Genomic DNA, 56,128 nt, shown 5'->3' on the forward strand with positions numbered 1-56,128 from the left:
GGTTCCAGGCGAGCTGCCCGGCGGGCGAGTCGTTGAGCGCGTACGCCAGGGTCTGTGGCCGGGTGCTCATCTGGGTGGCGTAACCGGAGTGCTCGTACCACCACGCCTCCTGCTGGCGCACCACGTCCCGCTCCGCCTCGGTGAGCTTCTCCAGCTCGCCCGGGTCGATCGTCGTCGCGGCGTCCACCAGCGCGTTGAGGTGGACCCCGATGACCCGGTCCGGGGCGATCCGGCCCAGCGCCGGCGAGACGATGCTGCCGAAGTCGCCGCCCTGGGCGCCGTACCGCGGGTAGCCGAGGCCCCGCATCAGCTCGTCCCAGGCCCGGGCGATCCGATTGGTGCCCCAACCGCTCTCCCGGGTGGGCCCGGAGAACCCGAACCCGGGCACCGACGGCGCGACGACGTGGAAGGCGTCGGCCGGGTCCCCGCCGTACGACGCCGGATCGGTCAGCGGCCCGATGATGTCGACGAAGTCGTACACCGTGCTGGGCCAGCCGTGTGTGATCACCAGCGGGGTGGCGTCCGGCTCCGGGGAGCGTACGTGCAGGAAGTGGAGGTTCTGTCCGTCGACCGTCGTGGTGAACTGCGGGAACGAGTTGAGCCGGGCCTCGTGCCGGCGCCAGTCGTAGCCGGTGCGCCAGTAGTCGACGAGGTCGACGAGATATTCCCGGTTGACCCCGTACGCCCAGCCGGCGTCCGGCAGCTCGTCGGGCCAGCGGGTCCGGGCGAGCCGGTGGTCGAGGTCGTCCAGGTCGGCCTGGGGGATGTCGACCCGGAAGGGTTCTGGGGTACGCATGCCGCCGAGTCTGCGATCCCATCAGGACAGGTCCGTTCCTGTTTCCGTGGCATCGTCGAACCATGCTGGAGACCTCGGCCCGACTGCTCCGGCTGCTGTCGCTGTTGCAGACCCACCGCGACTGGTCCGGCGCCGAACTCGCCGAGCGACTGGGCGTGACGACCCGGACGGTCCGTCGGGACGTCGGGCGGCTGCGCGAGCTGGGCTATCCGGTGTACGCCGCGCGGGGCGCCGTCGGCGGGTACCGGCTGGGTGCCGGCGCGTCGGTGCCGCCGCTGCTGCTCGACGACGAGCAGGCGGTGGCGGTCGCGGTCGGGCTGTGCACCGGCGCGACGAGCGGGGTGGCCGGGCTCGACGAGGCGGCGCTGCGGGCACTGCGGATGGTGGAGCGGGTGCTGCCGTCCCGGCTGCGGCACCGGATCGGTGCGCTGGCGGCGGCGATGGTCGCGATGCCGCCGCAGGGCGGTCCGGAGGTGCACACCGGCGTCCTCACCGGGATCTCGGCGGCGATCCGGTCGGCCGAGGCGCTGCGCTTCGACTACGTCGACCACCACGGTGCCGGGTCGCGGCGCGAGGTCGAGCCGCACCGGCTGGTCACCTGGGGACGGCGCTGGTACCTGGTCGGCTGGGACGTCGTACGGGCGGACTGGCGTACCTTCCGGGTCGACCGGATCCGGCTCCGGACCCCGAACGGGCCCCGGTTCACCCACCGCGACCCGCCGGACGGGGACGTGACGGCGTACCTGCGCCGGACGATGGGTTTCGAGATGTGGCCGCACCGGGCCCGGTTGCTGTTGCACGCCCCGGCATCGGAGGTCGCCGGTCGGGTCGACGGGGTGCTCACCCCGGTCGACGACCGGAGCTGCCGGCTGGAGCTGGCCTCGGACTCCTACGACATCGTCGCGCTCGTGCTCGGCATGCTCGACGTCGACTTCACCGTCGAGTCGCCACCGGAGCTGGCCGACCATCTCCGCCGGCTCTCCCGGCGGTTCGCGGAGGCGGCCGGCGGGATGCGCCCCCTGGACGGATCGGCCGAGGGTGGCGCGGTCGCCGGGCCGCTGGCGGGGTGAGGTTGGCGGCGGGACGACGCCGGGCGCCCGCTACAGCCAGCCGTGCTCCCGGGCGGTCCGGTACGCCTCCGCCCGACTGGTCACCCCGAGTTTCTGCACCACCGCGGCGAGATGGTTGCGCACCGTACCCTCGGACAGGTGCGCCCGCCGGGCGGTCGCGGTGACCGGGGCGTCGGGTCCGGCCAGCCGCAGCACCTCCAGCTCGCGCGGGGTCAACGGGCACTCCGGGGCGGTGAGCGCGTCCGCGGCCAGCGCCGGATCGACGTACCGGGCGCCGGCGTGCACCCGGCGGATCACGTCGGCCAGCGCGCCGCCGGGCGCCCCCTTGGCCAGGAAGCCCCGGGCACCCGCGGTCAACGCCCGGCGCAGGTGCGCCGGACGACCCCGGCCGGTCAGGATCACCACCGCACACGAGGGCAGCGCGGTGGCCAGCTCGGCGGCGACCCGCAGCCCGTCCAGGGCCGGCATCTCCAGGTCGACCACCGCGACGTCCGGGCGGTGCGCCAGGGCGGCGTCCACCGCCGTACGCCCGTCGGCGGCCTGCGCCACCACCTCCAGGTCGGGTTCGAGGGCGAGCAGGGCGGCGACGGCGGCCCGGATCAGGTCCTCGTCGTCGGCGAGCAGCACCCGGATCACGTCGCCGCGCCCACGGTGGCCTCCAGGGTGAAGACTCCACCCTGGGCGCGGGTCCGCAGGGTCCCACCCTCCTCGGCCAGCCGGTCGGCGAGGCCGCGCAGCCCGTAGCTGTGCCGGTCCGGCCCGCCGTGCCCCGGCCGGTCACCGGACCCGACCCCGTCGTTCGACACCGTCAGCCGCACCTCGTCGCCCTCCCGGCGGACCTCGATCGTGCACCAGCCGGCCCGGCTGTGCCGGAGCACGTTGGTGCTCGCCTCCCGCAGCACCGGTGCGAGTTGGGCGGCGACCCGCGTCGACAGCTCACCGGCCGGTTGGACGACCGTGCAGCGTACCCCGGAGGAGCGCAGCACCTGCGCGGTCGCGGTGAGCTGTTCCCGGAGGTCGACGCTGCGGTAGCCGTGCACCGCCTCGCGTACCTCGGCCAGCGCGGTGACCGCCAGCCGCTGTACCTCGGCCGCCTCCCGGCCGGCCCGCTCGGCGTCCACCGGCGCGAGCCGGGCCGCGAGTTCGGCCTTCAGCGCGATCACCGAGAGGTCGTGCCCGAGCAGGTCGTGCACGTCCCGGGCGAACCGGAGCCGCTCCTCGGTGGCGGCCAGCCGCAGCTGCGCGGCGCGACCCTGCCGGGCCTGGAGCAGCAGGTCCCAGAACCACACCTGCAACCAGTTCAGCGCGGCGAACCCGAGCCCCGTGCTGCCGCTGATCACCGCGGCGTCCCGTACGGAGCCGCCGGTCCAGCGGGCCACCGCCATCGCCACGACGACCGCCGCCACCATCGCCGCGACCGCCGGCCAGCGGCGCAGCAGCAGGGGCGCCGTGCCGACCACCGCGGCCCCCAGCCAGGCCCAGGTCAGCCACCGCCCCTGCGCGACCGGACCGGTCAGCGGTACGGAGAGCGCGGTGGCCGCGGCGAAGCCGAGCAGCAGCCGGCGCCGGACCGGTTCGCGCAGCCAGGGGGTGACGACGGCGTAGAGCGCGCCGGTCTGGGCCAGTCCGAAGAGAACCACGCCCAGCGTCCCGAGGGCGATCCACTGTGGACGGGATTCCCGCAGCAGGCCGACGGCGGGCATCAGCAGGCCGGTCAGCGCCCAGACGGCCAGCGACACCAGGGTGACGAGCCGGGGCCGGCGCAGCACCGGGTCCGGCTCCGACCGCTCGGGTACGGACTGCCGCGCAACCCTCGCCACCTCCCCGATGCTACGCAGCCACGCCACCGCCCCCCTCGCGGTGATCAGGGAACGGTTCCGCGTGTCGTCGGCGCGTCGCGGCGCCGGCTCCCTGATCATGGCGATCAAGAAGGGGTACGGCGCGGCGGGTTACGCCCCGGCCGAGCGGGCCCGGACGAAGACCTCGATGCCGTCGAGCACCCGTTGCAGGCCGAACTCGAAGGACCGGCCCGGATCGGAGGGCGCGTTGTACTCGGCACCGGTGACCTCGCCGACCCGGGCCGCCACCGGATAGCGCGCGGGATCGAAGACCTGCTCCAGCAGCGGGGCGTACGAGTACCACCACTGCTCGTCGGTCATCCCGGTGCGCTGTTCGGCCTGGGCCGCCTCCACCGCGCCGCGTACCGCGCCGTGCACGTAGTCGGCGAGCAGGCTGACCAGGAGATCCATCTCGATCTCGGTGAGGCCCAGCCCCTCGACCACGGTGAGTTCGCGATCCCACTTCGCCATCAGGTGCGGTCCCAGCACCGGCCGGCTGGTCGCGACCTGGAGCAGCCACGGGTGGCGGCGGTAGAGCGCCCAGTTCTCCCGGGCCAGCCGTTCGAGCCGGGTTCGCCAGCCCGCGTCGCCGTCGTCCGCGGTCGCCACCTCGCCGTGCACCGTGTCGAGCATGACGTCGAGCAGCTCGGCCTTGCCCGGGACGTACGTGTACAGGGACATGGCGGTGACCCCGAGGTGCTCGGCGACCCGTCGCATGGAGAGCCCGGCCAGGCCCTCGGCGTCGGCTATCGCGATCGCGGTCCCGACGATCGCTTCCACCGTGAGCTTCGGTTTCGGCCCGCGCCGGGGGCGGTCCTGGACCCCCCACAGCAGCTCCATGCTCCGCTTCGGGTCTCCGCCGCCGGTGTACTCCGTGGTCACCCCGCCATTCTCCCCGGGCCCGAACTCCGCGAGGTTCCGCGCTCGGGTCCGGGCGACGGCGGCCCGCCGGCCGCGGCCGGGCCTAGCCGGGGCGCCGATCGCCGGGGCCGACCACCGGCCGCCAGTGCCGCAATCCGACCACGGTGACCCCCGGCGTGCGGTAGTAGGGGTCCGCCGACATGATCTCCCGGGCCGCCGTCTCGTCGTCGACGTCGAAGAGCAGCAGCGCCCCCGAGTCGTCCCGCCACGGCCCGGCCGCGACCAGCCGGCCCTCGGCGTGCAGCCGGGCCAGCTGCTCCCGGTGGGCCGGGCGGGCGGCCAACCGGGCCGGGTCGTCGGTGAAGCTCAGTTCCAGCACGATCATGTGCCGACCGTACGGTCCGCCGGCCGCCTCGCGCTGTATCAGCCGATACAGCCGTTGGGCGCCGCCGCCGCATCCGCCGGCCAGGGGCGGAGAATCGTGGCATGGACAGCGAGCTGGCCGCGCTCGCGGCGGTACCGGTCTTCGCCGGGCTCGGGCCGGACCGGCTCCGCCGGCTGCTCGACCGGTCGGCGGTGCGCACCGTCCGGCCCGGCGGCATCCTCGCGGTACGGGGGGAACCGGCCACCCACGTGATCGTGGTGCAGGCCGGGGTGCTGACCGCGCTGCACGAGACGGCCGACGGGCGGCGGCTGCGACTCGGCGAGTTCGTCGGCCCGTGCGCGGTGGACAAGAGCGCGGTGCTCGACGGAAGCGGACACACCGCGACCTGGCAGGCCGCCACCCTGGTCCGGTGCCGCCTGATCCCCGCCGCGGAGCTACTGCGGCTGATCGACGACCTGCCGGCGGTCCGGCGGCACGTGCTCGGCCACCTGGCCGCCCGACTGCGCGACCAGCAGGACGCGCTGGCCCGTACCGTCTTCGCCGACGCCCCGGGCCGGGTCGCGGCCTGGCTGGTCGCGGCGGCCGGCCGCACCGGACGGCGGGTGCCGCTGCCCGGCGCCCAGCAGGGGCTGGCCGAGTCGGTCGGGCTGAGCCGGGTCTCGGTCAACCGGGCGTTGGGCGTCCTCGCCGCCGAAGGGCTGCTCCGGGTGGAACCGGGCGCGGTGGTGGTCCTCGCCCCCGAACTGCTCGCCGCGCGCGCCGGCCGGGGATGAGACCCCGGGTGTCCGGGCAGCAGAGCGAGCGGCCGGGGCCGGGGCGACGGCGGCCGGCGCGAGGACCTCAGTCGATGGCCACGGCCAGTTTGCCGATCGTGCCCGGGGCGTTGAAGTCGGCGAACGCCTGCGGCACCTCGTCCAGCCGGTAGGTACGGGCGATCGTCGGACGCAGCCGACCAGCGGCCGTCTCGGTGGCGAGATGGTCGAGCACGATCCGGTCCGGCACGGCCTGTACGGCGGTGGCACTGAGGTCCCGGTCGCCGATCCGGTCGGTGCCCGCGCCGAGGGTGGACGAGATCCGACCGCCGGGCGCGACCAGCTCGGCGAGGAGATCGGGGTCGCCGGCCAGGTGCACCAGGGCGTCCACCCCGCCGGGCGCCAACGCCCGCACCTGTGCCGCCACGTCACCGCGATGGTCGACGGTGTGCGCCGCGCCCAGCGCGTGGAGCTGGTCGGCCCGGGGGCCGGGCTCGGCGGTGGCGATCACCGTGGCGCCCCGGGCGGCGGCGAGCTGTACGGCGTAGTGCCCGACGCCGCCGGTCGCACCGGAGATCAGCACCGTCTCGCCGTGCCCCGGCGCCACCGCGTCGACCGCGGCGAGCGCGGCGACACCGGCCAGACCGAGCACCCCCGCCGCCGGATAGTCGAGCCCGGCCGGTAGCGGGGCGAGGCCGATCGACTCGGGCACGACGACGTACTCGCCGAACGAACCGTCGCCGAGGGCGGGCTTGGCCACCACGCCGAAGACCTTCTCGCCCGGCATGAAGCCCGAGACGCCCCGGCCGACCTCCGCGATCGTGCCGGCGAAGTCCCGGCCGAGCACGATCGGGTACTGGTGCTCCACCGTGCCCTCCAGGTAGCCGCCGGCGAGTTTGGCGTCGAAGCCGTTCAGCGAGGAGGCCCGGACCCGCACCTTCACCTCCCCGGCGCTCGGCGAGGGTTCCAGCACCTCCCGGAGCTGGGGCGTCGCGCCGTACGACTCGGACATCACCGCTCGCATGACAGGTCTCCCTCGGTCGCTGATCGTCCTCAGTCGAAGAACCGGGCCAGGTGGCCGGGGTCCGGTCCGGGGTCGTCGTCGGCGAGCGGGGTGAGGTCGGCGAAGATCGAGGCGCCGTCGCAGCCGGCGTGCAGCGGGTACCAGCGGGGGGCGCCGGGATGGCGCTGGCAGATGTGTTTGACCGTCTGCACGTCCAGCAGCCGTACGTGGGTCGGGTCGGCGACCGCGTTGACATGCCCCCACCACGGGCTCATCACGTGCAGGGTGCCGCCGGGCCGCAGCACCCGGTGGCACTCGTCGACCAGGGTCAGGAAGTCGATCAGGTGTTCCAGGATGTGCACGGTGAAGATCACGTCGACCGAGTCGTCGGCCAGCGGCAGCGAGGTGGAGAGGTCGGCCCGGGCGTCCACGCCGGGGGCCAGCCGCAGGTCCAGGCCCAGGTTGCCCGGGTACTGCTTGGCGGCGCCGCAGCCGAGGTCGAGCATGATCGGGTCCCGCCCGCCGATCCGCACCCGCGACCAGACCGCCAGTACGCCGTCCAGCCGCCCGACGAGCTGCCGGACCAGCGCCAGCTCGGCGGGGTCGGCGGCGTCCCCGGTCAGGTGTGCGACGCCACGGTCGAACCGGACCTCCACGGCGGTTCCGCGCAGCCGGTCGTCGTGCTTGACCAGGTCGGCGTACGCCGCGCCGAGGAACTCGTCGATCGCCCGCAGGCGCTCACCGGAGGGCGCCCTGTACGACACCGCGACCATCACCCACCTCCCGGCCGGGGCTACCCGGATCCGGACCGGATAAGCCTCCCGCCCGGCGGGGCGACAGCTCCGGGGCGTGCCGGGTGGTTCAGCCGACGGTGCCGCGGCGACCGGTGCCGCGGATCCGCGGCCGGGGCGCGGCCGCCGGCAGCGGGCGCTTCAGGTGGTAGCGGTGCAGCTCGCTGCTGCCCTGGGTGGGGTCCTCGGTCACCGAGACCAGCTCCCAGCCCTGCGCGCCGGCCCGGTTGAGGTGGGCCAGCGCGGTGTCCCCGTACGGGGAGACGTCGAGCACCCCGCCGTCCGGGCTGTACCAGGTGAAGGCGAGTTCCCATCCGGCCTCGTCCAGCCGGGGTTGACGGCGCCGCACCAGCAGGGCGTACTCCCATCTGAGCATGTGGTCATTCTCGCCGCTCGGGGGACGCCTGTCGATGTTGCGGGCCGGTGACCTGCTCCGGGCCGGGCTCAGGCCTCGTCGACCCGCCCGTCGGCGAGGCGGACGTGCCGGGTCGTACGGACCGTCTCCAGCATCCGCCGGTCGTGGGTGACCAGCAGGAGCGTGCCCGGGTACGAGTCCAGGGCCGATTCCAGCTGCTCGATCGCCGGCAGGTCGAGATGGTTCGTCGGCTCGTCCAGTACCAGCAGGTTGACGCCCCGGGCCTGGAGCAGGGCCAGCGCCGCGCGGGTCCGCTCGCCGGGCGAGAGGGTGGCCGCCGGACGCAGCACGTGCGCCGCGCGCAGCCCGAACTTGGCCAGCAGCGTCCGCACGTCCGCCGGGGCCAGCTCCGGTACGGCGGCACCGAAGGCGTCCAGCAGGGGCTGGTCGCCGAGGAAGAGTCCGCGAACCTGGTCGACCTCGCCGACCACCACCCCGGGGCCGAGCGAGGCGTGGCCGGCGTCCAGCGGCAGCCGCCCCAGCAGCGCCGCCAGCAGGGTCGACTTGCCGGAGCCGTTGGCGCCGGTGATCGCCACCCGGTCGGCCCAGTCGATCTGGAGGTCGACCGGGCCGAGTGTGAAGCCGCCCCGGCGTACCACCGCACCGCGCAGCGCCGCGACCACCGCGCCGGCCCGGGGTGCGGCGGCGATCTCCATCTGGAGCTGCCACTCCTTGCGCGGCTCCTCGACGGTGTCCAGCCGCTCGATCAGCCGTTCGGTCTGCCGTGCCTTGGCCGCCTGCTTCTCGGTCGCCTCGGTCCGGAAGTTGCGGCCGATCTTGTCGTTGTCCGAGGCCTTGCGCCGGGCGTTCTTGACGCCCTTCTCCATCCAGGACCGCTGGGTCCGGGCCCGCGCCTCCAGCGCCGCCCGGGTGTCGGCGTACTCCTCGTAGTCGGCGCGGGCGTGCCGGCGCGCCACCTCGCGCTCCTCCAGGTAGGCCGCGTAGCCGCCGCCGTAGTGCCGGACCTGCTGCTGGGCGAGGTCCAGCTCGACCACCCGGGTCACCGTCCGGGTCAGGAACTCCCGGTCGTGGCTGACCAGCACGGTGCCGGCGCGCAGCCCGGTGACGAAGCGCTCCAGCCGGTCCAGCCCGGCCAGGTCGAGGTCGTTGGTCGGCTCGTCGAGCAGGAAGATGTCGTAGCGGCTGAGCAGCAGGGAGGCGAGCCCGGCCCGGGCCGCCTGCCCGCCGGAGAGCGCGGTCATCGGCTGGGCCAGGTCGACGGCGAGGCCCAGTTCGGCTGCGACCTGGTCGGCCCGCTCCGCCAGGTCGGCGCCGCCCAGCGCGAGCCAGCGGTCCAGCGCGGCGGCGTACCGGTCGTCGGCACCGCCCGCCCCGGCGGCCAGCGCCTCGGCCGCCGCGTCCAGCTCGGCCTGCGCGGCGGTCACCCCGGTGCGGCGGCCGAGGAAGTCCCGGACGGTCTCGCCCGGCCGGCGCTCCGGCTCCTGCGGCAGGTGCCCGACGCTCGCCGAGGGCGGGCTGAGGGCGACCGTGCCGCCTTCGAGGGCCTGCCGGCCGGCGAGGGTACGCAGCAGCGTCGACTTGCCGGCCCCGTTGGCCCCGACGACTCCGACGACGTCCCCGGGCGCGACGACCAGTTCCAGGTCGGCGAAGAGGACCCGGTCGCCGTGTCCGGCGGTGAGGTCCTTGGCGATCAGCGTGGCGCTCATGAGAGGTCGATGCTATCCGCCCGGGCGACGTGCCCCGGGGCGGCGGGGCAGACTGTGGCTGTGACGACCACGCTGGCGATCGACTGCGGTGGTGGCGGGATCAAGGCGTCGGTGCTGGACGGCGCCGGGACGATGCGGGCCCGGCCGCTGCGGGTGCCGACGCCGTACCCGCTGCCGACCGCCCTCTTCGTCAAGACCCTGCTTGATCTCGGCGGCCGGTTGCCGGCCGCCGACCGGGTGACCGTCGGGATGCCCGGCATGGTGCGGCACGGTGTGGTGGTGACGACGCCGCACTACGTCACCCGGGCGGGGCCCCGGACGAAGCCGGTGCCGGAGCTGGTCGCCGAGTGGTCGGGTTTCGACGTGCAGACCGCGCTCGGTGAGGCGTTCGGGCTGCCGACGCTGGTGCTCAACGACGCCGAGGTGCACGGCGCCGGGGTGGTCGCCGGTACCGGTCTGGAGCTGGTGTTGACGATGGGGACCGGGCTGGGCTGCGCCCTCTTCGACGGCGGGGTGCTCGCCCCGCACCTGGAACTCTCGCAGGCCCCGGTGCGGTGGGGGATGAGCTACGACACGTACGTCGGCGAGCACGAGCGGCGGCGGCTCGGCGACGCGTTCTGGTCCCGCCGGGTACGCGGCATCGTCGAGGGGCTGCGGCCGGTCTTCCAGTGGGACCGGCTCTACCTCGGCGGCGGCAACTCGCGGCTGATCAGGCCGGAGCAGCTGGCCCGGATGGGCGACGACGTGGTCGTGGTGCCGAACACGGCCGGCATCATCGGCGGGGTGCGGGCCTGGGCGATGAGGCGCGGCGGGTAGGGGCCGCTCAGCGCGGGGCGCGGCCCTTCACGGCGGCGACGAAGGCGCGCCAGTCGGCGCGGTCGAAGGCCAGCTCCGGCCCGCGCCGGTCCTTGCTGTCCCGCACTCCGACCGGGCCGGGGGCGCCGTCGGCGACCTCGACGCAGTTGTCCGCGCCACCGCTGCGGCTGCTCTTGCGCCAGCGCACCGCCTCCACGCCCGGTTCACCCCTCGATCTTGCTGGCGTCGGCCAGCAGTTGTGCCGACTCGTCCGGGCTCAGCGCCGCGCCGGTCAGCCTCGCGAACGCGTCCCGGAACTCCCGGGCCTGCGGTTCGCCCTCGAGGTAGTGCGAGATCTCGTAGGACTCCAGGTAGACCAGCGAGGGGTCGGGGTCGAGTCCGAGCACCACGAAGCCGTCGCCGATCGCGGCCGACACCGCCCCCGCGGTGAAGGGCAGGATCTGGATGGTGATGTGCGGTGCGGCGGAGAGCTCGGCGAGCCGGGCCAGTTGGGCGCGGGTGGTCTCCGCGCCGCCGACCTGCCGGTGCAGCACGCCCTCGTCGAGTACGGCGTGCACGGTGGGCGCGCTGGGGCCGGGGGTGAGCAGCGCCTGCCGGGCGAGGCGCAGGCTGATCCGGCGCTCCAGCTCGGCCCCGTCCCGCCCGTTGGCGGCGATGACCGCCCGGGCGTACTCGCGGGTCTGGAAGAGCCCCGGCACGAAGACGTTGTAGATGAGCAGCGCCGCCGCCGTCGCCTCCAGCGCGACATAGGTACGCAGCCAGTCCGGCACCGCCGCGCCCTCGCCGAAGATCGCGGCGTTCCACCCCCGTCGGGCGGCCTCCTTGGTCAGCCCTTCGAGTTCCTCACGTTGCTGCGGGCTGGCCCCGTAGAGCGCCATCAGGGCGCGCATTGTGTGGATCTTGGGTGCGGAGTGCCCGTTCTCGAACCGGGAGAGCGAGGACTTGGTCACCTCCGCGAGCTCGGCCGCCGCTTCGAGGGTCAGCCCCTTGCGCTCGCGCAGTGCCCGCAGCTCCGCGGCGATGCGGCGCTTGAGAGCGACCGGCGGTCGTGTCATGGCTGACATCTTGGCATGTGCGGTGGCGCCCCACCATCGCAGACACGGGGCTCGACCGGCACAAAGGCAGTCATCGGAACCGATTCCTTCCGATCCGGCTCCGGGCGGTCGCGCCGCGCCGGGGCCGCCGGACGCACCCGTCCGCGCGCCGCCCGGGGCCGGCCCGGTCCGCGCCGCCACCGGGCCCGGCGGGCTCCGGGTCCACGGCGCGGGGGCCGGTGCCCGGCTGGGCGCGGATCAGGTCGGCCGGTCGGGGCCGGCCGGATCGGGCTCCGCGAGGGCGGCGCCGTCCCCGGCCGGTACGGCACCGGCCGGCGGGTCCGTTCCGCGCACCCGTCCCTCCAGCAGGGCCCGCACCTGGGACTCGGCGAACCGCCGGTGCCGACCGGGTGTCCGGATGCTGTCGAGCTTGCCCTGGGCCGCCCACCGGGTGACGGTCTTGGGGCCGACGCGGAAGAGTTCGGCGACCTCCGCCGGGGTCAGCAGGCGATCTGTCGGGTGCACCCGGGCCTCCCAGGTTGGTGTGGTGGGGGAGTGAGGGGTGGGACCGGGCCGCCCCACGGACGGCCCGGATCCGACTCCCCCGATGTCGGCCGCCGGGCACCCCCCTCGTCCCGTGCCCGCCGACCACGCAGACAATAACAAGGGAATGCCATAGTGGAAATCCCAAAGTGGCTCCAATGTCCGCGTGTCGCGCCGTCCGGTGGCCGTTGCCCCCCGCCCGGAGGTCGTCCCGCGGCGCCGCGTCGACCCCGGTCCGGCGGGTGCGGAGAACGAGGGATCGAGCGATTGGTTGCTGTGACGGACCTCACCTGGGCTCGATCGAGAGGTTCCCCGGACAAAGGTGGGAGTTGCTGTTTGTATTTCCCACTATGGTTTATCGACCCTGGTCGTTCGGGGCCGACGCGGTCCGGTGGAATACCGCGGCACGATCGCGGATCGTGCGGGGATCGCGCCGATCGCCGACCCAGGTACGAGAGGGGATTTCCGGTGGCTGATCTTCCGATCGGCAGTGAGGTGTCCATTCCCGAGGCCGGCAGCACGATCCTGGCCCACCAGCTCCGTACCGGGCTCGCCGTGGGCCGCGGTACGGCCGGCGCGGACGGGCCGTTCCTGTACGCCGAGTTCCAGGGCCCCGACTTCAGCAGCAGGGAACCGGCGTCCACCACGCTGCTCTTCACCACCCAGGCACTGAGCGACGCGATCCTGCACCTGATGCGGGGCGGCGTCACCGTCTTCGGACCCGCCTGGGCGCACCTGCTCTCGGCCGCGTTCACCGCGTCGGTGATCGAGCAGCCCACCGGGGGGCAGGGCGGCGGCGCCGCCGAGCCGCCCACCGGCCAGTACCTGTGACCGGCCGGCACCGGTGGCCGGCGGCGGCCGACCCCGGCCGGCGCCCCCGGCTGGAACCGGCCGGCGCCGCCCCGCCGGACTGCCCGGTCTGTGGCTGGGCGGGACGGGCCTGGTCCGCCTGCGGCAGCCACCGCGAGTGGAGATCACCGGTCACCGCAGGAGGGCATCTGTGCGCCTGCCGGCCGGAGGTGTGCCAGATCGGCGACGCGGAATACCTGCGGAGGTTCCTCGGGGTGATGGCGGCCGGCGGGGACTGGTCGCCGCCGGGACGGGACCGGTTCACCGCGCTGCTGGCCGACCCGGAAGCGGCCCGGCTGGTCGGCCGGATGGTACGCAGCGCGCCGGCGGCGGCGGCGGAACTGTGCCGGTACCTCGCCGGGCGCCCCGCCGCCCCGCTCTCCCGGGTCTACGACGAGCGGGTGATCGAGGGCCTTGCCCGGCTGGAGGAGCGGCTGGCCGACCGGTGAGCCCGGGGTGCGAGCGGCACATTGCCGAGGAGCCGGGTGGACGGAGAGAGGCCCCCCGGGCCGACGCCTGGAGGGCCTCTCTTTCCTCCGGGTCAGTTCTCCTGTCGGCGATGGCGGGCCCCATTGCCGACACTGACCCCCGCACCCACCGCCGCCCGGCCGCGCGGCACCCCCTCGCGCACGTACACCGGGCCGCCGTTTCTCCTGGATGCGATCTGGAATGCTCGTACTCCCGCGTCGAACTGCTCTTTCGCGCGGTCTGAATGGCCCTGCCGGTAACCGGTCCGATAGCCGACCTGCCCGTGCATCCGCCCTGCGGCATACGCCACGGACGTCGCCAGGGCCAGCAGGAAGGCCAGGAAGAACGGGGACACGCGAGATACCTCCACCCCACGCTGGAGAGTTGGCCCCAGGCCAACATCGTCAACGGCCGCTCCAAGGATAAAATGGAACTCCCAGTTTGGGAAGTGAATCGACGTCGGAATGTTGCCGGTGTCGGGAGGTCGGGGCGGGTACTCCCGTCGGCGAGCAGGAAGGCTCGCGGCCCTGGCGGTGTTGTGTCAGCGTCGACAGTGCTGTTGCCGATGCGAGGAGGTGGGCCACATGGATCTTCTGGCCGAATACCGGCGGGCGACCATGTTCTTCGAGGCCGGAGACCCGACCGGGGCGGCCCGGTTGCTGGAGCCGATCGTCGAGGCGGAGCCCGACAACGCCGCCGTACGGCAACTGCTGGCCCGCGCCTACTTCCAGTCCGCCCAGCTCGCCCGCGCCGAGGAGCAGCTCCGCACGCTGGTGAACCGCGACCCGAGCGACCACTACGCGCACCACGTACTGGGTCGGACCCTGGAGCGGGTCGGCCGGCCGGCGGAGGCGCTGCGGCACCTGCGCCTGGCCGCCGCCATGCACGCGGAGAACGACGACTACCGGATCGCGCTGAACCGGGTGGAGACCCGGGTCGGCGGCCGGAGGTGATCCGCCCCCGGCGGCCTAGCATGGTCGGCATGAACGCTGAGCCGCCCGTACCGGTGAATCCCGCGTGGTCGGTGGCCGCGCCATGAAGCTGAAGCTCGACCTGCACGAGATCTTCAACCGGGGCCAGGACATCGACCGGGCCCTGCGCGGGATCATGGACGAGGCGGTGGCGAAGAAGGCCACGATGGTCGAGATCATCCCGGGCAAGGGGTCGGGCCAGCTCAAGAAGCGGGTGCTGCGGTTCCTGGACCAGAAGGAGATCAAGCAGCTCTACCACCGGGTGGAGAAGGACTCCAAGAACTTCGGCCGGCTCTTCGTGCACTTCCGCTGGAAGTAGCGGCGGGGCGGGCCCCGCTGTGGCTCAATCGCTGAGCCACGGCGAGTCCGCACCGTCTTGTGCGCTAGGCCGCGACGTAGCCGTTGAACACGTGGACCCCGTCGTAGGCGCCGCTCGAGTTCGCCCGGTTCGTGCTGAAGTACAGTTTGCCGCCGCTGATTCCTACGCCTTCGATCTCGAACTTGGACGAATATGCCGAGGACGTGATGCGGAAGGAGAGGTCAGTGGCCGCCGGCGCGGTCCCTGTCGTCGTCGGCGACACGTTCCGGTAGACAAGCACGATGCTGCGGTTGTCCTTGGTCAGCGGATAGTAGAGAACATCCTTGGCCTCGTCGTAGAAGAACCCCTGGTTGGCGAAGGTCCCCAGGTCCGGCACCGTGGCGCCATTGACGAGAGCGCCCTCGACCTGAAGGGTGAACGCCTTTGTCAGGTTGACGGTCCCGGAGGCGGCGCGCAGCGGGAGACTGCCGTTGTAGACCGTCCGGCCGCTCTTGAACATGAACGTGATCGCGGTGCTGGTGACCGCGACTCGATCGACCCCGGACGGCGTCGATACGGCCCCGTCCAGTCGCACCTGGTACGACCCGGCGTGGTAGTAGGTGGTGCCGTCGTACCGGAGCTTCACGAGCTGCGCGCCGCTCGCCTTCATGGTGACGATGAACAGGTGGTGCTGCCCATCGATGTCGACGATCGTCATGTCGTTCCCGTGCCCGAGCCAGGTGTTGGTCGAGGTGTTGTCGGTGCCGTTGCGCATCACCACTCGGGCACCGGTCGTCTTGTGAACCCGGTAGATGACGGAGACGTCGTCGTAATTGGTGCGGTTCTTGATCGAGTAGAGGTAGGTTGTTCCGGCGGCGAAGCCCTGAACCCCGGTGCAGCAGCTCGTATCGGGCGTGCTGGCTATGTCGGTGTACGTGTTGTAGTAGGCAGCTTGGGCTGCATTTCCGGACAGGACCAGAAAACCAAGGACCGCCGCGACCACAATTGTCAGTCGTCTACCACATCGCATGTGACCTCCCCGGACTTCTGACGACCCCGGGCCGGGTGCCTCGGAGATCGTCGAGTGCAGGCTATGGCGGGAGGGTAGGGCGGTCAAGGCGGCGACGAGACTCACGGGAGTGCCCGCGATACGCTATCCGTGCCGCGCCCAGGAATGCCCGCGAAATTTCGGCGAACGCAGGTTCGAGTTCGGCATCGGCTCATACCTCAACAATCTTCCGGTGAACGCCGTGGTCTAGCCCCGCACGAGCCAGAGCGGCAACTCGCACCTCGTCGGTTCTTTTCTGGTGCGGCGAATGGGGTGCGGTCTGCCTGGGTCGGGTTACTCCGTGACTTCCTGGCACCTGGCGGAATCTGGCGCTGCCGGAAACACCCCGACGACGGGGTTCCGGCCGGGCCGGGGACCGGGCTTCGTACGCCCGACCCCCGGTTCACCGTTGCGCGCTACAGGGTCACGTCGATCCGCGGGCCCGCGTCGTCAACCACCCGAGTCCTGCTCTGACGCGGCGGGTCCTCCTCGATCCGACATCGTCGGAACCTCATCGTCACCGGTCGGCGGCCTGGCGGAGCATCGCGTCGGTTTCGGGGTCGGGCAGGACCTCCCGAACCTCCTGCGCGCAGCGGCAAGCGCCGGCAATCTTGGCAGCCCATGTCAGCGCCTCCTCGCGTGAGGCCACGTCGATGACCACGAACCCGCCGACGACCTCCTTGGTCTCCGGGTAAGGGCCGTCGGTGACCGTCCCGTTCGTGGCCACGACGCTCGCCTGCTGCCTCTGCAGTCCCGCGCCGAACACCCACACCCCGGCGTTCACGGCCTCCTGGACCACCGCGCGCGAGGCCTTGCCCACGTCGGGCCAATCCTCGTCGGGGATGTGGTCCATCGCGCCGTCGTCGAACGAGATCAGGTACCGGGTCATCCCATGGCTCCCTTGTCCGGGCGGCCTCCTCCGGCCGCCTGTCACCTGTGCTACGAACGAGCCGTCCCGTACTCGACGCTATGCCAAAAGATCTTCCACGGGACTTCCGCCGCTCGGCTGCGCCGGGGCGCCACGGGCCGCGCTGTCGTCCTCGGGGCGCTCTGACACGCAGCTCAGGATGGCTGGCGTGCGGCGTGAGTGCGGATGAGTCCCTCGACGCCGCGGAGGAAGGTCTCGCAGATCAGCGCCCGGTCGAAGAGGCACCCGGCCGCCATCGCGCCATCGCGGAGCATGACGAAGTGCTGCGCGGCGGGCTCGGTCTCGGTTCTCTGGATGCTCGCCATCAAGGTGTTGATCGTGTCGAGGAACCACTGCCGATGCGTGAGGACGGCCTGGTGCACGGGATGGTCGGGTTCGGGATACTCGGCCACGGCGTTCAGGAAGGCGCAGCCGCGAAAGCCGGCGGACCGGATGCCCTGGGCAATCGACTCCGCGACGGCCCGGAGGGTGTCGGGCGCCGGTAGGCCGGCGGTGATGGCGGTGTCCACCTGGCCGCGGATGGCACGGTCGGCCGCTTGGAGGTAGGCGAGGACCAGATCCTCCTTGCCAGGGAAGTGCCGATAGAAAGTGGCCCGGGTCACTTTCGCCTCGGTGATGATCCGCTCGACGCCGACCGAGTGGATTCCTTCCGCGTAGAAGATCCTGGTCGCCGTGGTGAGCAGCCGTTGTCGCGCCTCGGACGGCCGGATGTCCGTCTCGCTACCTGCCATCAGCCCATAGTAGTGATAGAACGTTCGGTCTTCCAGCTTCGGTCGGGCGGCCTGCGGCCGGGCCCTCGCGGGTGACTCGGCGTCTGCGACCAGCGCGAACCGGTCGGGGGGAGTAGAACGTTCTGTCTTGCCATCTCGGGACGAGGCCGCTACCGTTAGCGAGACAGAACGTTCGTTCTATCCACGATGGTGTTCCCGACCGCGGTGCCCGCTGGTCGCGGTTTCCCCTCAGCAACCACCGAAAGGATCACCATGGCCAGCGTTACCGCACCCGGCATCTCGACAACGGCGTCCACCCTGCGGCGGCTGTACTTCGTCCGCTTCGCGTTCGCCATCGTCTGGGCCCTGGTGATGTTCACGACCGCCCAGCACCTCGGTCCACTCGCCGTGACGCTGCTCGTGCTCTACCCCCTGTTCGACGTGGCCGCCGCCGTCATCGACGCCCGGGCCTCGCGCGCCACCCGATCGCCCAACCTGCTGTACCTGAACGTCGTGATCAGCCTGGTCGCCGCGGTCGGCCTGGCCTTCGCGGGTGCGTCCGGCATACCGGCGGTCCTGCGCCTGTGGGGTGCCTGGGCGGTGGTGGCCGGGCTGATCCAGCTGATCGTGGGTGTCACCCGCCGCGGAATGGGCGGCCAGTGGCCGATGATCATCAGCGGCGGCATCTCCGTACTCGCCGGTGGGTCGTTCATCGCGACCGCGTCCGCGGACAACCCGGCGCTGACCAACGCGATCGGCTACGCCATCCCCGGCGGCGTCTTCTTCCTCATCTCGGCCATCCGGCTCGGCCGCGCGGCGAAGGAGAACTGAGATGGAGAACGCCACGTATGACGTCGTCGTCGTCGGTGCGGGGCCGGTCGGGGAGAACGTCGCCGATCGGGTCGTGCGGGGCGGCCTGACCGCCGCCGTCGTCGAGCGGGAACTGGTCGGTGGTGAGTGCTCATACTGGGCCTGCATGCCGACCAAGGCGTTGCTGCGCAGCGCGAGCGCGCTCCGCGCGGCACGCCGGGTGCCCGGCGCGCGGGAGGCGGTAACGGGCGACCTGGACGCGGCAGCCGTGCTGCGCCGTCGCGACTCCTTCGCCTCGAACTGGTCGGACGACGGGCAGGTGACCTGGCTCGACTCGGCCGGGATCGCGCTGTACCGGGGCCAGGGACGGATCAGCTCCGACCGGGTCGTCGAGGTGTGTACCGGCGAGGACGGCCGGACCGTCTCGCTCACCGCTCGGCATGCGGTCGTGATCGCGACCGGCAGCAGCGCACTGATCCCGGACGTCACCGGCATTCGCGAGGCGGCTCCCTGGACCAGCCGGGAGGCGGCCGCCGCGACCGAGATCCCCGGTCGGCTCGCCGTCATCGGCGGTGGCGTGGTGGCCTCGGAGATGGCGACCGCGTTCGCAGGTCTCGGATCCATGGTGACGGTGCTGGCCCGGAACGGCGTGCTGCCCCTGGCGGAGCCGTTCGCCGGAGAACGGGTCACGCAGTCGTTGCGGGAAGCCGGTGTGTCGGTACGCCTCGGTGCCGAGGCCGCGTCGGTGCACCGGGACGGCGACGGCACCCTGCACATCACGCTCACCGACGGCGAGCAGGTCGACGCCGACGAGCTCCTGGTCGCGACCGGCCGTACGCCGAACACCCAGGACCTCGGCCTCGACCGGATCGGCCTGAAGCCCGGCGCCTGGCTCACCGTCGACGGCACCTTGCGGGTCGTCGGCGCCGACGGGGCGCTGATCGGCGACGGATGGCTGTATGCCGCCGGTGACGTCAACCGGCGCGCCCTCCTGACCCACCAGGGCAAGTACCAGGCTCGCGCGGTGGGTGACGTCATCGTGGCGCGGGCCACGGGCGAAGCGGTGGAGGACGGCCGGTGGGGCCGGCACGTCGCCACGGCCGACGAGCGTGCGGTGCCGCAGGTCGTCTTCACCGACCCGGAGATCGCGTCGGTGGGGCTGACCGCCGCCGCCGCCGAGGCCGCCGGGCTGCGGATCCGGGTCGTCGACTACGACCTGGCCGCCGTCGCGGGAGCCGCCCTGCACGCCGAGGGATACCAGGGACACGCCCGGATGGTCGTCGACGAGGACCGGCAGGTGATCGTCGGCTGCACGCTCGTCGGTCCGGACGTCGCGGAACTGCTGCACGCGGCGACGATCGCGGTCGTCGGCGAGGTTCCGCTGCATCGGTTGTGGCACGCCGTTCCCGCGTTCCCGACCGTCAGCGAGGTGTGGCTGCGCCTGCTGGAGGCGTACGGCCGCTGACAGCGGGCCGAGCGGCGGCAGTGCCAGGTGCGGGACCGCCGCCGCGACGGCGCCCCGCGTCGGCTACGCCGGCTGCTTGGTCCTGGTCGTCGTCTCCGGGGCGGCCTGGCTGCTGGTCCCGTTGCTGGAGGTCGCGGGCGCGGCACCGACGCCGAGCACGGTCAGCGCGGCGAGGACGAGCGCGATCCACTCGTTGGAGTCGAGCCCGCCGAGGATCACGGTGGCGAGTACCTGAAGGACACTGAGGACCACCGCGACGGCGGTCTTCGCCCACCGGTACTGCGGGGTCAGGGGTACGAGATAGACGCCGACGGCGGTGGCGGTCGCGATGGCGATCTGGAGCCACTCGTCCGGGTCGATCTGCTGGTCGCCGGAGAGGGCGCCGTAGGCGACGGTGAGGGCCGCCCCGGCGACGGCGACGAGCGCCTTGCCGTACTTGCGGATCATGAGGAACTCCTCGGGTGGCGGTGCCGGTACATATCGGTCGCAAGGCCATGATGTCCGACCCCCGCCACCGGTGTCAGTCATGAATTTCGCTGATCGGGCCGACGGGGCGGAGATCGACGGTCGGTTATCCGACAACCGCCCCGGCGCGCGGTGGCGGAGCCTCGGGGACCCGGCCCGGCCGGCCGGTCCCGGGTGGGCCGCGTCGGGGTTGGCGCGATTTATGGTGATCGCTGGGTCGCGGCGTCGCAGCCAGCTGTTGACAGGCCGGAAACTCGATGTCAATCTCCGGTTAGCCAACGGCTGGGAGCGCTTCCATCGATCCCGGCCCCGACGTGCGACCTCGCCCCACCCCGGCGGTCGCCGGAGCAGCCGGCCACCGCGACGACCGGAAGGATCCACGTGTCGAGAGCATCCTGGCGGCGGGCCGGCCCGCTCGCCGCCGTGACCGCGGCCGCCCTGGCGACCACCGCGCTGACCGCCCCGACGGCGTACGCGGGGGCGTCGGCCGCGGAGGAACCACCCGAGCAGATCGTCAACGGCACCTTCGACGCCGGCCACGCCCCCTGGTGGGGCACCGCCAACCTCACCCTCGACTCCAGCACCGGGCAGCTCTGCGCCGACGTGCCCGGCGCGACGGTCAACCCCTGGGACGCCATCATCGGCCTGGACAACATTCCGCTGGCGGCCGGCGAGACGTACGAGTTCCGGTTCTTCGGCCAGGCCACCCCCGGCCGGGTCGGCAAGGCCCTGATCCAGCTCCCGGTGGACCCCTACACCCAGTACCTGTCGGCGACCCCCGAGCTGAGCGTGTCCGGCAACGACTACCGCTACACCTTCACCGCACCCGTCGACCTGCCGAACGCGCAGGTGGCGTTCCAGCTCGGCGGCAGCACCGAGCCCTGGCGGATCTGCCTGGACAACATCTCCCTGCGCGGTGGCGCCGAACCGGACGTCTACGAGCCGGACACCGGCCCTCGGGTCCGGGTCAACCAGGTCGGCTACCTGCCGAAGGGGCCGAAGAAGGCGACCGTGGTCACCGAGGCGACCGCGGCGCTGCCCTGGCAGCTGCGCGACGGCGCCGGCCGGACCGTGGCGTCCGGACAGAGCACCCCGCGCGGCCTGGACCCCTCCTCCGGGCAGAACGTGCACACCGTCGACTTCGGCCGGTACACCCGGCCCGGCACCGGCTACACCCTCGTCGCGGACGGGGAGACCAGCCGGCCGTTCGACCTCGGCTACGCCTTCTACGAGCAGCTGCGCACCGACGCGCTCAAGTTCTACTACACCCAGCGCAGCGGCATCGAGATCTCCGAGGAGCTGCGCCCCGGCTACGGCCGCCCGGCCGGACACGTCGGAGCGGCGCCGAACCAGGGCGACACCCAGGTCCCCTGCCAGCCCGGCGTCTGCGACTACACCCTGGACGTCTCCGGCGGCTGGTACGACGCCGGCGACCACGGCAAGTACGTGGTCAACGGCGGCATCTCGGTGCACCAGCTGATGAGCGAGTACGAGCGCTCGCTGCGGGCCCCCACCGGGCAGCCGGGGCACCTCGGTGACCGAACGCTGGCCCTGCCGGAGAGCGGCAACCGGGTACCGGACATCCTCGACGAGGCGCGCTGGGAGCAGGAGTTCCTGCTCCGGATGCAGGTACCGGCGGGCAGGCCGCTCGCCGGCATGGCACACCACAAGATCCACGACGACTCGTGGACCGGCCTGCCGCTGCTGCCCCACCTGGACGACAAGCGGCGCGAGCTGCACCCGCCGTCCACCGCCGCCACGCTCAACCTGGCCGCCACCGCCGCCCAGGCGGCGCGGGTCTTCCAGCCGTACGACCGGGCGTTCGCGGCGCGGAACCTGGCCGCCGCGAAGACCGCCTGGGCCGCGGCGAAGGCAAACCCCGAGGTGTACGCCGACCCGGCGGACGCCAACGGCGGCGGCGCCTACAACGACCCCGACGTCAGCGACGAGTTCTACTGGGCGGCGGCGGAGCTGTACCTCAGCACCGGCGCGCCGGAGTACCGGGACTTCGTGCTCGCCTCGCCGCACCACACCGGCGACGTCTGGCGGGAGCGCGGGATGGACTGGGGCAACACCGCCGCGCTCGGCCGGCTCGACCTCGCCGTACTGCCCAGCGGGCTGCCCGACCGGGCCCGGGTCCGGGCCTCCGTGGCGCAGGGCGCGGACCGCTACCTGGCGACCCTGCGGGCCCACCCGTACGGCATCCCGTACAACCCCTCGGACAACCTCTGGGACTGGGGCTCCAACAACCTGATCATCAACAACGCGATCGTGCTGGCCACCGCGTTCGACCTGACCGGCGCCACCCGCTACCGGGACGGCGTGCTGGAGACCATGGACTACCTCTTCGGCCGCAACGCGCTCAACCAGTCGTACGTGACCGGCTACGGCGAGGTGGCCTCGCGCAACCAGCACAGCCGGTGGTACGCCCGCCAGCTCAACCCCGAGCTGCCCAACCCGCCCCGGGGCACCCTGTCCGGCGGGCCGAACTCGGCGATCCAGGACCCGGTCGCCCAGCAGAAGCTGCGCGGCTGTGCCCCGCAGTTCTGCTACATCGACGACATCGAGTCCTGGTCGACCAACGAGCTGACCATCAACTGGAACGCGCCACTGGCCTGGATCGCGGCCTTCGTCGCCGACCAGGACGCCGGCGGCGCCCCCCACCCCCGCCGCTGACCGAGGATGTAAGGAAGGGCCCCTTCTTATCGCTTTTTGTATAGGAAGGGCCCCTTCTTAACATCTGACGCGCGCCCCGGCCGGTGGTTCGGTCCACCGGCCGGGGCCCGCCCAGCTCACCTGGCCCGTTGTGGATGAGCTGGGTCCTCCCGTCGGGAACCCTGCGGCCTTCCGGTCGGAACGGCCACGTGCCCCTGTGCACAACGGCGTCCGGCGCCGTCGATCCGTTACAGCGGCTCCCAGCGTGGTTAAGCGGGGGCCCTTCCTCTACAAAAAGCGATAAGAAGGGGCCCTTCCTTACACCCCCGCCTCACAGGGTGTAGGTGCGGGTGACCAGGACCAGTTCCGAGTCGTGCGCGCCGACGACGCCCACCCCGGGCGGGCGCGGCCGGAACCCGGGCAGCCCGGTCAGGCCGTCGCTGCCGTCCGTCGCCCGGAGCCGGACCGCGCCGCCGCCGACGGGTTCGACCCGCAGTTCGATCTCGATGCCCTCCGGCGGCGGGGCGTGGAAGACCACGGAGAAGTCCGTACCGGCACCGACCTCGACCGGCCGTCCGGCGACGGTGGCGCCCCGCACGGTGGCGGTGGCCGGGTCGACGCCCAGCGTGGCCAGCCGTACCGGGCGCTGGGGGAGCAGCCGGACCCGGAGCGTACGCGGCCCGGCCGGGCCGGTGTCGGTGAGCAGGTCGAGTCGGGGCGGCGGCAGCGCGGCCGGCTGCGCCGGTCCGGCCCGCAGCGGCTCGCCGCCGAGCAGCGGGAACTGCCCGCCCACCCGTGCCGGCCCGTCCACGTACCGGTCCGTCCACGGCTGCGGATCGGTCTCGGCGCTGAGCCAGCGGGCGGTGCCGGTGTCGGCGTCCAGCGCGTACATCAGGTGGGTCGGCACGGGGTGCGCGGCGTCGAAGCGGTCCACGGCCAGCCCGACCCCGGCGCAGATCACCGTGCCGAGCGCCGCGGCCAGCGCCGGTACCGCGGCGGCCCGCCGGGCGCGCAGCGCGGCCATGCCCCGTTGCCCGCCGGCCGCCGGGTGCAGCAGGTCGAGTACCGGCAGGGCGGCCAGCCCGAGCAGGACCGCGACCAGCGCCGCGACGGCGCCCATCGCCATGCCGAGCGCCGGGAAGAGCAGGACGACGGTGGGCAGCAGCAGGAGCACCCCGACCGCGGCCCCGGCGGTCACCGCGACCACCGCCACGGGACTCTCGGCGCGGACCGCGAGGGCGGTCAGCCCGGCGACCGCGCCGGCCAGCGCCGGCAGCGTGGTCAGGTACGCCCCGCCGGGTGCGAGGAGGGCGAGCGGAACTCCGAGTACGGCCAGCCAGCCGAGCCCGGCGACGGCGAGTGCGGCCGGCCCGGTCCGCCGACGGGTCAGCGCGTACCAGCCGAACAGGACCGCGGCGGCCAGCGCCAGCACCGCCAGCCGGTACCACAGCGGGCGGTACGGGTCGAGCAGCGTGGCGTACCCGGGCCGGATCGTCGTGACCGCCGCCCAGAGCAGGTACGCCCCGGCCGGGGCGACCAGCAGCGGCACCAGGACCAGCCCGAGGCCGGCGCCCAGCCGGGGCCAGGAGAGGTACCCGCGTCGCCGGGACAGCCAGCCGAGCGCCGCGACGGCGAGGAGCGCGAGCACCGTCAGCGGCCAGGTGAGCCAGCCGGGGTACCGGACCAGCCCGCCCGGTACGGGGAAGTAGGTCGCGTCCCCGCCGGCCGGCAGGCCGGCCAGGTCGACCGCGCCGAACTCGCGGGCCAGGGCGAGGGTGTTGTCGCCGTGCTGCTGGAGGCTGCCCCGGTGCACGGCGGCCGGGGTGTCCAGCGGGGTGTGGTAGAGCGCCGCCCCGTCGATGTAGGCGGAGTTGAGCCCGGTGAACCCGTTGTCGAGGAAGGCGGTGAAGTCGGTGTCGTTGGGCAGCAGCCGGTAGATCTCGACGGCGAACGAGGTGCCCACCGGGTGCGGTGCGGCCCGGCCGAAGACGTCGACCAGGCCGGCGTTCCGGCGGGACGTCTCGAACATGATCACGGGACCGCTGCTGCCCCGCGCCTCCAGGTTGAGCACCACGCCGCCGTCGGCGGCCAGCGGGTGGTCGGCCGCGAACGCCGCCGCGCCGCAGAGGCAGGCCTCCTCGGCGTCGGTGAGGACGAAGACGATGTCGTTGCGCGGGCGCGGTCCGGCGGTGAGTGCGCGGGCCACCTCCAGGATCGCCGAGGTGCCGGCCGCGTCGTCGTTGCCGCCCGGCCCGACCTGGACCGAGTCGTAGTGCGCGACCAGGAAGATCCGCCCGGTCGGCGCGGTACCGGGCAGCCGGGCCACCACGTTGCGTACCCGGGCCAGGGTCGCGCCGCCCGCGCCGCCGCTGAGCTGGCCCGCCTCGCCGCCGACGGTGTCCTGGGTCTCCGGGGTGAGGCCCAGCTTCCGCAGCGCCTCCTCGATGTGGCGGCGGGCGCGCTCGGCCGCCGGGCTGCCGGCCACGTGCGTCTGCGCCGCGATCGTCTCCAGATGGGTGTACGCCCGCTCGGCGCTGAACGCCTCGACGGGCGCGTCGGCGCGCAGCGGTGCCGGGGGTCGCAGCCCGAGGAGCGCGGCGGCACCGACCGCCAGCAGCGCGCCGAGCGCCGCGACGGCGGCGAGCCGGCGGCGGCGCGGACGGGCGAGGGCGCGCTCGGCGGGTGGCTGGAGCGGGGTCGGCACGGGTGCCTCCAGGGGGGCCGGGGTGGGGGCGGCGAGTGCCATCATCGCCCGCCGCCCGCCGGCCGGCGCCCTCCGATCGGTCGGGCCGTGGCCGGTAACCCGGACGGCGATGCCATCGCATAGCGTGAGCTACATGTCTACTGCCGGGATCCCCGACCCCATCGCCGTGCTGCGGGACTTCGTCTCGCGGGTGGCGCCGTACGACCCCGAACCGGGCGCCGCGCCGGTCGGCACCGTCGAGGTCGGTTCCGGTGGGGCCGTGGAGCGGGTACCGCTCACCCCGCACCTGGCCCGGGCGCTCGGTGCGGCCCTGGCCGGTTACCGGGACCGGGCCGACCGGGGCACCTGCGCGAGCTGCGGCGGGCGTCGACTGGACGAGAACCTGCACTGCGCCGACTGCGGCCGGCTGCACGGGGTGCTCGGCGAGGTGATCGCGCACCAGGCCGAACGGATCCGCCGGCAGGCTCCGGCGGAGGCGGCGGACCGTACGGGATGAGTGCCGACCCGCGGGGGGCGGGACTCGGCGCCACCTGTGTTGTGTGGCAGCGTTGGGTGGTACAGGATCAGCCCGGCGATCGCGCGGCGTCCCGTGGAGGGCGCCGCCGGTCGCGGCCGGGGTACGACGGATCGGACTGGGGAGGCGCAGTGACCGAGCGGAGCGTCGTCGTCGGGCGACGGTCCGGATGGCGGGGAGCGGCGCGGTGACCGGCTCCTCCGTCGTACCGCCCCGGGTCTATCCGCACGGCGGGTACGGGCGGCATCCGAACCTGCCACCGGGGGAGCGGCTACGGGTCCTGCTCATCGAGGACGACGAGGGCGACGCGTTCCTGGTCCAGGAGTTGCTCACCGAGGCCGACGCGGCCATCGACCTGCTGCTCGCGACCAGCCTCACCGAGGCCCGGTCGCAGATCGGCGGGGTCGACTGCGTACTGCTCGACCTCGGTCTGCCGGACGCGCAGGGGCTGGACGGGCTCCGCCAGGTGCTCGGCATGTCCAGCGGCGCCGCCGTCTGCGTACTCACCGGGCGCTCCGACGAGCACCTGGGCATCGGCGCGGTGGCCGAGGGGGCCCAGGACTATCTGGTCAAGGGCCAGGTCGACGGGGTGCTGCTGGTCCGGGCGCTGCGCTACGCGGTCGAGCGGAAGCGGGCCGACGAGAACACCCGGCGGCTGCGCGAGGTGGAGCTGCGCCAGGCCGAGTCCGCCCGGTTGGAGCGCGGCCTGCTGCCGCAGCCGTTGATGGACACCGACCAGGTGGTGGTGCACACCTTCTACCGCCCGGGACGGCACGCGGCCCTGATCGGCGGGGACTTCTTCGACGTGGTGCAGACCACCCCGAACCGGCTCGACCTGATCGTCGGCGACGTCTGCGGGCACGGTGTGGACGAGGCGGCGCTCGGGGTCGAGCTGCGGGTCGCCTGGCGGGCCCTGGTGCTGGCCGGTGTCCCGGACGAGCAGGTGCTGCCGGCCCTGGAACAGGTGCTGATGAGCGAACGCTCGCTGCGGGAGATCTTCGCCACGGTGGCCGCCGTCCGGCTCGACCTGGCCGGCAACCGGGCCACCGTACGGCTCGGTGGGCATCCGCCGCCGCTGCTGCTCGCCGGCGGCCGGGTCGTCCCGGTCCCGGCCCCCACCGGCCTGCTGCTCGGGGTACGCCCGCAGCCGTCCGTCGCCTACGACCTGGAGTTCGACACCGATGACTGGTCTCTGCTGATGTACACCGACGGGTTGATCGAGGGTCGGATCGGCGAGGGCGACGACCGACTCGACGTGACCGGGCTGGCCGAGATGGTGGCCGATCCGGGCACCCGGGACGTGCCGCTGTCGGAGCTGCCCGGGTGGCTGGTCGGACGGGCCGAGGAGCGCAACGGCGGCCCCTTCTCCGACGACGTGGCGATGCTGCTGGTGAGCCGGGGGGCCGGCCGGTGATGGGACCGCGCAACTGGACCCTGCGCCGTCGGGTCACCGCGCTCTGTGTGGTGGTGGGTGTGGTGCTGGGCCTGCTCGCGGCCAGCGCGGCGGTGGTGGCGGCCAACAACCGGCAGCACCTGGATACCCTGCTCACCAAGACCGGTCCGCTGCGTACCGACGCGCAGGCGCTGCTCAGCTCCCTGGTCGACCAGCAGACCGGGGTCCGCGGCTTCGCGGTGACCGGCAACGAGGCGGATCTCGGGCCGTACCGTGCCGGGATGCGGCGCGAGGAGCAGCTGATCGCCTCGATGGACGCGCTGCTGGACGACCACCCCGGGATCCGCCGGCAGCTGCGGGTGGTGGAGGACCAGGCCCGGCAGTGGCGGGAGGTGGTGGCCGAGCCGGCCATCGCGGCGACCACGACGCGGGGGACCGGGGCCGGGCAGGCGCACCTGACCGCGCAGGGCAGCGAGCGCTTCACCGGGCTGCGCGGTGCGGTGGACGCGCTCCAGGCGTCGATCCTGGAGCTGCGCAACTCCGTCGCGGAGCAGGCCCGGAGTACCGGGAACACCCTGGTGCTGCTGCTGATCCTGGCCGCGATCGTGGTGCTGCTCGCCGGGCTGGCGCTGATGACCTCGCTGAACCGGCTGGTGATCGGCCCGGTGACGACGCTGGCCGCCCAGGTGCGGGAGGTCGCGGGCGGCCAGTACCAGCGCAGCATCGAGCATGTCGGGCCGCCGGAGCTGGCCCGGCTCGCCGTCGACGTGGACGCGATGCGCCAGCGGATCGCCGCCGACCTGACCGAGGTACGCGAGGCGCGCGAGCGGATCGAGTGGGTCAACAGCCAGTTGGAGAAGCAGGCCGAGGAACTGGTCCGGTCCAACCGGGATCTGGAGCAGTTCGCCTACGTCGCCTCGCACGACCTGCAGGAGCCGCTGCGCAAGGTGGCCAGCTTCTGCCAGCTCCTCCAGCGCCGGTACGCGGGTCAGCTCGACGAGCGCGCCGACCAGTACATCGCGTTCGCGGTCGACGGTGCCCAGCGCATGCAGCGCCTGATCAACGACCTGCTCGCCTTCTCCCGGATCGGCCGGATCACCAGCGGCTTCACCGAGGTCGACCTGAACCACGTGCTGGGCGAGGTGGCGGCGCAGACCGAGGCCACCCGCCAGTACGTCAAGGGCGAGCTGACCTGGTCGGATCTTCCGGTGGTCCGGGGCGAGGAGACCCTGTTGACCAACCTGCTGGTCAACCTGGTCAGCAATTCGCTGAAGTTCCGTCGGCCGGACAGCCCGCCGAGGGTGCACGTCTCGGCCCGGCGGGTCGGCGACGAGTGGGAGATCAGCTGCCAGGACAACGGCATCGGGATCGAGTCGGAGTTCGCCGACAAGATCTTCGTGATCTTCCAGCGGCTGCACGCCAAGGACGCCTATCCGGGCACCGGCATCGGGCTGGCGATCGTCAAGAAGATCGTCGAGTACCACGGCGGGCGGGTCTGGGCCGACTCGACGGTGCCGGAGGGCGCCGCGATCCGGTTCACCCTGCCGGCGGCGGCGGAGCTGGACCGTCCCGCCGAGCCCGCCGAGCCCGCCGAGCCCGCCGAGCCGGCCGGCTCCGAGCCGGGGGCGGCGGGCGCCTCCGCCTCGCCGCCGGTCGCCGGGGCGCCCGGCACCGACTCCTCCGACGCCGCCGCGGCCGACGAGCCGTCCGGTACGGATGCCGAACCCGCCCGTCCCGGGGGTGGCGCACGGCAGCGTACGGGCGAGCCGGCCCGGCCGGGCGACGGCATGAGGGAGAGTGTGGGATGACGGGACGGGCGAGTGAGGAGGGGCGATGACGGCGCCGGCTGATGGCAGGAGCCCGATCGAGGTGCTGCTGGTCGAGGACGATCCGGGCGACGTGCTGATGACGCAGGAGGCGTTCGAGGAGCACAAGCTGCGCAACCGGCTGACGGTGGTCTCCGACGGCGCCGCCGCGCTGGCCTACCTGCGCCGGGAGGGCGAGTACGCCGACGCGGTGGCCCCGGACCTGATCCTGCTCGACCTCAACCTGCCCCGGCGCGACGGCCGGGAGGTGCTGGAGGAGATCAAGAAGGACGAGCAGCTCTGCCGGATCCCGGTGGTGGTGCTGACCACCTCGGGCGCCGACGAGGACATCCTGCGCAGCTACCAGTTGCACGCGAACGCGTACGTCACCAAGCCGGTGGACTTCGAGCGGTTCATCTCGGTGGTGCGCCAGATCGACGAGTTCTTCGTGAGCGTCGTGAAACTTCCGCCCCGTGGCTGACGGCCCGGTCGGCGAGCTGCCCGCCGGCCTGCTCGACGAGGTGGCCGCCCTGATGCGCCGGGTCGCCGAGACCGCCATCCTGCCGGTGTTCCGCAAGCTGGGCGAGTCCGACGTGCTGGAGAAGGCGCCGGGCGAGGTGGTGACGGTCGCGGACCGCGAGGCCGAGAAGATCCTGGAGAGCGAGCTCCGTCGGCTGCTCCCCGGCTCCCAGGTGGTCGGCGAGGAGGGTGTGGCGGCCGATCCCGGGGTGCTGGACCGGCTCGCGGACTCCCGGCCGGTCTGGATCGTCGATCCGCTGGACGGCACGGCCAACTTCGCGGCCGGCCGGGAGCCCTTCGCGGTGATGGTCGCGTTGCGGCGCGCCGGGGTGACCGAGGCCAGTTGGATCCTCGACCCGGTGGCGGACAGCCTGGCGGTGGCCCGGGCCGGTGCCGGGGCGCGGATCGGCGGGGAGGCGGTGCGCGCCACGCCGGAGGCGGTGCCGCTGGAGGCGCTGCGCGGGGTGCTCGGGACCCGTTTCCTCCCGCCGGAGCTGCGCGAACGGATGCGGCACGGCGTGGCGCGGATCGGCGAGGTGTTGTCCGGGCAGCACTGCGCGGGCCGGGAGTATCCCGACATCGTGCTCGGTCGACAGCAGTTCGCCCTCTTCTGGCGGACGCTGCCCTGGGACCACGTGCCCGGTGCGCTGCTGGTGCAGGAGGCCGGCGGGGTGGCGCGGCGGCTCGACGGCGGCCCGTACGACCCGTGCGACGGGCGGAAGGGGCTGCTGGTCGCGGCCAACGAACGGATCTGGACCGTCGTGCACGACGCGCTGATGAACGGCGGATGAGGCGACACCCGGTCCTGTTCGTGGTATTACGCCGGTAGATGTCCGGGCCGACAGGCCGGCTCCGTTCCGGTATTCTGGCCGGCGGTCTCCGACAGGTGGGCACCCCACCGGGTGCCGGCGGCGACCGCCGCCGCACGGGCACTGTGGACGACCGGGGGTCGGGCGGCCGACGGAAGGAACGGCTTTCGTGCGTATGACGGCCATCGCCCGTCGCCAGGGCCCGCGCCGGGTCACGGCGCTGCTCGCCGCCGCCGCGGTCCTGGTCACGGCACCCGCGCTCCTCGTCACGACGGCGCGGCCCACCCCGGTGCTCGCCGCGCCGAGCAGCCCCGGTGACGAGGGCGGCACCAAGAAGCTCCGCGACGCGCTGGAGGCGGCCTCGAAGGGGCACGTCGAGGCCAGCGCCCGGTTGCAGAACTCCAAGAAGCGGCAGGTGCGGCTCGGCACCCAGCTCAAGGAGGTCGAGGAGCGGATCACGGTGCTCACCGAGGAGGTCGGGGTGATCGCCGCCGAGTCGTACCGCACCGGCCGGCTCACCCCGGTGTCGGCGCTGCTCAACAGCGCCTCGCCCGACGCGTTCCTGGAGCGCGCCGCCGGCCTCGACATGATCGCCCAGCGCAACGACCGGCAGCTCCGGCTGCTCGGCGAGTCGCTGGACCAGGCCGCCCGGGCCAAGGCGGCGATCGACGCCGAGGTCAAGGAGCAGGCCCGGCAGGTGGCGGTCATCGCCCGGAAGAAGAAGGACGCCGAGAAGGCGCTCGCGGCCGTGGGCGGCAACCCGACCGGCGGGTTCATCAGCGCCAACTCGCCGCTGGCGAAGTCCGCGCCGCGCAACTCCGACGGCTCCTGGCCCAGGGAGTCCTGCACCATCAACGACCCCACCACCTCCGGCTGCATCACCCCGCGCACCCTGCACGCGCTCCGGCAGGCCGAGGCGAACGGCTACCGGCGGCACACCTCCTGCCACCGCAGCGGCGGCGGCGGTGAGCACCCGAAGGGGCGGGCCTGTGACTTCTCCGCCGCCGCCGGCGGGTTCAAGAACGAGAGCGCGACCGGTGGGGACCGGAGCTACGGCGACGCGGTGGCCTCGTTCTACGTCAAGAACGCCGGCCGGCTCGGCGTGATGTACGTGATCTGGTACCGGAAGATCTGGATGCCCGGTACCGGGTGGCGCTCCTACAGCGGGGGTGGCAGCCCGGCCGCCGACCACACGAACCACGTTCATCTCTCGATGTTGTAGCCCGGAGCCGCCGGAGGACTGCGTACCATCGCTGCGATGGACTCTTCACCACCGGATGTAGCCGACGTCCGCCCGGTGTCCCCCGGCGGCACCGCCGGCTCCCACCGGCCGTTGCCCCCGGCGCTCGCCGCCACCCTGGTCTTCCTCTCCAGCGGGGCGGTGCTCGTACTGGAGACGGCGTCACTGCGGCTGGTCGGCCCGTACGTCGGGGTCACCCTTCAGGTCACCAGCTCGGTGATCGGGGTGGCGCTGGCCGCGATCGCGTACGGCGCCTGGCTGGGCGGGTGGCTCGCCGACCGGCGCGACCCGCGCGGACTGCTCGCCCCGGCGCTCGTGCTGGCCGCCATCGCCACCGCACTCACCCTGCCGATCGTGCGGTACGCGGGCGAGGTGCTGCGTGGTGGCGCCGCCGTCGGCATCCTGCTGCTCGCCTCGCTGGCGATCTTCCTGCCGGCCGCGCTGCTCGCCGCCGTCACGCCGCTGGTGGTGAAGTTGCAGCTCGGCGACCTGCGCCGGACCGGCCAGGTGGTGGGCCGGCTCTCCAGCATCGGCACCCTGGGCGCGATCACCGCCACCCTGGGCACCGGGTTCGTGCTGGTCGCGGCCCTGCCGAGCACCGCGATCGTGGTGGGTCTCGCCGTGCTGCTCGGGCTGGCCGGGCTCGGGCTCGCCGGCTACCTGCACCGGGTCGGCGGCACCGCACTGCCCCGGCGGTCCCGGGCCACCGCGGCGCTCGCGGTGCTGGGCCTGGCCGGCGCCTCCGTCTCCAGCGTCGCACCCAACCCCTGCGACGTGGAGACCGCCTACCACTGCGCCTCGGTGGAGGCGGACCCGGGGAACTCGACCGGGCGCTACCTGGTGCTCAACTCGGCCTGGCACTCCTACGTGGACCTCGCCGACCCGACGCACCTCGAATTCGAGTACACCCGCTGGTTCGGCGCGGTCGCCGACGTGGCGGCGCCGCCGGGGCGCGCGCTGGACGTCGTACACCTCGGGGGTGGTGGCTTCACGATGCCGCGCTACCTGACCGCGACCCGGCCCGGCACGGACAACGAGGTGTACGAGATCGACGGCGAGCTGGTCGAGCTGGGCCGCCGCGAGTTGGCCGTGCGCACCGGCCCCGAGCTGCGGGCGCGGGTCGGCGACGCCCGGATGCTGATCGGGACGCGGCCCGCCCACAGCGCCGACCTGGTGGTCGGGGACGCGTTCGGACACCTGGTGGTGCCCTGGCACCTGGCGACCCGGGAGATGGCCGCCGAGGTCGCCCGGGTGCTCCGCCCCGGCGGCGTCTACATGCAGAACGTCATCGACCACCCGCCGCTGCGGTTCATCCGGGCCGAACTGGCCACGGTGGCGGCGGAGTTTCCGCACACCGCGCTGATCGCCCCGCCGGCCGCGATCTCCGGGGCGCAGGGCGCCAACTTCGTGATCGTCGGCTCCGACGCGCCGCTGCGGCTCGACGTGCTCCGGCAACGCCTCGACACCTCGGTCGACGCGCCGGTCACGCTGCTGGCCGGCACCGAACTCGACCACTTCGTCGACGACGCGATGGTGCTCACCGACGAGTACGCCCCGGTCGACCAGCTCCTCGCCACCGCCTGACCGGCCCGGCGGGCCGCGCGGCGCACACCGCCGGAACCGGCGGGACGACCGCCGTTTCCCGGCGGTTCGCGACAGTTTCTCGCGAAGAGGTGTAGCCGGAGGTCCGTCCGGGCAAAGAAAATCGTCATGGGTGGGGTGGCGTCACCGGGACCGGGTGGCGAGTGAGGTGGAATCGCCATGACGGGTACGGGTCGGTGGACAGCGGCGGACGAGGACGCGATCGAACTGCTGGGCGACCGGTACCGGTTGATCGAACAGCTCGGCGTCGGCGGCATGGCGGTGGTCTGGCGGGGCTACGACGAACTGCTCGGCCGCCCGGTGGCGGTCAAGATGCTGGCCTCGCGGCTGGCCAACGACCGCGCCTTCCGGCACCGCATCCGGGCCGAGGCCCGGGCCGCCGCGCGGCTCTGCCACCCACACATCGTCGGGGTGTACGACTACGGCGAGTCGGCACGCTCCGGCCGGACCGTGCCGTACGTGGTGATGGAACTCGTCGACGGAGACTCCCTGGCGAGCCGGTTCGCCCGGCAGGGCCGGCTGCCCTGGCGCGAGGCGGTCACCATCTGCGCCCAGGTGGCCGCGGCGCTGGCCGCCGCACACGTACGCGGCGTGGTGCACCGGGACATCACCCCGGGCAACGTGATGCTCACCCCGATGGGCGCCAAGGTCGTCGACTTCGGCATCTCCGCCCTGGTCGGTGAGCGGGAGGCGGGACCCGACGGGCACCTCTTCGGCACGCCCGCGTACCTCGCCCCGGAGCGGCTGGACCAGGGGGAGGTCTCGCCCGCCACCGACGTGTACGCGCTGGGGCTGCTGCTGCACCGCGCGTTGGCCGGGCGGCTGCCGTGGCGGGCGAAGACCCGTACCGAGATGCTCCGGGCCCACCTGCGGGAGGCACCGGAACCGCTGCCCCCGCTGCCCGGACTGCCCGACGAGGTCGCCGCGCTCACCACCGCCTGCCTGGCCAAGTCCCCGGCGGACCGCCCGCACAGCGTCGAGGTGGCCCGTACCCTGGCCGCGGCCGCCGGGGTGGCGGTGGCGGTGCCGGCGCTGCCCGTACCGTCCGGGGCGGACCCGGCGGCGGCCGACGACGGGGCGGCGCTCTCCACCGCCAACACGACGATCCTGCCCTGGTCGACCGCGACCGGCGCGCTCCCACTGCCCGGGGCCCGCCGGGGCCGCCCGGCCCTGGCCGGCACCGACCGGACCCGGGCCGTGGCGGTCGCCGCCGGCCTGATCGCGGTGACCGGGCTGATCTGGGCCGGTACCGGGGGTTCCAGCAGTCCGGCCGACGGCGGGCAGCGGACCGACCTGGCGCTGGGCGGCGAGAGCACCTGCCAGGTCGACTACGCGCTGCGGACCGATTCCGGCCGCGCCTTCCGGGCCGACCTCACGGTCACCAACACCGGCGTCGCGCCGATCCCGGACTGGGCGGTCACCTTCGCCTTCCCCGGCGACCAGATGCTGACCCGCAACCCGACGTCCGGCTCGGGCCAGCAGGGCCGGGAGGTGTCGATCCGGCCGGAGCCGGGCGGCCCCGAGACGACACTTCCGGCCGGCGGCGAGGCCCGGTTCGAGCTCACCGGCACGTACGCGGGGGCCAACCCGCTGCCGGTCGAGTTCCGTCTCGCCGGCGCGCCCTGCCGGGCCCGGGTCACCGGGGTGAGCGGGGAACCGGTGGACGCCGGCGGCGTCGCGGCGGGTGCGGTGGCCCCGGTCAGCTCCCCGACCGACTCGGGCACCCAGGGCGCCGGCGCCAGCCCGGACGGGCGTACCGGGACCGGCACCGGCACCGGCGAGGGGTCCGGACAGAGCGCGAAGCCGAAGCCGAAGAAGCCGGCCGCGAAGCCCGGCAAGGCGCCGGGCAAGGGCCAGCACCCGGGCGGCAACGGCGAGGACTCCGACGACGACGAGGATTCCGGCGACGAGGAGGAGTCCGGCGACGAGGGCTCCGGCGACGAGGACGAGGACGAGGGTTCGGAGGACGGCGAGAACTGACCGCCGTCGCGGGTGGGCGGCGCCGACACAGCCGCCGGGGATCGGCCGGGGCGTCCGGCCCCGGGTACCCGGCGTACCGGCCGGGACCGGGCGACCGCTGTCTGCGCCAGCCATCCCCGCACCGCTACTTGTGGGTTTCCGCCACATGGCACGTGCGGGACGTCACTCCTACCGTGAGCCGACGATGCTCTTCCCAACCCCTCACGTGGAGCGATGATGACGGTCCGGACGACACGGCGCGTGCCTGTCACCGCCGCTGCGACACGGCGCGTGCCTGTCACCGCCGCTGCGACACGGCGCGTGCCTGTCACCGCCGCTACGAGACGGCGCGTGCTCGTCACCGCCACCACGGCGCTGGCCGTGGCGTTCGCCGCGACGGCCTGCGGCAGCCCGCAGGAGACCGCGACCGGGGGCGGCGACGGCGCCGCGCCGGTCAGGGTCGGCCTGGTCTACTCCCAGTCGGGCGCGCTGGCCAGCTACGGCAAGCAGTACATCGAAGGCTTCCGGGCCGGCCTGTCGTACGCCACGAACGGCACCAACAAGATCGGCGAGCGTACGGTCGAGGTGACCGAGGTCGACGACGCGGGTGACCCGGCGAAGGCGGTCTCCGCGGCAAAGGACCTGATCGGCAAGGGCTACCGGATCCTCGCCGGCTCGACCGCCTCCGGGGTCGCCCTCCAGGTCGCCCCGATCGCCGCCCAGAACAAGGTGCTCTTCATCTCCGGCCCGGCCGCCACCGACGGCGTGACCGGGGTCAACAAGTACACCTTCCGCTCCGGCCGGCAGTCGTACCAGGACGTGATGACCGCGAAGTCCTTCATCGGTGACGCCACCGGCAAGAAGGTCGTCGTCTTCGCCCAGGACAGCGCGTTCGGCAAGAGCAACGAGGCGGCCGTCAAGGCGGTCATCGGCGCCGCGGGCGCCACCGTGACCAGTGTGCTGGCGCCGGCCAGCGCGACCGACTTCACGCCGTTCGCCAGCCAGCTCACCTCGGCCGGGCCGGACCTGCTCTTCGTCGCCTGGGCCGGCACCTCCGCCCCGGCGATGTGGCAGACCCTCGACCAGCAGGGCGTGCTCGGCTCGACCACGGTCGTCACCGGGCTGGACATCCGGGCCTCCTGGCCGACCTTCGGCGCGGCCGGCAGCAAGATCTCCTTCCTCTCGCACTTCTTCGACGCCGCCGCCGACAACCCCGCGGCGAAGGCCGCCAGGGCCACCGTGCCGGGCGGGTCGCTGGACCTGTTCCACCCCGACGGCTTCACCGCCGCGCAGATGGTCGTCCGCGCCGCGCAGGAAGGTGGCGACGACGTCGACAGGATGGTGACCGCGCTGGAGGGCTGGAGCTTCGACGGGGTCAAGGGCAGGATGACCGTCCGGGCCGAGGACCACGCGCTGCTGCAACCGATGTTCCAGGCCAGGCTCGGCGGCGCCGGTGAGGCGATCAAGGCCGACCCGCAGAAGGTGCTGACGCCGGACGAGACGGCGCCGCCGGCCGTACCGATGAAGGGCTGAGCGGTGCTCGCCACCCGCGACCTGACCTGGCGGATCGGCGAGGTAGCCATCGTGGACGGCGTCGACCTGGACCTGGCACCGGGGGAGTTCCTCGGCGTGATCGGTCCCAACGGCGCCGGCAAGACCTCGCTGTTCAACCTCGTCTCCGGACTGCGCCGGCCCACCGCCGGGCAGGTGCTGCTGGACGGCACCGACATCAGCGCCCTGCCGCCGCACCGGCGGGCCCGGCTCGGCCTGGGCCGGACCTTCCAGTCCTCGTCGGTCTTCGGCTCGCTGAGCGTGCGGGAGAACGTCCGGCTCGCCGTACAGGCGCGGCGTGGCGGGTCCATGCGGCTGTGGCGGCGGGCGGCGGCCGACCGGGACGTGCTCGCCGCCGCCGACGCGGTGCTGGACCGGGTCGGCCTGGGACACCGGGGTACGGCGCAGGCCGGCACGCTCGCGCACGGCGAGAAACGCAAGCTGGAGATCGCGCTGCTGCTCGCCGGCGAGCCGAGGGTGATGCTCCTCGACGAGCCGATGGCCGGGGTGAGCGCCGAGGACGTGCCGGAGCTGGTCGCGGTCATCCGGTCGCTCACCGGCGAGCAGGGGCGGTCGGTGCTGATGGTCGAGCACCACATGGACGTCATCCTCGGGCTCGCCGACCGGATCGCGGTGATGCACCACGGCGCGCTGCTCGCCTGCGACGTACCCGCGACCGTGATGGCCAACCCCGTGGTGCAGGAGGCGTACCTAGGTGAGTCGCTGTGACCAGTCCCGCTGACCCGCGGCACGAGCCGATCCTGACGGTGGCGGACCTGTCGGTACGCATCGCCGGGCTGCACATCCTCCAGGGGGTCTCCTTCACGGTCGCCCCCCGCGGGGTGACCGTGCTGCTCGGCCGCAACGGGGTCGGCAAGACCACGACCCTGCGGGCCGTCCTCGGCCTGACGCCGCGCGGCGGCGAGGTGCGCGGCACGGTACGGATGGCCGGGCGCTCGCTGACCGGCGAGTCGACCCACCGGCTGGTCCGGGCCGGGCTGGGCTACGTGCCGGAGGACCGGTGCGTCTTCGCCGGCCTCACCGTCGCCGAGAACCTGCGGCTGGCCGAGCGCCGCTCCGGCGTCGCCGCTCCCGGGGTCGGCGACACCGCCGCCGTCGGCCGCGCGGTCCCGGACTACGACCGGGTGTACGAGCTCTTCCCGGAGCTGAAGCGGCGGGGCCGGCAGCGGGCCGGCTCGCTCTCCGGCGGGCAGCAGCAGATGCTCGCCATCGGCCGGGTGCTGCTCAACGACAACCGGCTGCTGCTGGTCGACGAGCCGACCAAGGGGCTCGCCCCGAAGGTGGTGACCGAGGTGGCCGAGGTGCTGGAGCGGGTCGCGGTCGCCGTACCGGTGCTGCTGGTCGAACAGAACCTGGCCGTGGTACGCCGGCTGGCCCGCGACGCGGTGGTGCTGGCCGCCGGCCGGGTCGCCTGGACCGGCGACGCCGGCGGACTGTTGCGGGAGACGGAGTTGACCAGATCCCTGCTCGGCGTCGGGACGCACGGCGAGACCGCCGCCCCGGCGGAGCGCGCGGCCACCGGCGCCGTTCCCGCCCCGGCGGATGCCACCGGGGAGGTGGCCGGTCGATGAGCACCGTCGTGCTGCTGACGCTGACCGGGCTCGGGCTGGCCGCGCTCTACTTCCTGGTCGCCTCCGGGCTCTCCCTCGTGTTCGGCCTCGCCGACGTGCTCAACTTCGCGCACGGGCTGTTCCTCTCCGTCGGGGCGTACGCCACCTGGTGGGCCGCGGGGAACCTGCCCGGCGCGGGCGCGCACGGCCTCGGCTTTGTCCTCGCGGTCGCCTTCGGCGTGGTCGCCGGGGCGGTGGTGGGGATCGCCGTCGAGCTGGTGATGATCCGGCCGCTCTACTCCCGCACGATCGAGCAGGTACTGGTCACGGTCGGGCTCTCCCTGGCCGGGGTCGCGTTGCTCCAGGCGACCTGGGGTGCGGACCCGCGCCCGTTCCCCCGCCCCGACTGGACCCAGCGGGTCACGTCGGTGCTCGGCGCCAAGGTGCCGAACTCGGGGATCCTGCTCATCCTCGCCGCCGCGGCGGTACTGGCCGCCCTGCTCGGCTTCCTCCGCTACACCCGGTACGGCCTGATCATCCGGGCCGGGGTGGAGAACCGGGAGATGGTCACCGCGCTCGGCATCGACGTGCGGAAGGCGTTCACCCTGGTCTTCGCCATCGGTGGAGCCGCCGCCGCGCTGGCCGGCGCACTCGGCGGGGTCTACTTCGGCTCGGTCTCGCCCAGCCAGGGCGGCTCGCTGCTGATCTTCGCCTTCATCGTGGTGGTGATCGGCGGGATGGGCTCGGTCGTCGGCTCCGCGTACGCGGCGGTCGCCGTCGGCCTGCTCCAGCAGTTCGTGAACTACTACGGCACCTCCGGAGCGGGGGACATCTGCGTGGTCGCGCTGCTGGCGGCCGTGCTGCTGTTCCGCCCACAGGGCATCGCCGGAAGGGCGGCAACGACATGACCGACGTGAGGACGGCGGCGGCCACCCCGCCCGCCGCGCCGCCGCCCGCCGACCCCGGGCCGGCACCCCGCCGGGGTTGGCGGTCGGCCCTGCGGCCCTGGGTCCCGCTGCTGGCGCTGCTGCTCTTCGCGGTGCTGCCGTACTCGACGCTGAGCCTGCCCGGGGTCTTCGACGGGCCGCTCAACGCCCCCGGCACCCTGCAACTGCTCGCCATCTGCCTCGTCTTCGGCGGCCTGGCGGCCGGGTACGACCTGCTCTTCGGCCGGACCGGGATGCTCTCCTTCGGCCACGCGCTCTACTTCGCGGCGGGCGTCTACGGCATCGACATCCTGGTGACCCGGGTGGGGCTGCCGCTGTGGTCGGCGGCGCTGCTGACCCTGACCGGCGGCACCATCCTGGCCGCGCTGCTCGGCGCGGTGGCGCTGCGCACCGCCGGCATCGCGTTCGCCATGGTGACCCTCGCGTTCGCCCAGGTCGGTGCGATCCTGGTGGCCCGGGACTTCGGCGGGCTGACCGGCGGCGAGGAGGGCCTGCCGCTGGATGTCTCCGGGCTGCCGGAGCTGCTGGTCGGGGTCACCAACACGGTCAACCTGTACTGGCTGGCGCTGGCGTACCTGGCGCTGGTGGTCTTCGTGGTGCACCGGGTGGCCGCCTCGCCGACCGGGCGGGTGCTGGCGGGACTGCGCGACGACGAGCGGCGGATCGGCGTCCTCGGGCTCGACCCGTACCGGTACAAACTCGTCGCGTTCACCCTGGCTGGTGGCCTCGCCACGGCCGGCGGGGTGATCTACTGCCTGCTGGTCGGGGGCGCGTCCCCGCACGTCACCTCGTCCGAGTTGACGCTCTCGCTACTGGTCATGGTGGTGCTGGGCGGGCCGGGTACCCGGTGGGGCCCGGTGCTCGGCGGGATGCTCTACATGTACCTCGACCACCGGCTCACCGCCTTCGGCACCTCGTCGGCGGTGGACTCGCTGCCGGGCGTACTGAGCGGACCGCTGTCCCAGCCGCTCTTCGTACTCGGCACGGTCTTCATCCTGGCGGTCTACTTCTTCCCCGGTGGGCTGGCCGGGCTGGCCTCCCGGCTCGGGCCACTGCGCTCGGCGCTGGCGTCCCGCCGCCACCCCCCGACCTGACCCCGGCCGATCCCATGATCGCGTAAAGTCCGGCTCGCTCTGGGCGGCCGGACTATACGCGATCATGGGATCTGTCCGGGGGCGGCGGGCGCTGCTGGTGGGTGAGGTCGGCGGCCGCTGGTAGAAATGCCGCATGAGCGAGGACCGGAGCGCGGTACGGGAGCGGGCCGAGGCGGTGCTGCGTCGGCTGGCCGGCGAGCACGCCCGGCTCCGTGAGGACCAGTGGCGGGCCATCGAGGCGCTGGTGGTCGACAAGCGCCGGGTGCTCTGCGTCCAGCGGACCGGCTGGGGCAAGTCGGCCGTCTACTTCGTGGCCACCGCGCTGCTCCGCCCCGCCGAAACGGCGGGCGCCACTCAAGCGGCGGGCGGCACTGGTGCAGCGGGTGCCCCGGGTGGAGCGGCGGGCAGCCCGGCCGGGCCGACCGTGATCGTCTCGCCGTTGCTCGCGCTGATGCGCAACCAGGTCGAGGCGGCGGCCCGGGCCGGCATCCGGGCGCGCACCATCAACTCCGCCAACCTGGACGAGTGGGACGAAATCGCGGCGGAGATCGCCGCCGGCACCGTCGACGTCCTGCTGATCAGCCCCGAGCGGCTCAACAACCCGGACTTCCGGGACGGCGTACTGCCCCGGCTGGCCGCGACCACCGGGCTGCTGGTGGTGGACGAGGCGCACTGCGTCTCCGACTGGGGGCACGACTTCCGGCCGGACTACCGGCGGCTGCGTACCTTCCTGGCCGGGCTGCCCGCCGGGACCCCGGTGCTGGCCACCACCGCCACCGCCAACAGCCGGGTCACCGACGACGTGGCGGAGCAGCTCGGTGACGCCCTGGTGCTGCGGGGCACGCTGGACCGCGAGTCGCTGCGGCTGTCCGTACTCGATCTGCCGAGCCCGGCGCACCGGCTCGGCTGGCTGGCCGACCACCTCGACCGGCTCACCGGCTCGGGGATCATCTACACCCTGACCGTCGCGGCGGCCGGCGAGACCGCCGAGTTCCTGCGCTCCCGGGGGTACGCCGTGGCGACCTACACCGGCCAGGCGGAGGACTCCGACCGGCGGGCGGCCGAGCGTGACCTGCTGGACAACAAGCTCAAGGCCCTGGTCGCGACCTCGGCCCTGGGGATGGGGTTCGACAAGCCCGACCTGGGGTTCGTGGTGCACCTGGGCGCTCCGCCGTCGCCGATCGCCTACTACCAGCAGGTCGGCCGGGCCGGCCGGGCCGTCGCGCACGCGGACGTGGTGCTGCTGCCCGGCGCGGAGGACCAGGCGATCTGGCGGTACTTCGCCTCGCTCGCCTTCCCGCCGGAGGAGCAGGTGCGGGCGGTGCTCGCCGCGCTGCCGACCGACCGTCCGCTCTCCACCGCCGCGCTCGAACCGATCGTCGACCTGCGCCGGGCCCGGCTGGAGATGATGCTGAAGGTGCTCGACGTCGACGGCGCGGTACGCCGGGTCCGGGGCGGTTGGGTCGGCACCGGCGAGCCCTGGCACTACGACGTGGCCCGGTTGCGCCGGGTGGCCGAGGCCCGCACCGCCGAACAGCAGGCCATGCGGGAGTACGTCGACACCGCCGGTTGCCGGATGCAGTTCCTGCGGCGCTGCCTGGACGACCCGGGGGCGACCCCGTGTGGCCGCTGCGACCGGTGCGGCGGGCCGGACCTCGGCGCCGAGGTCTCCGCGCCGGCACTCGCCGCCGCGCAGGCGTTCCTCGGCCGGCCCGGGATGGAGATCGCGCCGAAGAAGCTCTGGCCCACCGGTCTGGAGGCGGTCGGCGTCCCGTTGCGCGGCAGGATCGGACCGGCCGAGCAGGCGCTGCCCGGCCGGGCCGTCGGGCGCCTCTCCGACCTGGGCTGGGGCGGGCGGCTGCGTGGCCTCGTCGGCCCGGACGCCCCCGACGCGGAGCTGCCGGACGACGTGGCCGCCGCCGTGATCGAGGTGCTGAAGGCGTGGGCACACGGGGACGCCCCGTGGCCGGCCCGGCCGGTCGGGGTGGTCGCGGTCGGATCGCGGCGCCGGCCCCGGCTGGTGCGGGGGCTGGCCGGGCGGATCGCCGAGGTGGGTCGGCTGCCCCTGCTCGGCGAGGTGCCGGCCCGGTCGGCGGAGTCGGCCGGCGGTGGGCCGCGGGGCAACAGCGCCCAGCGGGTACGCGCGCTGCACGGCGCCTTCGCCCTGCCCGATCCGCTGGCCGAGGCGCTGGCCGGGGTGACCGGCCCGGTGCTGCTCGTCGACGACCTGGTCGATTCGGGGTGGACGATGACGATGCTCGCCCGCCTGCTGCGGCAGGCCGGCGCGCCGGGCGTGCTGCCGCTGACCCTCGCGGTCGCCGGATAGCGGCTCTCGTCGTCGCGCCGACGTGGTCGCCGGCCAGCGGCTGTCCTCGTCGCGCCGACGTCGTCGCCGGCTGGGTGGGCCGTCAGCCGGGTGGGCCGTCAGCCTGGGCGGCCGTAGCCGCGGATCGGCTGGTAGTCGACCCGTTCGACGCGGATCCGGGTGCCGCTACGGGGCGCGTGGATGATCTTCCCGGCGCCGATGTAGATCCCGACGTGGTGGATGTCGCGGTAGTAGAAGACGAGGTCGCCGGGGCTTCGAGCGGCCCGGCTGACCCGGGTCACCGCCCCCCACTGCCGGGCCGCGTTGTGTGGCAGCCGTACGCCGGCCGCCCGCCAGGCCGCCGCCGTCAGGCCCGAGCAGTCGTAGCCGTCCGGCCCCTCCCCGCCCCAGCGGTAGTGCTTGCCGAGCTGCGCGTACGCGAACCGTACGGCCTTGCCGGCGGCGCCGCTGACCGGCACGGGGATCCGGGGCGCGGCCTCGTCCGGCCGGTCGCCGTCGGGGTCGGGGAGCAGGGCGAGCCGTTCGATCTCGCGTTCGATCCGCAGCTTGCGGTCGGCGAGCTGCCGCTGCTGGCCACGCTGCCGGGTGAGCAGGGCCTCGGCGGCGTCCCGGGCGTCGGCCAGCCGGGTGTGCGACTCGCTGAGTGCCCCGATGGCGCGGCGCTGTTCCCTGGTCAGCCGGTCCAGCAACAGCAGCGGATCCACCAGGTTGTCGCCCCGGGTGGCGCCGATCAGCGCGCCGATGAAGCCCAGTGAGCCGGTGTCGCCGGTGCGGTAGGCGCGGGCCGCCATCACGCTGACCTCGGTACGGAGAGTCTCGATCGACCCTTCCAGCGCCACCATCTCCTCGGCGAGGGCGGCGCTGCGTGTCCGGGTCTCGCGCAGGTCCTCCCGGAGGTCGTTGTACTGCTCGATGACGACTTCCAACTGCTCCGCCGCGACGCTGAGTCGATCTTCAACTGGTTCGGCGAGGGTTGCCCGGCCCGGTGTCGGGGCGAGCGCGAGTGCCACGGTCACCCCGGCGGCGAGGGCGGCGGCACGACATGGCAATGCGGAGGTCGGCACGAGGGGTTCAACGATCGATGGCCCGTCAAGGCCACGCGCTGAAATACGTCAATTACTTTCTGTGCTCCTCCTGGTCCGCCGGCGGCGCCGCCCGCAGCGCCCCGTCCCGGTCGGCGCGGCCCGTGACCGGAGGTGCATGCCGTGGTGGCCGGCGGGTAGCCTCCCCGGCATGAGCTGGAAGCGGTGGTCCGGGTGAGCGCGGAGCGGCCGGTGGCGGCGGCGGAGCATTCTCCGGACCGGGCCGGGCCCGACCGGGCGGTCCCCGGCCGGGGGACCCGCGACCGGACCGGGCCGGTCGCCGGGGCCGGGCGGCCCGACGGCGGGAGCGTGCGGCTCGCACTCACCCTCGGCGGTCTGGTGCTCGCACTGCTCGCCGGGTTCGGGCTCGGCCGCCTGGACACCGGCGCCGCCGGCTCGCCCGCCGGGCGCCCGCTGGCGGAAGCCGCCGCCGACCACACCCATCCGGCCGGTACGGCCCCGCACGAGCATCCGACCGGTGGTACCGCCCCGGCCGGTGGTGCCGACGTCGGCGGCCTGTCGCTGAGTTCGGCCGGATACACGCTGGTCCCGACGGGTACGGCCCTGCCGGTCGGGCGCCGCACCGACTTCCGGTTCCAGGTACGGGGCGCGGATCGCCGGCCGGTGACCGGTTTCGCCGTGGTGCACGACAAGCCGATGCACCTGATCGTGGCCCGGCGCGACCTCTCCGGTTACCAGCACCTGCACCCGACGATGGCCTCCGACGGCACCTGGAGCGTGCCGGTGCTGCTGCCCGCCGCGGGGATCTGGCGGGCGTACGCCGACTTCACCGCCCTGGACAGCGCCGGGGGGCAGCACCCGGTCACCCTCGGCGTCGACCTGGTGGCGGCCGGTTCGTACGCCCCGCGGGCGCTTCCACCGCCGGCCCGGGAGGCCACGGTCGACGGGTTCACCGTCACCTACGAGGGCACGCCGCAGGTGGGTGCCACCCAGCCGCTGCTGTTCCGGGTCTTCTCCGGTGGCAACCCGGTGACCGCGCTGGAGCCCTACCTCGGCGCGTACGGGCACCTGGTGGCGCTGCGCGAGGGCGACCTGGGCTACGTGCACGTCCATCCGGAGCCCGAGCTGGCCAACGGGGCGGTGAAGTTCTGGCTGGCCGCGCCGAGTGCCGGCCGGTACCGCCTCTATCTCGACTTCCAGGTGTCCGGAACGGTGCGGACCGCCGAGTTCACCCTGACGGTCCCCTGACCGCGACCGGCCGGCCGCGACGGTCACCGGCAGGGGAGGGGCCCCCGGCCCAGGAGGCTCAGCCGGCCTTCCGGGCCGGCCGGTGGGCCAGATAGCGCAACAGGTCTCGGATCAGTTTCTTCTCCTCGGCGGGGAAGCCGGGATCGGCGAGCCGGGACATGATGACCCGCAGGTCGCCGTCCACCGGTGCCTCCGCGCGTTCCCGCCGGGCCAGGCCGGTCTGCTCGCCGTCGGGCAGCCCGAGCGCCCGGAAGGCCGCGCCCACCGGCAGGTTCAACGCGGCGCAGAAGCCACGCACCTTGGCCAGTTCGGGATAGTCCTGCCAGTCACCGGCGAGCCAGCGGAAGACGGTGGACCGGCCGACGCCGGTGTGGGCGGCCAGATCGCTGACGGTCCAGCCACGCTCCTGCTTGGCGTCGTCGATGGCTCGTCGCACGAAGCGGGCGAACGCCGCCTGTGGCGAGTCCTGCGGGGGGCCGATGCTCAGCGGAATCCCTTTCGCCCAGACCACGGGTGGTCCCCTCAGGGTAGCTCCGGGAGGGTACGGACGAAGCTGACTGATCGACCCCATCGGGTCGGTACCCTCGGCCGGACATCCAGGCCGGTCGGTACGGCCGCTCCTCTGCTGTTCGGCCACTGTCGGCCCGGCGCTCCACGTTGCTGCGCGAGGGAAGTCGCGCCGCGTCGGGGACCGGCGGACCCAGCACAGTGCGCCCGCCACACCGTCCTAAGCGGAGTCGCGCTCCCGGTCAGGGTCGGTCGAGCAGCGTCTGCAGGCGCGGCGTGACCTGCCACTGGTCGACCAGCGCGCGGTAGTCCTCCCGCTGCCGTACGGTCGGCTCGGCGTCGGTGCGCCGGGCCCGCAGCAGCAGGTTGCGGGGGGTGTGCTGGGAGTCGACGAACTCCACCACCTCGACCCGGTAGCCGTGCAACCGCAGCAGGGCCGCCCGCAGCGAGTCGGTGAGCACGTCCGCGAAGCGTTCCCGCAGGATGCCCTGCCGGACCAGCGGCTCGTACGGCCCCGGGGCCGTACCGCCGCGCAGTTGGGCGGCGAGGTCGTGGTGGCAGCAGGGGGCGGCCAACACCCACCGGGCCTGCCAGGCGACCGCGCGGGCCAGCGCCTCGTCGGTCGCGGTGTCGCAGGCGTGCAGCGCCAGCACCAGGTCGGGTGCGGGTTCGACGGTGGCGTCCAGGATGGTGCCCGCCACGAACCGCACCCGGTCGGCGCAGCCCAGTTCGGCGGCCAGCGCGGTGTTGCGCCGCCGCTGGTCCTCCCGGACGTCCACGCCGACCAGTTCGACGTCGATGCCGCGTCCCTGGAGATAGCGGTACGCGGCGAAACTCAGGTAGGCGTTGCCGCAGCCGAGGTCGACCACCCGCAGTGGGCCGGTCAGCTCCTCGGGCAGGGTGGCGGCCAGCGCCCGGAGGAAGGCGTCCACCTGGCGCCGCTTCGCGGCGCTTCCGCCGACCGCGGCGAAGAGCGGATCGCCCGGGTCGAGCAGGTGCTCCTTGGGCCGGTCGTGGCTGCCGGGCGGGCCGGCCGGGCGGGGTGTGCTCGCCCGGTGCACCTGCGCCTCGCCCCGCTTGGTCACCCGCAGTTGCAGGGTGGCGGTCGCCGTCTCGACGTGCCAGTTGTTGAACGGCTCGGCCAGCAGCGCGTCCACCGCGGCGTGCGCTTCCGGGCCGGGAGTGACGTTGCGGGTGTACGGCCGGTCGCCGTCGTCGGTGACGATCTGGAGCCGGGAGCCGTTCTTGAGGGCGATTGGCCGCAGTTCGGCGCGTACCACGGTCGGAGCGTGACCGCGCCGTCGCCCGGCGGCGACGGCGCGGGTCAGCTCGGGGTCGAGCAGCAGCGTCCGCACTTCGGCGAGCGCCGCGTCAAGCTGCTGCGGCATGTTTCCATCCTGCGCCTGGCGGCGCGCCCGGCCGGAGCGTTGGCCGCCGGCCGGGGGTGCTCGATCGGTCAGTCGGTGGTCGACTCGGTGGCGGCGGCGTCACCGGCACCGGCGTTCCCGGCACCGGCGTTCCCGGCACCGGCGTTCCCGGCACCGGCGTTCCCGGAACCGCCCCGACGCCGACGCCGGCGACGCGGCCGGGTGCCGCCCTCGGCGGCCTCGGTCGCGACCGGTGCCGTGGTGGCGGCCGGGTCGGCGCTCTCGGCCGCCCGTCCCGTCGTCTCCTGCGTCGTCACCTCTGCGGTGGCGGCCTCGCCCACCCGGCGTCGACGGCGCTGCCGGGGCCGCGACTCCTCCGTCACGACGGGCTCGCTGGGAGTCTCCACCGGCTCGGTGGACCGGCCGCCGCCCCGCCGGTTGCGGGACGTGGACCGGCCGCCGCCGGAGCCGCCGAACCCGCCGCCGGAGCCGGAGCCGCCGCGACCCGGGCCGCGCCGTCCGGCGCCGCCGCTCGACCGGCCGCCGAGGTCCTCCTCGATCTCCGCCGAGAGCCCGGCGCGGGTGCGGTCCGCGGAGGGCAGGGTGCCGGCGACGTCGGTCGGGATGTCCAGGTCGGTGTAGAGGTGCGCCGAGGTGTGGTAGGTCTCCTGCGGTTCCGGCATGTCCAGCCCGAGGGTCTTGTCGATGATCCGCCACCGGGGCATGTCATCCCAGTCCACGAAGGTCACCGCGACACCGGTCGCGCCGGCCCGGCCGGTACGGCCGATGCGGTGCGTGTAGGTGTCCTGGTCCTCGGGGCAGTCGTAGTTGATGACGTGGGTGACGCCGGTGACGTCGAGCCCGCGGGCCGCCACGTCGGTGGCGACCAGGACGTCGATCTTGCCGGCCCGGAACGCCCGCAGCGCCCGCTCCCGCGCGCCCTGCCCGAGGTCACCGTGGACCGCCGCGACCGCGAAGCCACGGAAGTCGAGATCCTCGGCGACCCGGTCGGCGGCCCGCTTCGTACGGGTGAAGATCATGGTCAGTCCGCGTTCCCGGGCCTGCATGATCCGGGCGACGATCTCGACCTTGTTCATCGAGTGGGTGCGGTAGACCAGCTGCCGGGTCAGCGGCGACGGGCCGGTCTCGGCGGTGTGTCCGGCGTGGATGTTCACCGGCCGCCGCAGGAACCGGCGGGACAGCGCGACGATCGGCTCCGGCATGGTGGCAGAGAAGAGCATCGTCTGCCGGTCGTCCGGGAGCATCGCCAGGATCTTCTCGACGTCGTCCAGGAAGCCCAGGTCGAGCATCCGGTCGGCCTCGTCCAGGACGAGCGCGCGCACCCGGTCCAGCCGGAGCTGCTTCTGCTTGGCCAGGTCGAGCAGCCGGCCGGGCGTACCGACCAGGATCTCGACGCCCTTGCGCAGCGCGTCGACCTGCGGCTCGTACGCCACGCCGCCGTAGATCGGCAGCACCCGTACGCCCCGGGTCCGGCCCGCGGCGGCGAGGTCCTTCGCCACCTGGAGGCCCAGCTCCCGGGTCGGTACGACGACGAGCGCCTGGGGCAGCCCGTCGCTTCCCTCGCCCGGGGCGAGGAGCCGCTCCAGCAGCGGTACGCCGAAGCCGAGTGTCTTGCCGGTGCCCGTCGGCGCCTGGCCGATCAGGTCGGTGCCGCGCAGCGCGATCGGCACGGCGTATTCCTGGATGGCGAAGGCCCGGGTGATGCCCACCTCGGCCAACGCGGCGACGGTTTCCTCGCGCGCGCCCAGCTCCGCGAAGGTGGGAGCCTCGGGCCGCACCGGTGCGTCGGCGGCCAGCACCTGGCCGGCCGTGATGTCCTCGATGTGATCGCTCATGTGGTTGTAGGGGTGCCCTCTCGTGGTGCGCCCCGTTCGTCCATAGGGCGCGGTGTCGGTATTGGGCGCGGGCCACACGGTCGACGGCATGTGCCGGGGAAGTGACCGGGCCGCACGCGCGCCGCGGAGCAGATTTCGGGGATCGTCGCGATCTCCATGGAACTCTGCCGCCTGCGGCAACTGATCCATGCTACCTGAGCCGGTCTAATGTCGTCTCGGTACGCCCCGGCGGCGGGTGTCGGCGGGGTGCCCGGATGTGACATCGATTACGTGCCAGTCGGCGGGACGGCGCGAACCGGCCCGCCCGGGACGGTCCCGTCGGAATGCCCACCGGGGGCCTTATCCGGACGAGCGGGCGGTAACCTGCGGGCGTGCCCACCCCCGTGGAACCCACCGATCCCGTGTCCGTCCCGCCCGTCGCCGGCCCCGCTTCCGGCCCGGCGGACCCGGCCGCCCGGCCGAGCGCGCCGGTGCCCGCCGCCCGCGCGTCGGTCGTCGGAGTGGAGTCCGACCCCGCCGGCGGTACGGGTCGGGGCGCCGGGGTGGTCGACGCGCCGGCCGGCGCGGTCGTCGACCTGCTCGGCATGGTCGCGTACGGGGAACTGCTGGCCTTCGAGCGGATGGCCGCCGATGCCCGCCTCGCGCCCGACCTGTCCCGCCGGGCCGTACTGAGCGAGATGGCGGCGGTGGAGATCAAGAACTACCGGCGGCTCGCCGGCCGGCTGACCGAGCTCGGCGTCTCACCCGGCGACGCGATGTCCCCGTTCGTGCCGGCGCTGGGGTCGTACCACGACTCGACCGAGCCACGGGACTGGCTGGAGGCGCTCACCAAGGCGTACGTCGGCGACGGGATCGCCGACGACTTCTTCCGGGAGACGGCGGCGTTCCTCGGCGCGCCCGACCGGCAACTGGTGCTCGACGTCCTGCACGACTCGCAGTACGACGACTTCGCCGGGGAGGAGATCCGGCTCGCGATCGAGGCCGACCCGAAGGTCGCCAACCGGCTCTCCATCTGGGCCCGGCGGCTGGTCGGCGAGGGCCTGTCCCAGGCGAACCGGGTCGCCGGCGAACGGGTCGCGCTGACCACGCTGATCGTGACGGGCTTCGGCGACCAGGCCGGGGTGCAGACGCTGTTCAAGCGACTGACCGTGGCGCACACGGCGCGGATGTCGGCGGTCGGCCTGAACAACTGACCACCACCGCCGCCGGGATCAGCGGGCGCCGCCGCCGACCGCCCGGGTCAGCGGGCGACGAACCCGACGGCCCGGGGCGAGGCCTCGGCGATCTCGACGTACGCCACCTTGTCGACGGGCACGATGACCCGCCGGCCCTTCTCGTCGGTCAGCGACAGGGTGCTGCCGTTGCTGCCGAGCGCGTCGGTCACGATCTGCTCGATCTCGGCCGGCGTCTGCGCGCTCTCCACAACCAGCTCGCGCGGCGCGTACTGCACGCCGATCTTGACCTCCACGTGGCCTCCTCATTCGGGGCGAAAGATCCGCCGTCGGCAAGGCTATCCGATCGGTGCGGCCGACCGTCAGGCCGACTCGCCCTGTAGCGGGAAGCTGGCGATTCCCCGCCAGGACAGGGCGGTGAGCAGTGCCTCGGCCTCCACCTTAGGCACCTGGCGGCCACCGGCCAGCCAGAACTGCGCGGCCGTCTCCGCCGCGCCGACCAGACCGGAGGCGAGCAGCTCGGCGCGGGCCCGGCTCACACCGGTGTCCGAGATGATGGTGTCGGTGATCGCCGCGATGCAGCCCTGCTCCACCCGCTCCACCCGCTCCCGTACGGCGGGTTCGTTGCGGAGGTCGGACTCGAAGACGAGCCGGAACGCCTCGCTCTCGTGGTCCATGAAGTCGAAGTAGGCCCGGACCGCTCCGCTGACCCGTTCCTTGTTGTCGGTGGTCGCCGCCATCGCGGCACGCACCTTCGCCACGATCGCTTCGCAGTGGGTGTCCAGCAGCGCCAGGTAGAGCTCCAGCTTGCCGGGAAAGTGCTGGTAGAGCACGGGCTTGGAGACCCCGGCGCGCTCGGCGATGTCGTCCATCGCGGCCGAGTGGTAGCCCTGGGCCACGAACACCTCCTGCGCGGCCGCCAGCAGTTGCTTGCGCCGTGCCGAGCGCGGCAGACGAGTTGGCCGGCCGGTCGTCTGCGCGCCGTTCCCCACCTGGGTCATGGTCACCTCCGCTTCACCTCGCACGCCGCCGGCTCCACTCCAGCCCGGAGCGGGTACGTCACCCGGCGACGGAATTAGCCCGCCGCCGTAACTTATCGGCACTGCCACCACACGGTAGCCTCAGCGGGGGCGACCAAGGAGCGCACGGTGGACGAAACAGGGCAACCCGGAGCCCCCGTACCGGGGGAACAGGGTAACGGGGCAGGTCCGCACGGTGACCTGGCCCGCTCGGCCAATGGCTGGGCGGCCGACACGGGCTGGTCCGGCGCCGAACACGGCGCCGAGCCGAACGGTCGGCAGTGGCAGCAACCGGTCGAGCCGGCCGTGGCGCAGGGCTGGGGTGACCGGTCGGCGTCGTACGCGCCTCGCCCGCTTACGCTCTCGCCCGGCATTCCCGCACGTGAGCTGCGCCAACCGGTCAACGGAACGCATCTGACGGAGCCGTTCGACGGCGACCGGGGCCGCCCGGGCGGGCAACCGGGGCCGGGCGAGCCGGGCCACCCCTACCAGGGCGAGCAGCCGTCCTACCAGCCGGAGCAGGGCACGTACCACTCCGAGGCGGTCTCCTACCAGCCCGAGCAGATGCCGTACCAGCCCGAGCAGATGCCGTACCAGCCCGAGCAGATGCCGTATCAACCGCAGCAGGTGTCGTACCAGCAGCCCGAGCAGGTGTCGTACCAGCCGGAGCAGGTGTCGTACCAGGCGGAGCAGGCCAGCTACCAGTCCGAGCAGTTCGACCCGTCCGGTCGGCGGTCCCCCGGTGCGGAGCCGACGTCGGGCGCGGGCACGGGATACCCGGGCTTCTCGTCGGCGCACGCGACAGCCGAGCGGCCGGACGCCGCCGAGCCCGCTCGACACGCCTTCGAGGGGCCGGACCACGGCAACCCCGCCTCCCCGCACCATCCGCCGCGCTGGGGCGAGCCCATCCCGCACGGTCAACCGACGGCGGTCTCCGCTCCTCCGGCGCAGTCCGGTCCGCCCGCCCCCTCCTCGGGGCCACCGGCGACGGTCTCGGCTCCGCCGGCCGCCATCTCGGGCCCGCCGGCCGCCGTCTCCGGTCCGCCGGTCGACCATCTCGGTCAGCCCGACTTCGACACCACCCGCGGGTTCCGGTCACCCACCGGGTACGACCGGCCGGTCACCGAGCTGACCGCGCTGATGCCCGCCGTACCCCGGCAGCCCGATCGCGGCGCCGGAACTCTCGCCGGGACCGAGCAGAGCGCCCCGGCGGCCGGTGGCTGGCGCGGCGCGGACCGGGACGACCCGGCGACACCGCCGGCCGGACCCGCCGAGACGCCCGCGTCCGGGGCCTGGTCCTCCGGCTGGGCTCCGCCGTGGGCCAGCGGGCCGGACCGGGAGGGTTCCTGGGACCAGCCGCCGCCCCGCGACCGCGAGGCCTCCCAGCAGCAGGAGCTGCCGCAGCAGCGCGAGCTGCCGCCGGAGCGGGACGTCGCGCACGACCGGGAGGTGCCCCGGGACCACTGGACGGCGCCGAGCTGGGCGGACCAGCCGGCACAGCGGGCGCCCGAGCAGACCGGGGCGGCCGAGCCCGGCCACCGGGACGGCTACCCGGCGCAGCCGGCGGGCCATCCCGGCTACGCCCCGGTCCCGGGCGGACCGCCCGCACCGCAGGAGGCGACCGGGCAACCGCCGAACGAACCCCGGTCGTACGGCCGGGCCCAGTCGCTCCGCCCGGATCCGCCCGGCTACCTGCCGGCGCCGGGCGCCACCAACCTGCCGCCGGGCCCGGACGCCCCCGGGCACCCGTCCGGGTACGGCGCTCCCGGATCGCCGTCGACCCCGGAACGGTCCGGCTATCCGACCCCGCCGACCGGAATGTCCCCGCCCGAGATGCCGGGCTATCAGTCCGGCACCGGTGGTGCGGGATCACCGCAGCCCTCCCACCCTGGATATCCACCGCGCCGGGAGGCCCTCGCGCTGCCCACCGGGTCGAGCTACCCCGCACAGTCGTACCGGGAGGCGGCGCCGCCGGAGCCCGTCGCGGCGCACCGTCCGGCCGATCTCGCGGAGGCGCTGCCGCAGCGCGTCCCCGCCGAGCCCGACGTGCCCACCGTGCCGGAGCCGCCCGCCGTGGAACCCCACGCCGAGACGCCCGAGCTGGCCCGGATCGCGACCCACCTTCGCCGGGAGGACGGGACGTCGCAGTTACGTGAGCGGCCGGACGGGTTCGACGTCAACGCGATCCTCGCCGCGGTGCGGGGCGTGGCCGGGGTACGGGACGCCTCGCTGCGTACCACCCCGGCCGGGGCGCACAGCCTGCGCCTGGATCTCGCCGACGGGGCCGACCCGGCCGAGGTGAGCCGGCAGGTGGCCCGACTGCTCCAGGAGCGGATGGGACTGGCCGCCGCTCCGCAGAACCTCCCCGGTCCGCTGGGAGCCGAACGGGGCGCCGCGCCCGCACCGAGCGCGCCGGCCCGGCCGGATGCCCCGGCCACCCCGTACGCCCCGGTGGAGCCGTCGCCGGCCGAGCCCCGCCCCGAGGGGCCCGACGGGCGTACCGAGGCTCCGGCCGAGGCGCCGCACCGGCGTCGGCAGACCGCGACCCACCGGGGCCGGGCCGTGGTCGAGGAGTCGACCGGCGAGTTCGGCGGCAACGCCGCCACGGCCGGCACCTCCTACTCGGGCAGCCAGGTGACCACGACCGAAACGGCGCCGTCCCGGCCGCTCAACCCCGGTGCGCCGCCCGGGCCACGGGTGATCATCGACCACGTGCAGGTGAGCACCTTCGGCCTGGACGCCACCGTCGAGGTCCGGCTCGCCGCCGGTGAGCAGCCGGCGGCCGGGCTGGCCACCGGTCCGGCGGTCGACGGGTACGTGCTGCGACTCTGCGCGGTCGCGGCGGCGGCAGCGATCGACGAACTGCTCAGCGCGTCCACCCGGGTGACCGAACGGGGCCGCTGCTTCGTCGAGCACGCCGCGGTCGTACCGTTCGGCAGCTGCGAGGTGGCCACGGTGGTGGTCCTGCTGGTCTGCGACGGCTGGGTCGAACAGCTCGCCGGGTCGGCGCTGGTCGCCGGTGACCCCCGCCAGGCGGTCGTCCGGGCCACCCTGGCCGCGGTCAACCGCCGTCTGGAGGCGCTGCTCGCCTGAGGCCCGGCGACGTTTCGGCCCGCCCGCAGCTTTGCGGCCCGGCCGCGCCGCGACGGTGCGGGCGGGCGCCCCGCGGGCATGAGATCCGTCACCCCGGCCCTCGTGGCCGCCCTGGTCGGCGCCCGGAGCGGGCACGCGGGTGGCCCGTCCGCTGCACACTTGACTGATGAAACGTGCGCTGCTGGGGGCGGACGAACTGCTCTCCTGGGACGAGATACCACCACCCTGGCCCGGCCGGCGGGTCGAGCTGGACGGGTCCGTGATCCACGTGCGGGACACCCCCGCCACCACCCCGACCGCGGAGCCGGCGCTGTACGTGCACGGCCTGGGCGGCTCGGCGCAGAACTGGACCGACCTGGCGGGGCTGCTGGCCCACCGGCTCGACGGCCAGGCGATCGACCTGCCCGGGTTCGGGTTCAGCGATCCTGGGCGCAGCTACTCGATCCCCGCCCTCGCCGACCGGGTCATCCGCTATCTCGAAGCGTCCGGCCGGGGCCCGGTGCACCTGTTCGGAAACTCCCTCGGCGGGGCGATCACGGTACGCGTCGCCGGCCTCCGCCCCGACCTGGTCCGGACGCTCACGCTGATCTCCCCGGCGATGCCGTTCCTCGACCCCCGGCGCTCCCTGCAGGGTCGGATGGTGCCGCTGCTGGCGGTCCCCGGGGCGGAGCGGGTCGCCGCGCGCCTGCTGACCCAGCTCGCCCCCGAGGAGATGGCCCAGCAGGTCATGGAGGCGTGCGTCGCCGACATCAGCCGGATCTGCGACCAGCGGCGCCGTGAGGCGATCGACGAGATCCGGCTGCGCTACACCACCGAGCACTACGCCTCGGCGTACCTGCGTACCCTGCGTGGGCTGGTCTCCAGCTTCCTGCGGGCGTACCTGCCGGGGGCCGGCTCGCTCTGGCGGATCGCCGGCCGGATCACCGCGCCGACCCTGGTGGTCGGCGGCGGGCAGGACCGGCTGGTGGACACGCGGGTGCCGGCCCAGGTGGCCCGGGTCATCCCGGACAGCCGGCTGCTCACGCTGGACGGGGTCGGGCACGTGGCACAGCTGGAGGTGCCCCGCACCGTCGCCCGCGCCGCGCTCGCGCTGCTGGACGAGGCGGCCGCGGCGGGCGGCGCCGACCGGTCGGCGGGCCGGACCGGCGGTGCGACCCTGCGGCGCCGGGTCGATCAGCTGGTGGCCGGGCCGGCGCCGGCGGCCGGGTTCCGCCCGGTGCCATCCGAATGATGTTCTCGTTGCCGGGCAATGGAACCGGGGCCGTTGACGTATGAAGTAGACGTGCCCAGCAATCACCCCGGCCCCCCGTCCGCCAGCTCCGCGCCGTCGCCGGCCCGCTCCGGCCGGCGCCGGTCGAGGCCGGGCCGGCTGCTGGTGGTGCTCCTGCTGAGCGTCGCCGCGCTGGTCGCGGTGGTCGGGATCCTGGTACCGCGCGCCGGTCCGCCGGCCGCCGGCGAGGCGGAGGCGGCCGTCGAGTCGGCCGCCCCGGCCGCCTCCGCCGGGCTCGCGACCCCGACGCCCACCCCGACGCCCTCGGTCCCGCCGCCACCGGTCCCGCCGCCACCGGTGCTGCGGCTCGCCGGACCGGTCCCCTCGGCCGGACCCGGCACCTTCCGGTACGCCACCGGACGCGGGGACCTGCTCGGCCGCGGCGGAGAACTGCGGCGCTACCGGGTGGCGGTGGAGCGCGGTGCCGACGAGGACGTCCGGCAGTTCGCCGCGGCGGTGGACCGGGCGCTGGGCGCGGCGGGAAGCTGGATCGGCAGCGGCCGGCTGCGGCTCCAGCGGGTACCCGACGGCGGCGGGCACGACTTCACCGTCTACCTGGCCACCGCCGGCACCGCCCGGGAGATGTGCGCGGCGGCCGGGGTGGACATCCGGGTGGACGGCCGGCCGTACACGTCGTGCCGGGGCTTCGGGAAGGTCATCCTGAACCTGGACCGGTGGCGGCTCTCCGTGCCGCACTACGTCTCGGCGAAGGTGCCGCTGGACGTGTACCGCACGTACGTGGTCAACCACGAGGTCGGGCACGAGTTGGGGCACCGGCACGAGCGCTGCCCGGGGCGGGGCAAGCGGGCCCCGGTGATGATGCAGCAGACCCTCTTCCTGGACGGCTGCGTGGCCAACCCCTGGCCGTACGTGCGGGGTGA

The 56,128-nt window shown here is 73.9% G+C and carries 53 protein-coding genes (2 of these 53 cut by a window edge); 29 read left to right on the plus strand and 24 right to left on the minus strand.

Annotated elements, in window-relative coordinates; all coding sequences use genetic code 11:
* Window positions 1–796, minus strand: the 5' portion of a protein-coding gene (locus tag ACQEUR_RS02450; protein ID WP_433024563.1) for an epoxide hydrolase family protein. It extends 353 nt beyond the left edge of the window; 796 of the gene's 1,149 nt are visible here — the first part of the coding sequence; its start codon is at window positions 794–796; the stop codon falls past the left edge of the window.
* 62 nt (window positions 797–858) lie between these two features.
* Between ACQEUR_RS02450 and ACQEUR_RS02455 the strand changes: the two genes are divergently transcribed.
* Window positions 859–1,866, plus strand: coding sequence for a helix-turn-helix transcriptional regulator (locus ACQEUR_RS02455; RefSeq protein WP_433024565.1), 1,008 nt, complete (start codon window positions 859–861; stop codon window positions 1,864–1,866).
* A gap of 30 nt (window positions 1,867–1,896) precedes the next feature.
* Here ACQEUR_RS02455 and ACQEUR_RS02460 read toward each other — a convergent pair whose 3' ends face one another.
* From ACQEUR_RS02460 to ACQEUR_RS02475, 4 genes are all read right to left on the minus strand, one after another.
* The gene (locus tag ACQEUR_RS02460; RefSeq protein WP_433024567.1) at window positions 1,897–2,502 is read right to left on the minus strand and encodes a response regulator transcription factor; all 606 of its coding nucleotides are present in this window, start codon (window positions 2,500–2,502) and stop codon (window positions 1,897–1,899) included.
* A complete protein-coding gene (locus ACQEUR_RS02465; RefSeq protein ID WP_433024569.1) occupies window positions 2,499–3,686 on the minus strand; it encodes a sensor histidine kinase in 1,188 nt (395 codons plus the stop codon). The genes ACQEUR_RS02460 and ACQEUR_RS02465 overlap by 4 nt, the downstream gene beginning before the upstream one ends.
* Before the next feature lie 129 nt (window positions 3,687–3,815).
* Complete coding sequence (locus ACQEUR_RS02470; protein ID WP_433024571.1) at window positions 3,816–4,586, minus strand: TetR/AcrR family transcriptional regulator; 771 nt, start codon at window positions 4,584–4,586, stop codon at window positions 3,816–3,818.
* A gap of 82 nt (window positions 4,587–4,668) precedes the next feature.
* Window positions 4,669–4,950, minus strand: coding sequence for a YciI family protein (locus ACQEUR_RS02475; protein WP_433024573.1), 282 nt, complete (start codon window positions 4,948–4,950; stop codon window positions 4,669–4,671).
* A gap of 101 nt (window positions 4,951–5,051) precedes the next feature.
* Between ACQEUR_RS02475 and ACQEUR_RS02480 the strand changes: the two genes are divergently transcribed.
* Window positions 5,052–5,723, plus strand: a complete 672-nt coding sequence (locus tag ACQEUR_RS02480; protein ID WP_433024575.1) for a Crp/Fnr family transcriptional regulator — start codon at window positions 5,052–5,054, stop codon at window positions 5,721–5,723.
* Window positions 5,724–5,790: 67 nt separating this feature from the next.
* Here the strand turns inward: ACQEUR_RS02480 and ACQEUR_RS02485 are convergent, their stop codons facing one another.
* From ACQEUR_RS02485 to ACQEUR_RS02500, 4 genes are all read right to left on the minus strand, one after another.
* Window positions 5,791–6,726: an NADP-dependent oxidoreductase gene (locus ACQEUR_RS02485; protein ID WP_433024577.1), complete on the minus strand. Its 936-nt coding sequence runs from the start codon at window positions 6,724–6,726 to the stop codon at window positions 5,791–5,793.
* Between the two features lie 29 nt (window positions 6,727–6,755).
* Window positions 6,756–7,478 carry a methyltransferase domain-containing protein gene (locus ACQEUR_RS02490; RefSeq protein ID WP_433024579.1) on the minus strand — a complete coding sequence of 241 codons (723 nt, stop codon included), beginning with the start codon at window positions 7,476–7,478 and terminating at the stop codon, window positions 6,756–6,758.
* An 88-nt stretch (window positions 7,479–7,566) separates the two neighbouring features.
* Window positions 7,567–7,872, minus strand: a complete 306-nt coding sequence (locus tag ACQEUR_RS02495; protein ID WP_433024581.1) for a hypothetical protein — start codon at window positions 7,870–7,872, stop codon at window positions 7,567–7,569.
* A gap of 68 nt (window positions 7,873–7,940) precedes the next feature.
* Window positions 7,941–9,578: an ABC-F family ATP-binding cassette domain-containing protein gene (locus ACQEUR_RS02500; RefSeq protein WP_433024583.1), complete on the minus strand. Its 1,638-nt coding sequence runs from the start codon at window positions 9,576–9,578 to the stop codon at window positions 7,941–7,943.
* 60 nt (window positions 9,579–9,638) lie between these two features.
* Here ACQEUR_RS02500 and ACQEUR_RS02505 point away from each other — a divergent pair, with 60 nt between their 5' ends.
* Window positions 9,639–10,394 (plus strand): ROK family protein, encoded by a 756-nt coding sequence (locus ACQEUR_RS02505; protein WP_433024585.1) that lies wholly within the window; start codon window positions 9,639–9,641, stop codon window positions 10,392–10,394.
* 7 nt (window positions 10,395–10,401) lie between these two features.
* Here the strand turns inward: ACQEUR_RS02505 and ACQEUR_RS02510 are convergent, their stop codons facing one another.
* The 3 genes from ACQEUR_RS02510 to ACQEUR_RS02520 all read right to left on the minus strand — a co-directional run bounded on the left by ACQEUR_RS02510 (window position 10,402) and on the right by ACQEUR_RS02520 (window position 11,953).
* Window positions 10,402–10,590 carry a DUF397 domain-containing protein gene (locus ACQEUR_RS02510; RefSeq protein WP_433024587.1) on the minus strand — a complete coding sequence of 63 codons (189 nt, stop codon included), beginning with the start codon at window positions 10,588–10,590 and terminating at the stop codon, window positions 10,402–10,404.
* A gap of 7 nt (window positions 10,591–10,597) precedes the next feature.
* Window positions 10,598–11,449 (minus strand): helix-turn-helix domain-containing protein, encoded by an 852-nt coding sequence (locus ACQEUR_RS02515; RefSeq protein WP_433024589.1) that lies wholly within the window; start codon window positions 11,447–11,449, stop codon window positions 10,598–10,600.
* 237 nt (window positions 11,450–11,686) lie between these two features.
* A complete protein-coding gene (locus tag ACQEUR_RS02520; RefSeq protein ID WP_433024591.1) occupies window positions 11,687–11,953 on the minus strand; it encodes a BldC family transcriptional regulator in 267 nt (88 codons plus the stop codon).
* A 486-nt stretch (window positions 11,954–12,439) separates the two neighbouring features.
* Here ACQEUR_RS02520 and ACQEUR_RS02525 point away from each other — a divergent pair, with 486 nt between their 5' ends.
* A complete protein-coding gene (locus ACQEUR_RS02525; RefSeq protein WP_433024593.1) occupies window positions 12,440–12,802 on the plus strand; it encodes a hypothetical protein in 363 nt (120 codons plus the stop codon).
* Window positions 12,799–13,269 carry a hypothetical protein gene (locus ACQEUR_RS02530; protein WP_433024595.1) on the plus strand — a complete coding sequence of 157 codons (471 nt, stop codon included), beginning with the start codon at window positions 12,799–12,801 and terminating at the stop codon, window positions 13,267–13,269. The genes ACQEUR_RS02525 and ACQEUR_RS02530 overlap by 4 nt, the downstream gene beginning before the upstream one ends.
* Before the next feature lie 92 nt (window positions 13,270–13,361).
* On the opposite strand, the gene ACQEUR_RS02535 is transcribed toward ACQEUR_RS02530, so the two are convergent.
* Window positions 13,362–13,643 (minus strand): hypothetical protein, encoded by a 282-nt coding sequence (locus tag ACQEUR_RS02535; RefSeq protein WP_433024597.1) that lies wholly within the window; start codon window positions 13,641–13,643, stop codon window positions 13,362–13,364.
* 229 nt (window positions 13,644–13,872) lie between these two features.
* Here ACQEUR_RS02535 and ACQEUR_RS02540 point away from each other — a divergent pair, with 229 nt between their 5' ends.
* Both ACQEUR_RS02540 and ACQEUR_RS02545 read left to right on the plus strand, forming a co-directional pair.
* Complete coding sequence (locus tag ACQEUR_RS02540) at window positions 13,873–14,241, plus strand: tetratricopeptide repeat protein (RefSeq protein ID WP_433024599.1); 369 nt, start codon at window positions 13,873–13,875, stop codon at window positions 14,239–14,241.
* 82 nt (window positions 14,242–14,323) lie between these two features.
* Complete coding sequence (locus tag ACQEUR_RS02545; RefSeq protein ID WP_433024601.1) at window positions 14,324–14,578, plus strand: Smr/MutS family protein; 255 nt, start codon at window positions 14,324–14,326, stop codon at window positions 14,576–14,578.
* Between the two features lie 64 nt (window positions 14,579–14,642).
* On the opposite strand, the gene ACQEUR_RS02550 is transcribed toward ACQEUR_RS02545, so the two are convergent.
* The 3 genes from ACQEUR_RS02550 to ACQEUR_RS02560 all read right to left on the minus strand — a co-directional run bounded on the left by ACQEUR_RS02550 (window position 14,643) and on the right by ACQEUR_RS02560 (window position 17,264).
* On the minus strand, window positions 14,643–15,560 hold the full coding sequence (locus ACQEUR_RS02550; RefSeq protein WP_433024603.1) for a hypothetical protein: 918 nt from the start codon (window positions 15,558–15,560) through the stop codon (window positions 14,643–14,645).
* A gap of 562 nt (window positions 15,561–16,122) precedes the next feature.
* On the minus strand, window positions 16,123–16,494 hold the full coding sequence (locus tag ACQEUR_RS02555) for a YciI family protein (protein WP_433024605.1): 372 nt from the start codon (window positions 16,492–16,494) through the stop codon (window positions 16,123–16,125).
* A gap of 173 nt (window positions 16,495–16,667) precedes the next feature.
* Entirely contained in the window at window positions 16,668–17,264 is a 597-nt protein-coding gene (locus ACQEUR_RS02560; protein WP_433024607.1) for a TetR/AcrR family transcriptional regulator, read from the minus strand.
* A 252-nt stretch (window positions 17,265–17,516) separates the two neighbouring features.
* On the opposite strand from ACQEUR_RS02560, the gene ACQEUR_RS02565 reads away from it, so the two are divergent.
* Both ACQEUR_RS02565 and ACQEUR_RS02570 read left to right on the plus strand, forming a co-directional pair.
* Window positions 17,517–18,074, plus strand: coding sequence for a hypothetical protein (locus tag ACQEUR_RS02565; RefSeq protein ID WP_433024609.1), 558 nt, complete (start codon window positions 17,517–17,519; stop codon window positions 18,072–18,074).
* 1 nt (window position 18,075) lies between these two features.
* Window positions 18,076–19,518 (plus strand): dihydrolipoyl dehydrogenase family protein, encoded by a 1,443-nt coding sequence (locus ACQEUR_RS02570; RefSeq protein ID WP_433024611.1) that lies wholly within the window; start codon window positions 18,076–18,078, stop codon window positions 19,516–19,518.
* Window positions 19,519–19,581: 63 nt separating this feature from the next.
* Here the strand turns inward: ACQEUR_RS02570 and ACQEUR_RS02575 are convergent, their stop codons facing one another.
* A complete protein-coding gene (locus tag ACQEUR_RS02575) occupies window positions 19,582–19,965 on the minus strand; it encodes a hypothetical protein (protein WP_433024613.1) in 384 nt (127 codons plus the stop codon).
* 399 nt (window positions 19,966–20,364) lie between these two features.
* On the opposite strand from ACQEUR_RS02575, the gene ACQEUR_RS02580 reads away from it, so the two are divergent.
* Window positions 20,365–22,659 carry a glycoside hydrolase family 9 protein gene (locus tag ACQEUR_RS02580; protein ID WP_433024615.1) on the plus strand — a complete coding sequence of 765 codons (2,295 nt, stop codon included), beginning with the start codon at window positions 20,365–20,367 and terminating at the stop codon, window positions 22,657–22,659.
* 310 nt (window positions 22,660–22,969) lie between these two features.
* On the opposite strand, the gene ACQEUR_RS02585 is transcribed toward ACQEUR_RS02580, so the two are convergent.
* The gene (locus tag ACQEUR_RS02585; protein ID WP_433024617.1) at window positions 22,970–25,342 is read right to left on the minus strand and encodes a M28 family peptidase; all 2,373 of its coding nucleotides are present in this window, start codon (window positions 25,340–25,342) and stop codon (window positions 22,970–22,972) included.
* Between the two features lie 133 nt (window positions 25,343–25,475).
* Between ACQEUR_RS02585 and ACQEUR_RS02590 the strand changes: the two genes are divergently transcribed.
* The 14 genes from ACQEUR_RS02590 (at window position 25,476) to ACQEUR_RS02655 (ending at window position 42,672) form a co-directional block, all read left to right on the plus strand.
* Complete coding sequence (locus ACQEUR_RS02590; RefSeq protein WP_433024619.1) at window positions 25,476–25,838, plus strand: hypothetical protein; 363 nt, start codon at window positions 25,476–25,478, stop codon at window positions 25,836–25,838.
* A 187-nt stretch (window positions 25,839–26,025) separates the two neighbouring features.
* The gene (locus ACQEUR_RS02595) at window positions 26,026–27,270 is read left to right on the plus strand and encodes a PP2C family protein-serine/threonine phosphatase (RefSeq protein WP_433024621.1); all 1,245 of its coding nucleotides are present in this window, start codon (window positions 26,026–26,028) and stop codon (window positions 27,268–27,270) included.
* Window positions 27,270–29,057 carry a sensor histidine kinase gene (locus ACQEUR_RS02600; RefSeq protein ID WP_433025894.1) on the plus strand — a complete coding sequence of 596 codons (1,788 nt, stop codon included), beginning with the start codon at window positions 27,270–27,272 and terminating at the stop codon, window positions 29,055–29,057. Before ACQEUR_RS02595 ends, ACQEUR_RS02600 begins: the two co-directional genes overlap by 1 nt.
* A 25-nt stretch (window positions 29,058–29,082) precedes the next feature.
* Entirely contained in the window at window positions 29,083–29,535 is a 453-nt protein-coding gene (locus ACQEUR_RS02605; RefSeq protein ID WP_433024623.1) for a response regulator, read from the plus strand.
* Between the two features lie 52 nt (window positions 29,536–29,587).
* Window positions 29,588–30,364, plus strand: a complete 777-nt coding sequence (locus ACQEUR_RS02610) for an inositol monophosphatase family protein (RefSeq protein ID WP_433025897.1) — start codon at window positions 29,588–29,590, stop codon at window positions 30,362–30,364.
* A 193-nt stretch (window positions 30,365–30,557) separates the two neighbouring features.
* Window positions 30,558–31,604, plus strand: a complete 1,047-nt coding sequence (locus ACQEUR_RS02615) for a coiled-coil domain-containing protein (protein WP_433025900.1) — start codon at window positions 30,558–30,560, stop codon at window positions 31,602–31,604.
* A gap of 36 nt (window positions 31,605–31,640) precedes the next feature.
* Window positions 31,641–33,206: a fused MFS/spermidine synthase gene (locus ACQEUR_RS02620; RefSeq protein WP_433024625.1), complete on the plus strand. Its 1,566-nt coding sequence runs from the start codon at window positions 31,641–31,643 to the stop codon at window positions 33,204–33,206.
* A 177-nt stretch (window positions 33,207–33,383) separates the two neighbouring features.
* A complete protein-coding gene (locus ACQEUR_RS02625) occupies window positions 33,384–35,204 on the plus strand; it encodes a protein kinase domain-containing protein (protein ID WP_433024627.1) in 1,821 nt (606 codons plus the stop codon).
* Between the two features lie 330 nt (window positions 35,205–35,534).
* Entirely contained in the window at window positions 35,535–36,716 is a 1,182-nt protein-coding gene (locus tag ACQEUR_RS02630) for a substrate-binding domain-containing protein (RefSeq protein ID WP_433024629.1), read from the plus strand.
* A gap of 3 nt (window positions 36,717–36,719) precedes the next feature.
* A complete protein-coding gene (locus ACQEUR_RS02635) occupies window positions 36,720–37,463 on the plus strand; it encodes an ABC transporter ATP-binding protein (RefSeq protein WP_433024631.1) in 744 nt (247 codons plus the stop codon).
* Window positions 37,460–38,326, plus strand: coding sequence for an ABC transporter ATP-binding protein (locus ACQEUR_RS02640; RefSeq protein WP_433024633.1), 867 nt, complete (start codon window positions 37,460–37,462; stop codon window positions 38,324–38,326). Before ACQEUR_RS02635 ends, ACQEUR_RS02640 begins: the two co-directional genes overlap by 4 nt.
* Entirely contained in the window at window positions 38,323–39,213 is an 891-nt protein-coding gene (locus ACQEUR_RS02645; RefSeq protein ID WP_433024635.1) for a branched-chain amino acid ABC transporter permease, read from the plus strand. The genes ACQEUR_RS02640 and ACQEUR_RS02645 overlap by 4 nt, the downstream gene beginning before the upstream one ends.
* Window positions 39,210–40,346 (plus strand): branched-chain amino acid ABC transporter permease, encoded by a 1,137-nt coding sequence (locus ACQEUR_RS02650; protein WP_433024637.1) that lies wholly within the window; start codon window positions 39,210–39,212, stop codon window positions 40,344–40,346. The genes ACQEUR_RS02645 and ACQEUR_RS02650 overlap by 4 nt, the downstream gene beginning before the upstream one ends.
* Window positions 40,347–40,479: 133 nt before the next feature.
* Window positions 40,480–42,672, plus strand: coding sequence for a DEAD/DEAH box helicase (locus ACQEUR_RS02655; protein WP_433024639.1), 2,193 nt, complete (start codon window positions 40,480–40,482; stop codon window positions 42,670–42,672).
* Between the two features lie 98 nt (window positions 42,673–42,770).
* Here ACQEUR_RS02655 and ACQEUR_RS02660 read toward each other — a convergent pair whose 3' ends face one another.
* Window positions 42,771–43,682, minus strand: a complete 912-nt coding sequence (locus tag ACQEUR_RS02660; RefSeq protein WP_433024641.1) for an NlpC/P60 family protein — start codon at window positions 43,680–43,682, stop codon at window positions 42,771–42,773.
* 246 nt (window positions 43,683–43,928) lie between these two features.
* Between ACQEUR_RS02660 and ACQEUR_RS02665 the strand changes: the two genes are divergently transcribed.
* Complete coding sequence (locus ACQEUR_RS02665; RefSeq protein ID WP_433024643.1) at window positions 43,929–44,963, plus strand: hypothetical protein; 1,035 nt, start codon at window positions 43,929–43,931, stop codon at window positions 44,961–44,963.
* Window positions 44,964–45,021: 58 nt separating this feature from the next.
* Here ACQEUR_RS02665 and ACQEUR_RS02670 read toward each other — a convergent pair whose 3' ends face one another.
* From ACQEUR_RS02670 to ACQEUR_RS02680, 3 genes are all read right to left on the minus strand, one after another.
* Complete coding sequence (locus tag ACQEUR_RS02670; protein WP_433025903.1) at window positions 45,022–45,444, minus strand: helix-turn-helix domain-containing protein; 423 nt, start codon at window positions 45,442–45,444, stop codon at window positions 45,022–45,024.
* Between the two features lie 268 nt (window positions 45,445–45,712).
* Window positions 45,713–46,858: a class I SAM-dependent methyltransferase gene (locus tag ACQEUR_RS02675; protein WP_433024645.1), complete on the minus strand. Its 1,146-nt coding sequence runs from the start codon at window positions 46,856–46,858 to the stop codon at window positions 45,713–45,715.
* Window positions 46,859–46,926: 68 nt separating this feature from the next.
* Entirely contained in the window at window positions 46,927–48,693 is a 1,767-nt protein-coding gene (locus ACQEUR_RS02680) for a DEAD/DEAH box helicase (RefSeq protein WP_433024647.1), read from the minus strand.
* Between the two features lie 371 nt (window positions 48,694–49,064).
* Between ACQEUR_RS02680 and ACQEUR_RS02685 the strand changes: the two genes are divergently transcribed.
* Window positions 49,065–49,886, plus strand: coding sequence for a ferritin-like fold-containing protein (locus ACQEUR_RS02685; RefSeq protein ID WP_433024649.1), 822 nt, complete (start codon window positions 49,065–49,067; stop codon window positions 49,884–49,886).
* A gap of 47 nt (window positions 49,887–49,933) precedes the next feature.
* Here the strand turns inward: ACQEUR_RS02685 and ACQEUR_RS02690 are convergent, their stop codons facing one another.
* Together ACQEUR_RS02690 and ACQEUR_RS02695 are read right to left on the minus strand one after the other, a co-directional pair.
* Window positions 49,934–50,161 (minus strand): DUF3107 domain-containing protein, encoded by a 228-nt coding sequence (locus ACQEUR_RS02690; protein WP_433024651.1) that lies wholly within the window; start codon window positions 50,159–50,161, stop codon window positions 49,934–49,936.
* Between the two features lie 66 nt (window positions 50,162–50,227).
* Window positions 50,228–50,866: a TetR/AcrR family transcriptional regulator gene (locus ACQEUR_RS02695; protein ID WP_433024653.1), complete on the minus strand. Its 639-nt coding sequence runs from the start codon at window positions 50,864–50,866 to the stop codon at window positions 50,228–50,230.
* Window positions 50,867–51,013: 147 nt separating this feature from the next.
* Here ACQEUR_RS02695 and ACQEUR_RS02700 point away from each other — a divergent pair, with 147 nt between their 5' ends.
* The 3 genes from ACQEUR_RS02700 to ACQEUR_RS02710 form a co-directional block, all read left to right on the plus strand.
* Window positions 51,014–53,977 carry a hypothetical protein gene (locus ACQEUR_RS02700; RefSeq protein ID WP_433024655.1) on the plus strand — a complete coding sequence of 988 codons (2,964 nt, stop codon included), beginning with the start codon at window positions 51,014–51,016 and terminating at the stop codon, window positions 53,975–53,977.
* 166 nt (window positions 53,978–54,143) lie between these two features.
* Complete coding sequence (locus tag ACQEUR_RS02705; protein WP_433024657.1) at window positions 54,144–55,208, plus strand: alpha/beta fold hydrolase; 1,065 nt, start codon at window positions 54,144–54,146, stop codon at window positions 55,206–55,208.
* A gap of 51 nt (window positions 55,209–55,259) precedes the next feature.
* On the plus strand, window positions 55,260–56,128 hold the 5' portion of the coding sequence (locus ACQEUR_RS02710; protein ID WP_433024659.1) for a DUF3152 domain-containing protein. Its footprint extends 25 nt past the window's final position; the window shows 869 of its 894 coding nt (coding positions 1–869); the start codon lies at window positions 55,260–55,262; its stop codon lies off the right edge, out of view.

This window comes from Plantactinospora sp. CA-290183 (genome assembly GCF_050936375.1).
GTDB lineage: Bacteria > Actinomycetota > Actinomycetes > Mycobacteriales > Micromonosporaceae > Plantactinospora.

Excerpts from the sequence above, each read along its gene's own strand:
- ACQEUR_RS02595 (WP_433024621.1), top strand. The coding sequence starts at position 26,026 with ATGGCGGGGAGCGGCGCGGTGACCGGCTCCTCCGTCGTACCGCCCCGG.
- ACQEUR_RS02605 (WP_433024623.1), top strand. The coding sequence starts at position 29,083 with ATGACGGCGCCGGCTGATGGCAGGAGCCCGATCGAGGTGCTGCTGGTC.
- ACQEUR_RS02615 (WP_433025900.1), top strand. The coding sequence starts at position 30,558 with ATGACGGCCATCGCCCGTCGCCAGGGCCCGCGCCGGGTCACGGCGCTG.
- ACQEUR_RS02480 (WP_433024575.1), top strand. The coding sequence starts at position 5,052 with ATGGACAGCGAGCTGGCCGCGCTCGCGGCGGTACCGGTCTTCGCCGGG.
- ACQEUR_RS02555 (WP_433024605.1), bottom strand. The coding sequence starts at position 16,494 with ATGACCCGGTACCTGATCTCGTTCGACGACGGCGCGATGGACCACATC.
- ACQEUR_RS02485 (WP_433024577.1), bottom strand. The coding sequence starts at position 6,726 with ATGCGAGCGGTGATGTCCGAGTCGTACGGCGCGACGCCCCAGCTCCGG.
- ACQEUR_RS02500 (WP_433024583.1), bottom strand. The coding sequence starts at position 9,578 with ATGAGCGCCACGCTGATCGCCAAGGACCTCACCGCCGGACACGGCGAC.
- ACQEUR_RS02655 (WP_433024639.1), top strand. The coding sequence starts at position 40,480 with ATGAGCGAGGACCGGAGCGCGGTACGGGAGCGGGCCGAGGCGGTGCTG.
- ACQEUR_RS02610 (WP_433025897.1), top strand. The coding sequence starts at position 29,588 with ATGCGCCGGGTCGCCGAGACCGCCATCCTGCCGGTGTTCCGCAAGCTG.
- ACQEUR_RS02560 (WP_433024607.1), bottom strand. The coding sequence starts at position 17,264 with ATGGCAGGTAGCGAGACGGACATCCGGCCGTCCGAGGCGCGACAACGG.
- ACQEUR_RS02705 (WP_433024657.1), top strand. The coding sequence starts at position 54,144 with ATGAAACGTGCGCTGCTGGGGGCGGACGAACTGCTCTCCTGGGACGAG.
- ACQEUR_RS02600 (WP_433025894.1), top strand. The coding sequence starts at position 27,270 with ATGGGACCGCGCAACTGGACCCTGCGCCGTCGGGTCACCGCGCTCTGT.
- ACQEUR_RS02575 (WP_433024613.1), bottom strand. The coding sequence starts at position 19,965 with ATGATCCGCAAGTACGGCAAGGCGCTCGTCGCCGTCGCCGGGGCGGCC.
- ACQEUR_RS02540 (WP_433024599.1), top strand. The coding sequence starts at position 13,873 with ATGGATCTTCTGGCCGAATACCGGCGGGCGACCATGTTCTTCGAGGCC.
- ACQEUR_RS02490 (WP_433024579.1), bottom strand. The coding sequence starts at position 7,478 with ATGGTCGCGGTGTCGTACAGGGCGCCCTCCGGTGAGCGCCTGCGGGCG.
- ACQEUR_RS02590 (WP_433024619.1), top strand. The coding sequence starts at position 25,476 with ATGTCTACTGCCGGGATCCCCGACCCCATCGCCGTGCTGCGGGACTTC.
- ACQEUR_RS02650 (WP_433024637.1), top strand. The coding sequence starts at position 39,210 with ATGACCGACGTGAGGACGGCGGCGGCCACCCCGCCCGCCGCGCCGCCG.
- ACQEUR_RS02545 (WP_433024601.1), top strand. The coding sequence starts at position 14,324 with ATGAAGCTGAAGCTCGACCTGCACGAGATCTTCAACCGGGGCCAGGAC.
- ACQEUR_RS02680 (WP_433024647.1), bottom strand. The coding sequence starts at position 48,693 with ATGAGCGATCACATCGAGGACATCACGGCCGGCCAGGTGCTGGCCGCC.
- ACQEUR_RS02695 (WP_433024653.1), bottom strand. The coding sequence starts at position 50,866 with ATGACCCAGGTGGGGAACGGCGCGCAGACGACCGGCCGGCCAACTCGT.
- ACQEUR_RS02495 (WP_433024581.1), bottom strand. The coding sequence starts at position 7,872 with ATGCTCAGATGGGAGTACGCCCTGCTGGTGCGGCGCCGTCAACCCCGG.
- ACQEUR_RS02565 (WP_433024609.1), top strand. The coding sequence starts at position 17,517 with ATGGCCAGCGTTACCGCACCCGGCATCTCGACAACGGCGTCCACCCTG.
- ACQEUR_RS02570 (WP_433024611.1), top strand. The coding sequence starts at position 18,076 with ATGGAGAACGCCACGTATGACGTCGTCGTCGTCGGTGCGGGGCCGGTC.
- ACQEUR_RS02475 (WP_433024573.1), bottom strand. The coding sequence starts at position 4,950 with ATGATCGTGCTGGAACTGAGCTTCACCGACGACCCGGCCCGGTTGGCC.
- ACQEUR_RS02620 (WP_433024625.1), top strand. The coding sequence starts at position 31,641 with ATGGACTCTTCACCACCGGATGTAGCCGACGTCCGCCCGGTGTCCCCC.
- ACQEUR_RS02625 (WP_433024627.1), top strand. The coding sequence starts at position 33,384 with ATGACGGGTACGGGTCGGTGGACAGCGGCGGACGAGGACGCGATCGAA.
- ACQEUR_RS02455 (WP_433024565.1), top strand. The coding sequence starts at position 859 with ATGCTGGAGACCTCGGCCCGACTGCTCCGGCTGCTGTCGCTGTTGCAG.
- ACQEUR_RS02645 (WP_433024635.1), top strand. The coding sequence starts at position 38,323 with ATGAGCACCGTCGTGCTGCTGACGCTGACCGGGCTCGGGCTGGCCGCG.
- ACQEUR_RS02675 (WP_433024645.1), bottom strand. The coding sequence starts at position 46,858 with ATGCCGCAGCAGCTTGACGCGGCGCTCGCCGAAGTGCGGACGCTGCTG.
- ACQEUR_RS02515 (WP_433024589.1), bottom strand. The coding sequence starts at position 11,449 with ATGACACGACCGCCGGTCGCTCTCAAGCGCCGCATCGCCGCGGAGCTG.